The 57,671-nt window shown below is 64.9% G+C and carries 46 protein-coding genes and 3 pseudogenes (2 of these 49 only partly in view); 34 read left to right on the forward strand and 15 right to left on the reverse strand.

The genetic code is table 11. From position 1 onward, the window contains the following. Window positions 1-88 carry the start of a transporter substrate-binding domain-containing protein gene (locus tag BME24068_RS15325; RefSeq protein WP_096504305.1) on the reverse strand. The gene continues 713 nt to the left of window position 1, outside the view, so the window shows 88 of its 801 coding nt (coding positions 1-88); it begins with the start codon at window positions 86-88; its stop codon lies off the left edge, out of view. Between the two features lie 359 nt (window positions 89-447). Here BME24068_RS15325 and BME24068_RS15330 point away from each other — a divergent pair, with 359 nt between their 5' ends. From BME24068_RS15330 to BME24068_RS15370, 9 genes and pseudogenes are all read left to right on the forward strand, one after another. Continuing rightward, window positions 448-3,627 carry a type VI secretion system Vgr family protein gene (locus tag BME24068_RS15330; protein ID WP_174926550.1) on the forward strand — a complete coding sequence of 1,060 codons (3,180 nt, stop codon included), beginning with the start codon at window positions 448-450 and terminating at the stop codon, window positions 3,625-3,627. A gap of 59 nt (window positions 3,628-3,686) precedes the next feature. Continuing rightward, window positions 3,687-8,303 carry an RHS repeat-associated core domain-containing protein gene (locus BME24068_RS15335; protein ID WP_174926551.1) on the forward strand — a complete coding sequence of 1,539 codons (4,617 nt, stop codon included), beginning with the start codon at window positions 3,687-3,689 and terminating at the stop codon, window positions 8,301-8,303. After that, window positions 8,300-8,725, forward strand: coding sequence for an SMI1/KNR4 family protein (locus BME24068_RS15340; RefSeq protein ID WP_174926552.1), 426 nt, complete (start codon window positions 8,300-8,302; stop codon window positions 8,723-8,725). The genes BME24068_RS15335 and BME24068_RS15340 overlap by 4 nt, the downstream gene beginning before the upstream one ends. Beyond that, a pseudogene (locus tag BME24068_RS15345) lies at window positions 8,721-9,218 on the forward strand (RHS repeat-associated core domain-containing protein); the annotation flags it as partial. The gene BME24068_RS15340 and the pseudogene BME24068_RS15345, both read left to right, overlap by 5 nt. 2 nt (window positions 9,219-9,220) lie before the next feature. Then, window positions 9,221-9,475 (forward strand): hypothetical protein, encoded by a 255-nt coding sequence (locus BME24068_RS15350; protein WP_174926553.1) that lies wholly within the window; start codon window positions 9,221-9,223, stop codon window positions 9,473-9,475. 104 nt (window positions 9,476-9,579) lie between these two features. Continuing rightward, window positions 9,580-9,975 (forward strand): annotated as a pseudogene (locus BME24068_RS15355) (transposase); the annotation flags it as partial. Between the two features lie 151 nt (window positions 9,976-10,126). Continuing rightward, a complete protein-coding gene (locus tag BME24068_RS15360; RefSeq protein ID WP_239007834.1) occupies window positions 10,127-10,390 on the forward strand; it encodes a DUF7716 domain-containing protein in 264 nt (87 codons plus the stop codon). A gap of 74 nt (window positions 10,391-10,464) precedes the next feature. Beyond that, window positions 10,465-10,702 (forward strand): annotated as a pseudogene (locus tag BME24068_RS35510) (RHS repeat-associated core domain-containing protein); the annotation flags it as partial. A gap of 295 nt (window positions 10,703-10,997) precedes the next feature. Further along, window positions 10,998-11,315, forward strand: a complete 318-nt coding sequence (locus BME24068_RS15370; RefSeq protein WP_174926554.1) for a DUF7716 domain-containing protein — start codon at window positions 10,998-11,000, stop codon at window positions 11,313-11,315. 90 nt (window positions 11,316-11,405) lie between these two features. Here the strand turns inward: BME24068_RS15370 and icmH are convergent, their stop codons facing one another. The 3 genes from icmH to tssJ form a co-directional block, all read right to left on the reverse strand. Then, the gene (gene icmH / locus BME24068_RS15375; protein WP_096504317.1) at window positions 11,406-12,188 is read right to left on the reverse strand and encodes a type IVB secretion system protein IcmH/DotU; all 783 of its coding nucleotides are present in this window, start codon (window positions 12,186-12,188) and stop codon (window positions 11,406-11,408) included. Continuing rightward, window positions 12,185-13,531, reverse strand: coding sequence for a type VI secretion system baseplate subunit TssK (gene tssK, locus BME24068_RS15380; RefSeq protein ID WP_096504319.1), 1,347 nt, complete (start codon window positions 13,529-13,531; stop codon window positions 12,185-12,187). The genes icmH and tssK overlap by 4 nt, the downstream gene beginning before the upstream one ends. Before the next feature lie 102 nt (window positions 13,532-13,633). Further along, entirely contained in the window at window positions 13,634-14,245 is a 612-nt protein-coding gene (gene tssJ / locus BME24068_RS15385) for a type VI secretion system lipoprotein TssJ (protein WP_174926593.1), read from the reverse strand. 376 nt (window positions 14,246-14,621) lie between these two features. On the opposite strand from tssJ, the gene BME24068_RS15390 reads away from it, so the two are divergent. The 14 genes from BME24068_RS15390 (at window position 14,622) to BME24068_RS15455 (ending at window position 33,007) form a co-directional block, all read left to right on the forward strand. Then, entirely contained in the window at window positions 14,622-15,254 is a 633-nt protein-coding gene (locus BME24068_RS15390; protein ID WP_096504323.1) for a tetratricopeptide repeat protein, read from the forward strand. A gap of 44 nt (window positions 15,255-15,298) precedes the next feature. Further along, the gene (tssB, locus tag BME24068_RS15395) at window positions 15,299-15,814 is read left to right on the forward strand and encodes a type VI secretion system contractile sheath small subunit (RefSeq protein ID WP_044845930.1); all 516 of its coding nucleotides are present in this window, start codon (window positions 15,299-15,301) and stop codon (window positions 15,812-15,814) included. Between the two features lie 15 nt (window positions 15,815-15,829). Next, entirely contained in the window at window positions 15,830-17,320 is a 1,491-nt protein-coding gene (gene tssC / locus BME24068_RS15400) for a type VI secretion system contractile sheath large subunit (protein WP_006751237.1), read from the forward strand. Between the two features lie 70 nt (window positions 17,321-17,390). Continuing rightward, window positions 17,391-17,894: an Hcp family type VI secretion system effector gene (locus BME24068_RS15405; protein WP_006477093.1), complete on the forward strand. Its 504-nt coding sequence runs from the start codon at window positions 17,391-17,393 to the stop codon at window positions 17,892-17,894. A gap of 62 nt (window positions 17,895-17,956) precedes the next feature. Further along, on the forward strand, window positions 17,957-18,442 hold the full coding sequence (gene tssE / locus BME24068_RS15410) for a type VI secretion system baseplate subunit TssE (RefSeq protein WP_044845929.1): 486 nt from the start codon (window positions 17,957-17,959) through the stop codon (window positions 18,440-18,442). 76 nt (window positions 18,443-18,518) lie between these two features. Then, window positions 18,519-20,354, forward strand: coding sequence for a type VI secretion system baseplate subunit TssF (tssF, locus tag BME24068_RS15415; protein WP_174926555.1), 1,836 nt, complete (start codon window positions 18,519-18,521; stop codon window positions 20,352-20,354). Further along, complete coding sequence (gene tssG / locus BME24068_RS15420; RefSeq protein ID WP_096504329.1) at window positions 20,318-21,418, forward strand: type VI secretion system baseplate subunit TssG; 1,101 nt, start codon at window positions 20,318-20,320, stop codon at window positions 21,416-21,418. Before tssF ends, tssG begins: the two co-directional genes overlap by 37 nt. A gap of 40 nt (window positions 21,419-21,458) precedes the next feature. Then, window positions 21,459-24,128: a type VI secretion system ATPase TssH gene (tssH, locus tag BME24068_RS15425; protein ID WP_174926556.1), complete on the forward strand. Its 2,670-nt coding sequence runs from the start codon at window positions 21,459-21,461 to the stop codon at window positions 24,126-24,128. A 39-nt stretch (window positions 24,129-24,167) separates the two neighbouring features. Beyond that, entirely contained in the window at window positions 24,168-25,289 is a 1,122-nt protein-coding gene (tssA, locus tag BME24068_RS15430; RefSeq protein WP_174926557.1) for a type VI secretion system protein TssA, read from the forward strand. Window positions 25,290-25,353: 64 nt separating this feature from the next. After that, on the forward strand, window positions 25,354-27,915 hold the full coding sequence (locus BME24068_RS15435) for a type VI secretion system Vgr family protein (RefSeq protein WP_174926558.1): 2,562 nt from the start codon (window positions 25,354-25,356) through the stop codon (window positions 27,913-27,915). Beyond that, a complete protein-coding gene (locus tag BME24068_RS15440; protein ID WP_174926559.1) occupies window positions 27,915-28,937 on the forward strand; it encodes a DUF4123 domain-containing protein in 1,023 nt (340 codons plus the stop codon). The genes BME24068_RS15435 and BME24068_RS15440 overlap by 1 nt, the downstream gene beginning before the upstream one ends. A gap of 13 nt (window positions 28,938-28,950) precedes the next feature. Next, entirely contained in the window at window positions 28,951-29,754 is an 804-nt protein-coding gene (locus BME24068_RS15445) for a hypothetical protein (protein ID WP_174926594.1), read from the forward strand. A gap of 189 nt (window positions 29,755-29,943) precedes the next feature. Beyond that, the gene (locus tag BME24068_RS15450; protein ID WP_096504340.1) at window positions 29,944-30,723 is read left to right on the forward strand and encodes a peptidase MATCAP family protein; all 780 of its coding nucleotides are present in this window, start codon (window positions 29,944-29,946) and stop codon (window positions 30,721-30,723) included. Beyond that, window positions 30,716-33,007 (forward strand): DUF2235 domain-containing protein, encoded by a 2,292-nt coding sequence (locus BME24068_RS15455; protein ID WP_174926560.1) that lies wholly within the window; start codon window positions 30,716-30,718, stop codon window positions 33,005-33,007. The genes BME24068_RS15450 and BME24068_RS15455 overlap by 8 nt, the downstream gene beginning before the upstream one ends. Before the next feature lie 232 nt (window positions 33,008-33,239). Here BME24068_RS15455 and BME24068_RS15460 read toward each other — a convergent pair whose 3' ends face one another. From BME24068_RS15460 to BME24068_RS15480, 5 genes are all read right to left on the reverse strand, one after another. Continuing rightward, entirely contained in the window at window positions 33,240-33,815 is a 576-nt protein-coding gene (locus tag BME24068_RS15460) for a DUF3592 domain-containing protein (RefSeq protein ID WP_174926561.1), read from the reverse strand. A gap of 139 nt (window positions 33,816-33,954) precedes the next feature. Then, entirely contained in the window at window positions 33,955-34,914 is a 960-nt protein-coding gene (locus BME24068_RS15465; protein ID WP_096504346.1) for an OmpA family protein, read from the reverse strand. 4 nt (window positions 34,915-34,918) lie between these two features. After that, complete coding sequence (gene tagF / locus BME24068_RS15470; protein WP_096504348.1) at window positions 34,919-35,908, reverse strand: type VI secretion system-associated protein TagF; 990 nt, start codon at window positions 35,906-35,908, stop codon at window positions 34,919-34,921. Next, a complete protein-coding gene (gene tssM / locus BME24068_RS15475; RefSeq protein ID WP_174926562.1) occupies window positions 35,905-39,846 on the reverse strand; it encodes a type VI secretion system membrane subunit TssM in 3,942 nt (1,313 codons plus the stop codon). Before tssM ends, tagF begins: the two co-directional genes overlap by 4 nt. 301 nt (window positions 39,847-40,147) lie before the next feature. Further along, window positions 40,148-40,993: a M15 family metallopeptidase gene (locus BME24068_RS15480; RefSeq protein ID WP_096504352.1), complete on the reverse strand. Its 846-nt coding sequence runs from the start codon at window positions 40,991-40,993 to the stop codon at window positions 40,148-40,150. Window positions 40,994-41,114: 121 nt separating this feature from the next. Between BME24068_RS15480 and BME24068_RS15485 the strand changes: the two genes are divergently transcribed. Both BME24068_RS15485 and BME24068_RS15490 read left to right on the forward strand, forming a co-directional pair. Continuing rightward, complete coding sequence (locus BME24068_RS15485; protein ID WP_174926563.1) at window positions 41,115-42,080, forward strand: phage tail protein; 966 nt, start codon at window positions 41,115-41,117, stop codon at window positions 42,078-42,080. Between the two features lie 205 nt (window positions 42,081-42,285). Next, window positions 42,286-43,314, forward strand: a complete 1,029-nt coding sequence (locus BME24068_RS15490) for a transporter (RefSeq protein ID WP_096504453.1) — start codon at window positions 42,286-42,288, stop codon at window positions 43,312-43,314. A 41-nt stretch (window positions 43,315-43,355) separates the two neighbouring features. Here BME24068_RS15490 and BME24068_RS15495 read toward each other — a convergent pair whose 3' ends face one another. Both BME24068_RS15495 and BME24068_RS15500 read right to left on the reverse strand, forming a co-directional pair. After that, window positions 43,356-43,505: a DUF1427 family protein gene (locus BME24068_RS15495; protein WP_342356220.1), complete on the reverse strand. Its 150-nt coding sequence runs from the start codon at window positions 43,503-43,505 to the stop codon at window positions 43,356-43,358. A gap of 26 nt (window positions 43,506-43,531) precedes the next feature. Further along, complete coding sequence (locus BME24068_RS15500) at window positions 43,532-44,509, reverse strand: quinone oxidoreductase family protein (protein WP_096504358.1); 978 nt, start codon at window positions 44,507-44,509, stop codon at window positions 43,532-43,534. A gap of 159 nt (window positions 44,510-44,668) precedes the next feature. On the opposite strand from BME24068_RS15500, the gene BME24068_RS15505 reads away from it, so the two are divergent. After that, entirely contained in the window at window positions 44,669-45,589 is a 921-nt protein-coding gene (locus BME24068_RS15505; RefSeq protein ID WP_174926564.1) for a LysR family transcriptional regulator, read from the forward strand. A gap of 115 nt (window positions 45,590-45,704) precedes the next feature. Here BME24068_RS15505 and BME24068_RS15510 read toward each other — a convergent pair whose 3' ends face one another. Then, entirely contained in the window at window positions 45,705-47,888 is a 2,184-nt protein-coding gene (locus BME24068_RS15510) for a M1 family metallopeptidase (RefSeq protein ID WP_174926565.1), read from the reverse strand. Between the two features lie 643 nt (window positions 47,889-48,531). Between BME24068_RS15510 and BME24068_RS15515 the strand changes: the two genes are divergently transcribed. The 4 genes from BME24068_RS15515 (at window position 48,532) to BME24068_RS15530 (ending at window position 51,780) form a co-directional block, all read left to right on the forward strand. Then, window positions 48,532-49,026: an LEA/WHy family protein gene (locus tag BME24068_RS15515; protein WP_096504364.1), complete on the forward strand. Its 495-nt coding sequence runs from the start codon at window positions 48,532-48,534 to the stop codon at window positions 49,024-49,026. Window positions 49,027-49,211: 185 nt separating this feature from the next. After that, on the forward strand, window positions 49,212-49,544 hold the full coding sequence (locus tag BME24068_RS15520; protein ID WP_059522325.1) for a YegP family protein: 333 nt from the start codon (window positions 49,212-49,214) through the stop codon (window positions 49,542-49,544). Window positions 49,545-49,666: 122 nt separating this feature from the next. Further along, window positions 49,667-50,800, forward strand: coding sequence for a methyltransferase (locus tag BME24068_RS15525; protein ID WP_174926566.1), 1,134 nt, complete (start codon window positions 49,667-49,669; stop codon window positions 50,798-50,800). A gap of 89 nt (window positions 50,801-50,889) precedes the next feature. After that, window positions 50,890-51,780, forward strand: coding sequence for a class I SAM-dependent methyltransferase (locus BME24068_RS15530; protein ID WP_174926567.1), 891 nt, complete (start codon window positions 50,890-50,892; stop codon window positions 51,778-51,780). Window positions 51,781-51,835: 55 nt separating this feature from the next. Here the strand turns inward: BME24068_RS15530 and BME24068_RS15535 are convergent, their stop codons facing one another. Continuing rightward, window positions 51,836-52,408 (reverse strand): DUF1415 domain-containing protein, encoded by a 573-nt coding sequence (locus BME24068_RS15535; protein ID WP_174926568.1) that lies wholly within the window; start codon window positions 52,406-52,408, stop codon window positions 51,836-51,838. 76 nt (window positions 52,409-52,484) lie between these two features. Further along, complete coding sequence (locus BME24068_RS15540) at window positions 52,485-53,108, reverse strand: TetR/AcrR family transcriptional regulator (protein WP_174926569.1); 624 nt, start codon at window positions 53,106-53,108, stop codon at window positions 52,485-52,487. Between the two features lie 218 nt (window positions 53,109-53,326). Between BME24068_RS15540 and BME24068_RS15545 the strand changes: the two genes are divergently transcribed. The 3 genes from BME24068_RS15545 (at window position 53,327) to BME24068_RS15555 (ending at window position 56,818) form a co-directional block, all read left to right on the forward strand. Next, entirely contained in the window at window positions 53,327-54,610 is a 1,284-nt protein-coding gene (locus tag BME24068_RS15545) for an MFS transporter (RefSeq protein WP_096504373.1), read from the forward strand. Window positions 54,611-54,767: 157 nt separating this feature from the next. Further along, window positions 54,768-55,373: a nitroreductase family protein gene (locus BME24068_RS15550; RefSeq protein ID WP_174926570.1), complete on the forward strand. Its 606-nt coding sequence runs from the start codon at window positions 54,768-54,770 to the stop codon at window positions 55,371-55,373. Between the two features lie 194 nt (window positions 55,374-55,567). Beyond that, window positions 55,568-56,818, forward strand: a complete 1,251-nt coding sequence (locus BME24068_RS15555; RefSeq protein ID WP_174926571.1) for an Hsp70 family protein — start codon at window positions 55,568-55,570, stop codon at window positions 56,816-56,818. A 125-nt stretch (window positions 56,819-56,943) separates the two neighbouring features. Here the strand turns inward: BME24068_RS15555 and BME24068_RS15560 are convergent, their stop codons facing one another. Next, window positions 56,944-57,147: a cold-shock protein gene (locus tag BME24068_RS15560; protein ID WP_006477070.1), complete on the reverse strand. Its 204-nt coding sequence runs from the start codon at window positions 57,145-57,147 to the stop codon at window positions 56,944-56,946. Between the two features lie 421 nt (window positions 57,148-57,568). Here BME24068_RS15560 and BME24068_RS15565 point away from each other — a divergent pair, with 421 nt between their 5' ends. After that, on the forward strand, window positions 57,569-57,671 hold the start of the coding sequence (locus BME24068_RS15565) for an APC family permease (protein WP_096504377.1). Its footprint extends 1,496 nt past the window's final position; only the first 103 of its 1,599 coding nucleotides appear in the window; the start codon lies at window positions 57,569-57,571; the stop codon falls past the right edge of the window.

The raw sequence follows: 57,671 nt of genomic DNA on the forward strand, positions 1-57,671 counted from the left end.
GCAGGTCTTCCGCGTGTGCGGCGATGGCCGTGAAACCGAGAGCCGACGCGAGCAGCAGGCCCGACAACAGGAACTTCGAACGTTTCATCGCAGATCTCCAGGGTTCAGTGTGGTAATCGAGCGCCGGGCATCGATCGTGCCCGGGCTGGGCCGGAATACGGGCACGTAGACACTACTCGCAACCGGCGCGCACCGGAAGTCGAAGTGGCCCTGATTGCAATCGATTTCAGCAGGCGGTGGGGTGGCGGGCGCAGCGTGACGACGCCGCCGGCATGGTCCGGATTTTTGTTCCGGCAGGCCGACTGCCTTGTTGTGAACAGGCTTGGGAATACTCCTTTAAATCAGGTCATTTTCCAATTGATTCAGTAATTTGTCTGTAAAATCGCGCAAACGAAATCGAATATCGCGCCGTCCGAGGGTGCGTCAGAAGAAGAAAAGGCCGTTGCCATGAACATGCAGAACACTGTTGCCGCATTGCGCGGCGGGTTGCTTCAGCAGGACCGGCTGCTGAAGCTCGATACCCCGTTGGGCGCCAATGTCCTGACCGTGCAGCGAGCGGTCGGGCGATCGCGCATCGGGCGCGCGTACGAATTCACGCTCGACGTGCTGTCGGCCGATAGCGACCTGGAACTTAAAAAACTGATCGCGCAACCCGTCACGTTGTGGATTCAGCAAGGCGATCGCAGCTACCGTCCGATCAACGGATATGTGCACACCGCGCGCCGCCTCGGCGCCGACGGCGGGCTCACGACGTATCAGCTCACGTTCGCCGATTTCACCCATTTCCTGAAGTTTCGTCGCGACCAGCGGCTCTGGAACGACACCACCGTCGACCAGATCATCAGCGACGTGCTGAACCGGCATCCGCAGGCGCAGGGGCACTTTCGTTTCGCGCTGTCGCAGCCGCTGCCGAGCCGTTCGTACACGCGCCAGCACGACACCGACTGGCATTTCGTGCACCGGCTGATGGAGAGCGAAGGGCTCTACTGCACGTGGCAGCAGGCCGACGACGGCAAGTCGCATACGCTCGTGATCACCGACAACCTGCAGGCGTTCGCGCCGCTGTCGCCGGAAACCGTGCGCTTCTACCGTGGCGGCGCGGCGAGCGAAGCCGACGCGTTCACGCAATGGTCGGGATCGCGTACGTTGCAAAGCGTGACGCGAACGACGCGCACGTTCGACTACAAGAATCCGGCGCAGCCGTCGAACCCGAAGGGCACGACGCTACCGACGATGGGCGGTCAGGGCGAATTGCCGGATCAGCTCGAAGTCTACGAGTACACCGGCGCGTACACGTATCTGGACCAGACGCGCGGCGACCATCTCACGAAAATCCGGATGGAGGAGTGGGAGTCGCAGGCGAAGCGCTTCCACGGCGCGGGCGGCGTGCGCGCGATCGATGCCGGCCGGCGCTTCACGCTCGCGGATCATCCCGAGCACGATCGCGATCCGGCCGACCAGCGCGAATTCGCCGCGATCGATGTCGCATGGTGGATCGAGAACAACCTGCCCGTTGCGAGCAGCAGCGCGGATTTTCCGTACAGCCTGCGCGAAGCGTTGACGCAGACGCAGGAAGGCTACGGCGCCGACCCCGCGTTTCGCGTGCCGCATGACGACGGTTCGGTCGGCTTCTACCTCGTCGAGGTCGAGGCGCAGCGCGTGAACGTGCCGTATCGCAGCCCGTTCGAGCATCACAAGCCGAAGATGCATCTCGAGACGGCGATCGTCGTCGGGCCGCAAGGCGAGGAAGTCTATACCGACGAGTTGAACCGGATCCGTGTGCAGTTCGTATGGGATCGGCTGAACCCGGGCAACGAGAACGCATCGTGTTGGGTGCGGGTCGTGCAGTCGGATACCGGGGGCGGCTACGGCGGCGTGCACGTGCCGCGCATCGGCGAGGAAGTGCTGATCGATTACGTCGGCGGCGATTGCGACCGGCCGCTGGCGGTCGGGCGCGTGTACAACGGCGCGAACCAGCCGCAGTGGCATAGCGACGGGATTCTCTCCGGGTATCGGTCGAAAGAGTATTCGGGCAGCGGCTACAATCATCTCGTGATGGACGACGCGACCGGACAGAACCGCGTGCAGCTGATGAGCAGCAGTGCGAACAGCCTGCTGCATCTCGGCTACATCATCGACCAGAACGGCAATGCGCGCGGGTCGTATCTGGGCAGCGGGTTCGATCTGCGCTCGGATGCGTATGGCGCGGTGCGGGCGAGCCAGGGCTTGTACGTGACGACGCATCCCAAGGCGGCGAACAGCCAGCCGCTCGACGTGAAGGAGGCGCAGCAGCAGCTCGTGACCGGCGAGAGCCTGGTCGAAGCGATGTCGGGCGTGAGCGAACAGCATCAGGCGGAGAGCCTGAAGGATGCGCACGACACGATGCGCGCATTTGCCGACGCAACGCAGAACAACGTATCGGGCAGCACGTCCGGTGGCCGCACCGCAGGCGGCGGCACGGGCAGTGCGAACGCGTTCAAGGAACCGGTGATGCTGTTCGGCAGCCCGTCCGGGATCGGGATGTCGACGCAGCAGTCGCTGCACATGGTCGCGAACGATCACGTGAACGTCGCGAGCGGGCAGAGCGTGCATGTCGCGACGGGCAAGTCGCTGATCGGCAGCATCGGGCAGAAGCTGAGCCTGTTCGTGCAGAACGCGGGGATGAAGTTGTTCGCGGGCAAGGGCAAGGTCGAGATCCAGGCGCAGTCGGACAACGTCGAGGTGACCGCGCAGAAGGCGGTGAAGGTCGTGTCGGCCACCGACCGGATCGAGATCGCGGCCGATCAGGGGATTCTGCTGACGAGCGGCGGCGGGTATATCCGCATCCAGGGCGGGAACATCGAGATCCATACACCGGGTGCGGTGGATGTGAAGGGTGCGTCGCATACGTTCGCCGGGCCGGCGAGCATGGGATATCCGTTGCCGAGCCCGCGGCCGGATCAGCCGGGGCAACTGGAGTTGTTTCACAAGTACGTGAACGGCGAGGCGGTGAAGGGCGGGCTGTTCACGGTGAGAGACGTGAACGGCGCCGTGCTGAAGAAAGGTGCGCTCGATAACAGCGGGTATACGGCGGTGAGTGGTTTGCCGCCGGGCGCGGTGCGTGTCGAGTTCGGGAAGGATCCGCGCGAGTCGGATCAGCCGGCGAATTACTTTAAGCAGGCCCAGTGGCCGGTCGAGCCTGTTGAGCCGTCGCCGCAGGCAGCGCAGGCCGCGGCGACGGAGCAGCTCGCGAGCCAGTTGAAGGGGATGGCGCCGGCGGCGACGACGGCTGCGATGGGGCTCGTGAGCGGAGGTGGGGCCGGTGCCGCGTTGGGCGGACTGGCGAGCTCCGCGTTGCCGGCCGCGGCAAGTGTGCTGGGTGGGGCAGGCGCAGCGTCTGCGCTGCAGACGGCCTCGAGCCTGGGCAGTGCCGCGAAGCAGGTGGCCGGGATGGTGCAGGCAGCGCGGCAAGGCGGGCTCGCGGCGCTGGCCGCGCCGGTTGCGAATGCGGCATCCGGCGCGCTGCAGGGTGCATTGCCGGGCGTTGCCGGGATCGCCGGCAAGGGGGCTGCGACGGTGGCGTCGGCTGCCGGTGCGACGGGCATGAAGCTGCCGACGAGCGGGTTCGGCGGACCGCTGAAATCCTGAGAGGGCGGCATATCAGCCGTCTAGAACAACAACAGATCGAGATTTGAACGAAGAACGACATGGCACAACAACTTCCACCGGGCGCCGAGAACGAACAGGCCGTTTCCTGGCTCAGCGATATTTCGCCGAAGGATGTGGCGGCGGGAGGCGACCGTTTCAATAAGTGGTTGCTCAAGATCAGCGGCAATCACATTTCGTTCGAGGATCTCAAAACCTTCGCAAGCGCGGTGCCGATCATCGGCAACCTGATGGCGTTTTACGATGCGGTGTGCGACATCGTGATGATCGTCGAGAAGCGCCACGCCAATCTGCTCGATTACCTCGGGCTCGCGATCAACCTGATCGGGGTCATTCCGGTTCCGCCGCCGCTGGCATCGTTCCGGCTGTCGGCACGCCCGCTGCTGGCGCTCGTGCGCAATCAGTTGCTGGTGTCTCGCGGCAATCTCGGCGCGGCAGTCATTGCGGTGCTTGTCACGCATGTCAACGCCGCGGCCGCGACCGAAATCGAAAACTTCCTGAAGACCCTGCAGGATGTTCTCGCCGAACTGCTGAACGACTGCGCGCATAAGGCGCAGGAATTGATGGTCGGTATTGCTACCGGACTCGAACTCGCACTCAAAGGGCAAATTTTCGACAGCAGCGCCAACGTTCGACGTACTGCGCAGATCGCTCGGAAGATGGACAAGCGGTCCTGGTACAACCCGATGCTGGTGGTCGATGCGTTCGAGTACGGCTACGAAGGTTCGATTGCGTTGGGGAAGGAAGCCGGAAACGCGACGATCGGGACTGCTGCGAAGCTCGCTCCGGATTCGTGGCTGCAACCGTTCCGGGATATCGTCGCGTTCCTGAAGACCGAGGCGCCGAAAGTCGCGAACGCGATCCGTGATCTGAACGGCAGCGAAGAAGGCAAGATGCTGTGGCTGATCGCGCAAGTGATCGAGGCCGTGGCGAGGGTGCGTGCGCGCGGGAAGCTTCATGAAAAGACCGCCGAGGTGCCGCCCGGTGGGAAGGGCCGGGCGCAGCACGAGCGTCCTCAGGAGTCGTTGGGTGCGACTGGAGAGCAGGAGCGTGCGGGAGGTGCGGGCCAAAGTCCTTGCAAGGGCTGCCAGATCGGTGCGTCGACCGGGTCGATCGATTTTGCTTTCGGCGACGAGACCTTCACGCATACGGACTTCGAACTGCCCGGCGCGTTACCGCTTGTCTGGGCGCGTACGTATCGGTCACGGCTGTCTGCATACGACCACGGCGAACTCGGCGCGCGATGGCTCACGCCGTACACGACGCGCATCGATGTCGAAGGCGACACTTGGTTCTATCGCGACGCCAGCGGGCGAAGCATCGAATATCGCGCCGTCGAGGTCGGAGGCGCGCATGACGATCTTTCTGAAAACCTGACGCTGTCGCGGCTCGACGATACGTGGGCCACGATTGCATACGGCCATGACGAACTGCACGTGTACGAGCGGCGCGGCCATGCGTTCCGGTTGGCGATGCAGAAGGATCGCGCAGGTAACACCATCACGCTCGACTATGATGCGCTCGACCGCGTGGCACGCTTGATCGACGCAAACGGCAACGTGCTGTCGTTCGAGCACGACAAGGCAGGGCGGATCGTGCTGATCGAGCAGGTGCTCGAGGACGGCAAGCGCAGGACGCTGGCGAGTTACGCCTATGACGAAGCGGGCGATCTCGTCCGGGCGGCCGATCGGCACGGCAACACGTGGAACTATCAGTACGACCGCCATCTCGTGACGCGCTATACCGATCGTACTGGCCGCGGGATGACGCTTGAGTGGGACGGCGCGGATGCTGACGACAACGCGAACGCGAAATGCGTGCGCGAGTATGCGGACGACGGCAGCCTCGATATCCGCCTTGCGTGGCATCCGAACATTCGACTGACCTACGTGACCGATGCACTCGGTCAGATGACGCGCTATTACTTCAACATCAAGGGGTACGTTTATCGAATCGCTTATCCGGACGGAAACGAGGAGTGGTTCCGGCGCGACGAACACAACAATCTGACGCTGCACATTCTGCAGGACGGCAGCATCGAGCAGATGCGTTATGACGCACGCGGCAACCGGACATGGCATGAGCGCGCGGACGGCAGCATCGTCGAGATGGCATACGACCACAAGGATCAGATGATCCGGCTCGTCGATCCGAACGGGCATGTGTGGCAGCGCAAGTACGACGACGCGGGCAACCTCGTGGAGGAAATCGATCCGCTCGAGCACGCGACGAAGTACGAGTACAACGACAAGGGATTGCCGACGCAGATCACCGATGCGAAGGGCGGTTCGAAGGCGCTTGAATACAACGGTGCCGGGCAATTGACGAGCTACACGGACTGCTCCGGCAAGAAGACGGAGTGGCGGTACGACGATATCGGTCGCGTAATCGAGGCGAAGGATGCGTCCGGTGGCGTGGCTGCTTATGGTTATGCCCCGAACGGTCGATTGACGGAGATGCGTTCACCGGCCGGTGTCGAGCAGGTGCAATACGACGCGGAAGGTCGCTTGCTGCGGCATACCGATCAACTCAACCGGTCGACGCGATACGGCTATGACGCGGTCGGCCGCATTGCGAGCCGCGCGGATGCACTCGGACAGACACTTGCGTATCGCTATGACCGTCTCGGTCGCTTGAGTGCGCTGACCGATGCCCATTTTGCGACGTACCAGTTTCACTACGATCCGGCTGGACGGCTGATCGAGGAAATTGGCTTTGACGGCAAGTCGACGCGCTATCAGTACGACAAGGAGAGCGGTAGCCTCGTTTCGGTCGATGAAGCGGGTTGCGTGACGTCGATCGACGTCGATGCGAACGGCCGGCTGATGACGCGTGTCGCGGGGGAAAGCGAGGAACGGTTTGCCTATGACCCGAGCGGCAGGTTGATCGACGCGGTGAATCGGCACAGCCGCGTGCAGTTCTTCTTCGATCCGGTCGGCAATCTGGTGCGTGAACATCACGCGTACGATCTGTTCGGCGAGCAGCGCAGCTACGTGTGGCATCACGAGTACGACGAGCTCGGCAACCGGCGACGGACCGTGCGCCCGGACGGGCATGCGGTCGACTGGTTGATGTACGGCTCGGGGCATGTGCACGGGATGCTGCTCGATGGCGAGGAGCGCGTGCAGTTCGAGCGTGACGACTTGCATCGCGAGACGGTACGTGTGCTGTCGAGCAAGGTCGGGCAGCGCACGCACTACGATCCGGCCGGGCGTGTGCTGCAGCAGACGATCCAGCGGTCGACGTCACCTGCGCCGCTTGCCGAACGGCGGTATCGCTATGACGCGGCGGGACAACTCGCGCGGATCGAAGACAGCCGCAAGGGCGGGATCGACTATCGATACGATCCGGTCGGGCGGTTGATCGAGGCGGTGAGTCCGGTCGCGAAGGAACGATTTGCGTTTGATCCGGCGAGCAACATCATCGACCCCGTGCGAACGACGGAGACGCCTGCGTCGCGTCCGAGCCCGGTGCGGCCGGAAAGCACGTTGCCGGTCGAGGTGCCGAAAGTACTGGGTAACCTGCTGAAGGCGTATGCGGGGATGCACTTCGAGTACGACGCGCGCGGGAATCTGGTGCGCAAGCGTACGCCGGCGGGTGAGCAGGAATACGAGTGGGACGAGTTCAATCGCTTGATGTCTGCGCGGGTTGCGGAGACGTCGCGGCAGAGTCGGTCACGGTATTTCTATGATGCGTTCGGTCGTCGGATCGCGAAAGAGGTGAACGGCGAGCGGACGGTGTTCGGGTGGGATGGTGATACGCTGGCGTATGAGAGCGATGGAGAGCGCGGCACGCACTATATCTACGAACCGGGAACGTTCGTGCCGCTGGCGCAGTATGTGGCGGGGGCGGTAACGGGTATCGAGACGCCGGAGTGGAAGAATACGGATCGCTATGTGCCGGAGGAGGATCCACTGCAGAAGGTGCCGGAGCGACGAGGCGATGCGGCGCTGTTTTATTACCACTGTGACCAGATCGGTACGCCGCAACTGCTGACGGATGACGACGGTGACGTCGTGTGGGAAGCGTCGTACAAGGCCTGGGGCGAAGCGCGGGAGGTGATTGCGCGAGTTTCGAAGGCGGCGGGGATCGTGGCGAACAATTCGTTGCGGTTTCAGGGGCAGCAGGTCGATGAGGAGACGGGGTTCGCGTATAACCGGTATCGGTACTATGATCCGAGTTCGGGGCGGTTCGTGTCGAAAGACCCTATCGGGCTCGCTGGCGGGATCAACGTTTATCAATACGCTGATAACCCGACGGGCTGGATTGATCCACTTGGTCTCGCGAAGCGATGCGGGTGCCCATGTGGCGTTGAGCCCCACGGTAATCAACCGAGCCCCCGGCCGTCTGGCTATCAGAGTCACCACATCATTCAGGATCGTTGGGCTAAGGCGAACGAAATCGAGGGGTACAACTATCGAGAAGCTCCTGCAATTCTTATCCCACAAAACCCGATCCACAAAGCGATCAGCGATAGCCAGAACGCACGTCGCGACGCAATGACGGCTGCGGGACAGGACCCGTGGGCTACCAGCATTCAGGATCAATTCAACTATTCGTCTCAAGATATGCGGGCTGCTGGGATCTCGGACGACTGCCGTAAGCGTGCCTTGAAGAAGGCGTACAAGTACTTCGACCAACTCGGAGCCATCAAATGACGGATTTCACAGCGTTGCTGGGCGTCGACTTTCACAGAAGGGCTCCCGCTACCCGCGCAGAAATCGCTAGCCTGGAAAAGACACTAGGCGTCCTGCTTCCATTGAACTATAAGGACTTCCTTGCGTGGTCGGATGGGGGCGAGGGCGGAGTTGGTGACCTCTATCTGTCCATGTGGGCCGTCGAGCAGGTCATCGAACTCAATGCCTTGTACTCGATCACAACACGCATGGGCCGGGGCTTTGTGGGCATCGGTACGGACGGTGGGGATTACTGCTTCGCTCTGGATCTCCGAAGGGACCAACGTTTCGTTGTCGTGCCGCTCGGTGCGCTAGCTGAGGATGAGGTCAAATCACTGGCAAGCGATCTCGTTGCCGGGTTGACCGCCATCCACGACGGCCACATAACGGGCAACGATCTATAACCGGTATCGGTACTATGATCCCGATACTGGTAAGTTCATATCCAAAGACCCGATTGGTCTGCAAGGTGGCTTGAACGTCTGGCAGTACGCGCCCAATCCGGTTGAGTGGGTCGATCCGCTCGGGTTGAGATGCGATAGCCCAGCAGAAAAGCTCCGACGAAAATTCTCAGCGCTTGAAGGAGCGCAAGCGACCGCAGATCGAGTGCGTGCCTTGCCCGACGGGCGTATTCGGTATTACGACAAGGAAGCGTTAGCGAGAACGCAGGGCCCAACGAGAGGGCGTTCACACGTTACGGAATGGAACCCGGGCACTGGCCAAGTACGTGTTTGGGAAGAGACGTATGATCATTCTGAAGCGGTGAATCGCGTTCACCCAAAAATGAACGATGGTGAGGTTCTAGATTTGCCGCACTACCCGCCGACCAAGGCGGATATCGATCAAGGAAAGGCAACATCGAGCGGAAGGGCAATTAATTGCCGGTGTAGGTGCTGACTATGAACCAACGCGATGAAAAACTAAGGCTGGTAAGGGAAATAATCGAGTTCATAGAAACTCAACCTTATGATCCGGAGATCTGTGCTCGATATGTCTACGTCAAATCGCTTGATGCGAGAGCATATCGTTATGGCGACAAGAGACTGAATGTGCTACTAGACGCCATTGGTGGAATGAGCGCTGGAGAAGAGTTCTTCTATTCAAAGGATGAACTGCTAGAAATGCTGAAGTTGTACTTATCCGAAATGCAGTAAGAACCAAGGGCCGCGGTTGCGGCCCTTGTTGTTATCGAGGTTGGTGGCGATTCGGGCCGATGGTGATCTGCTCGACCTGCGTCACTGCGGGTGCAAACTAGGCGGCCGCAGCACTGCGCCCGATCTACGCGGCCGCCAGCGAAGACGCCGCAAGGCAGGCGTTACAGGACTTCGCTGACGGCCCTTGGGGCGAGAAATACCCGACCATCGTGCAATCGTGGCAGCGGGCATGGGAGCACGTCGTACCGTTCTACGTGTTCCCGCCGGAGATTAGACGGGTCGTGTACACCACGAACGCCATAGAAAGTCTGAACATGCAGTTGCGCAAGATCATCAAGACCCGTGGTCACTTCCCGAATGACGAGGCGGCGATCAAGCTGCTCTGGCTGGCGCTGCGCAACGTGCTAGCCAAGACAGTGCGGACCGCTTTCGACTGGAAATCGGCGATGAACCAGTTTGCTATCCTGTTCGGAGAGCGATTTATGCAGGCGCGCGGATAACGTGCTGTTCACCGCCTTGCCCACAAAAATGCGGACAGGTTCCTCTGCTACAGGATGCCCATTATGAGTAGCTTCAATATGAATACGTTTTACAAGATCGAGGATGTGATCGACCTTGTAAAAAAACAAGAAAGATCGAGACTCGATCTACATGATTTATGTGCCGGAAAACACCGACGATTTGCTACCTGGTATGAACGTGTATGTCGGTGATGTACCCGAATTCGATGACGACGATAACGAGGTGCTGCCTCAATCTGTAATCGCGTTGGGGCTTGAGATGGGCTATATGCGCGAGCACTTCCAGGACGTTGTCGATTTAGCATACAAGCAGAAGCCAACCGCTTCATCCGAGGAGATTATTCGATGCCTGAACCACTACGCTGAGTACGATGACTTCTTAGACTTGCATTGACGACTCGAAGGAAAACTATGCTGGGGCCGCGTAAGCGGCCTTTGTTATTTGTGGGTACTTGAAAAGGTTGAGTACGCACGCACTACGATCCGGCAGGACGCGTGCTGCAGCAGACGATCCAGCGGCCGACGTTGCCGACGCCGCTTGCCGAGCGGCGGTATCGCCGCGGGGCAGTTGTCGCGGATCGAGGATAGCCGCAGGTCGGCCGACTATCGATACGATCCGGTCGGGCGGTTGATCGAAGTGGGCTCCCGACTCTTCGCGAACGTCGTGACCTGCACGTTTGAGGAGGGCATACATGTCGTCGATCCCGCGGGCCACAGCCCTCCCTTCAGCTACGCGATCCTGCGTCGCTGCATCGGAGATGGCGAGCAGGACGAGACGTTTGTCCTCGACACCTACTACATGGAGGCGGGTGAAGGGGGCAAATTGCGCCGCGATCGGTGCGTGTCCACAGCCACCACCGAGCCAACCCCGCGCCCCCCGCGCACGAAATTGGCATAATCACGGCTCGCTGACACGAGCGCTGCGACACCGGCACTTTCATGCACCTGCCATATCGCCGCTCCTGCGCATTGATTCCAGTCCAGTTACAGCCGCAATACCCATGTCGATCACCCATGCGACCACCGCGTCGCTGCAACACATTCTCGAGCACCCCGGCGACTTTTCCGGTTGGCTCTGCCTGCCGCCGATGCCATGGACGCTCGATACAGAGGGCGCATTCATCGAAGACGCCGACGACACCGAAGCCGACACACCGCCCACCACCGCCCCCCAACCCGGCTGGTGCGTCACGCTGAAAAGCGCGACGATCGAAGACATCGTGATCAATGCACATGACCAGGTCGACGAACCGACCGTCGCGCAATTGCTCGACGCATTCGTCTTCTACGTCGACAACGACGAATTCATTCTGCTCTGACGACGCGCGCCCCGCGCCACAGTAAAAAAGGACCGCCAGGCGGTCCTTCTTTCACGAAGCATCAGCGCCGGAGCGCAGCCCCGCCCCTCATCAAGGCAACGAAATCGTCAAATTCGCCGACTCCGGCCCGACCTTGATGATCTGCGAGTAAGGCGCCAACGCCTGCAGCGTCTTGTCCTTCAGATACGTATTGAGCCCGAGATACCCGAGCAACGCGACGAGCGCGAACACCGCGCCAATCGCCCACACCGGCACTTCACGCTTCAACCGGTGCGCAATCTGATCCGGCAGCGGCCAATGCGGCGCAAACGGCGCGCGCTTGCCCTTCATATGCGCGATTTCGTCGCCCAGCCGCGCGGTGAGATAAGCCAGCTTCTCCGGCCCTTCGAGCAGATACTTGCCCTGGAACCCCAGCAGCAGGCACATATGAAACACCTCGAGCGACTGCAGCCGCGCCGCGCCCTGCGCGCGACATTCCTCGAGGTACTGAAAGAACTTCTCCCCGGCGAGCTGCTCGCCGAACAACACGAGCTGCAGCGGCCGGCGTTCCCAGTCGGTGCGGATCTTGAACTGCGACGACAGCACCATTTCATCGACGGCCGCGCAGTACGCGAACTTCGCGCCGTACACGTCCTCGGCGGGAATGTTCAGCTTCTTCGCCCCGCGCTCGAAATCCGACAGGAATTCCTGGATCTTCGTGCTGAACTCGCTCGCGCTGTCCGGCTCCCGCCCGTTCTTGAGCAGGAACAGCATGAAGAACCCGTCGTACAACAGATCGAGCAGCGAGCGAGCCTGGAACGCGGCGTCGGTCGATGCCGGGGTGTGCATGGGGGCCGGCGCGTTGTCGCCGAACAGGGAAGGCGCGTAGCTCATGATGTGACCGCGATCAGTTCGAATTTCAGGTCATTGATGCCAGTCGGCGCGTAGATCATCGCGGACTGGGCCTGCAGCATGCGCTCGTATAGCGCGCCGCGCGAATCGAGCGAGAAATAGCACGCGCCCGGCCGTACAGGGATCGCGGGCGGCACCTGCGGCGTGTACGACAGCCGCACGCCCGGCATGGCCGACAGCACGAGCTTGTCGACGTCGTCCGGTGCGCCGACCTTGAAGCGGGCCGGCACGGCATCGACGAGCTCGACGTTCGGCATGTCCGCGGACACCGCCAGATAGAACTCGGTCTTGTCGTCGATCTTGCCCGAATCGAGGCGGCCGAGATGGAACGACGGCCGCACTTCGTCGAGCGTGATCGCGAAGTAGCGCGTCGAGATCACGGTGTCGAGCAGCTCGCGCAGCATCAGGTCGAGACGCGCGAAGCTCGGGCCCGGATCGTCGTGCCGGTAGACGGGCAGATCCGCGAGCGTGTAGCCCTTCGAGAAGGTCATCAACTGGCCCGCGAGGCGCAGCAGTTCCTGGAACAGCCGCTCGGGATGCAGCGCGGCGTGCTGATGCAGGTGCGCGAGCGTCGCGAACGCGGCGTTCGCGGTGTGCAGCAGCCAGAACGACGCGATGTCGCCAGAGCGGAACTCGATGATGTTCTTCGACGGCTCGCGATGAAAACCGTACAACGCATTGACCTTCGCCTGCAGCGCATCGACCAGCTGGCGCAGCCGCTGGTGCAGGATCGGCGATGCCTCGATCGCGAGGCACGGCGGCACGAAGCTGTCGTCGATCTCGAAGCCGGACGTCGCGGTGCGGCGCACGCGCACGAGCGGCACCGACAACAGCTGGTCGCGCGGCTCGCTATGCGCGATCAGCTTGACCTGCGTCTTCAGGAACGTGATGTCGGCTTCGGCGGCGTCGGTGAAGTTGTCGGCGACGCTCGTCTGCTCGCTGACGAAGCGTGTCATGAAGCCGGCGGCCGGATCGTCGCTGTAGTTGGTGCCGTTCTCGCGCAGCGGATGCAGCGCGAGATAGAACACGAAGTCGTTGATGCCGTCGGGCAGCGTGTCCAGTGCGATCGGCGGCGGCAGGTCGTCGGCCTGCGGCGCGGCATACAGCGCGCCGTCCGGGAACACGAGCGCGAGTTCGGCCACGCGCAGCACGTTGCTGCCGAGCGCATCGCGATCGATGCGCACCGAGCGCACGCCCCAGTTGTACGGCTGGATCGCCTGGATGGATTCGAACAGGCGCGCCTCATGGTAGGCGTCCTGTCGCTGAAAGTGTTGAGGCCGGAGGAACAGCCCTTCCCCCCAAAGCACCTTGGCCGAATAACTCATGTCAAATCCGGTTAATGTGGCGTTGCGATGTAATCGATTTGTTCGTGCCCGAATTAATCGCCAATTTGTTAACTCTTGTTAATTGACATTCGTGCGTCATGTTTAACCGCAGGTGACCGATGAAAGCAAATTCAGCGGTTGCGACGGCGCACCTTGTTGCGGTGCGATGACCGAGCCGTCGGTGACCGTCATCGCGCAATTATGCAGGCCGATGATTATGCCGGATTTCTCCGACTTCACCGGGTCGAACGTCAGTTTCCATCGCTGGAGTGCGGGATCGCGGAACAATGCAACGATGCCGAATGCCTGCGCTTCGCGCGACACCTTTTCGGTTGCCGTATAGCGCTGGCCCGGAATCAGCGTGATTTCGCGCACGTTCAGCAGATCGGCGCCCAATGCGGCCTTTTCCTTGGTCGGGTCGGTGAATGCGTCGAACGGCGCCTGCTGGAACGAGGTCGGGTCCTTCAGCGCGTAGAGTCGCACCACCAATGCGAGCGGCTTGTGGTCGTTCGCGGCGTTGAGGTTGGGCGCGGCCGCAAGCGTGAGACCGATGTTGCGCGGGGGTTTCTGTGCGTCGGGCACGTCGGGCTTGCCGATGCCGGCCGCCTGCATGACGGCGCTCGCGGCCGAGCCGAGCAACGGAGCGGCCGCACATCCGGCCAGGAGTGCGCAGGCAATCAGCGGCAGCGCATAGCGAATCATGGACGATCTCATCGTATTTCCGGCGTGCCGCCTTTTGCTCCCTGTCAAAACTGCCGGGTATTTCCGCGTCGTTGCGAATGTCCCGCTTATCTGTCGTTCAACTATTAAGCGCGCATGCGCTACGACGTGCTTCCGGCAAATTTTTCCGCAACCAGCGTGCGATGCCGTCGAATCAGTAAAACTTGCGCATTCCGGTCGAAACGAAAGCCCGCGAGAGGCCGCTGCCACAAGCGTTTCGAGGGGGTAGCGCTCGGATTTAAAAGGAATTACTCTGCACGCAGCGATTGAATTATGAAAAATTGATCGGTACTATACCCGCGCGCTTCTTGCAAAGCAAAAGAACCAGATTCTCAACGATTTTAATACTCACGCGCCGGTGGATATAACGATGAAAGACCGTCTCTTCGCAAAATTGTCTGGGGTAGTGCTGGCCTGCGGCGTGATCGCCGGTTGTGCGAGCCAGCCGCCGGCGCCGCCGACTGCCGAGGTATTCAACAAGTCGCTGGCCGATGCGGACGCCGTTGCGAAGTCGGGGGACCAGGACAAGGCGCTCGGCCTGTACCAGCAGCTCGCGAAGTCGGATCCGACGCGCGAGGAACCGTGGTCGCGCATCGCGCAGATCCAGTTTGCCCAGAACCACTATGGCCAGGCGATCGTCGCCGCACAGGAAGCGCTGCAGCGCGATGCGACCGACCGTCAGGCGAAGAGCGTGCTCGCCGTCGCGGGCCTGCGGATCGCGACGCAGTCGCTTGGCGAACTGCGTCAGGATTCGTCGCTGGCAGGCGACGCGAAGTCGGATGCGCAGGCGCTCGCCAAGCAGTTGCGCGACACGCTGGGCGAATCGGCACTGTTTCCGCCGGAGCAACGGGTCGCGAAGACGCGCCCGCCGCGTCGCGTGATTCATCGTCCGAAGGCCGGTGCCGCAGCGGCAACCGAGGCAGCCGCCGCTGCAACCACCGCACCGACGCCGCCCGTCGCACCGCAGAAGGGTGGCGCCGACCCGTTCAGCGCGCTTCGCTGATCGATTGACGCGACAAAACCACAACTAACCTGGGAGCCGTCGAGATGGCCAAGAAAGAAAGCATTCAGAAAAGCTTGCAGAAAATACGGCCGCCGCGCGTCCAGCTGACCTACGAGGTCGAGAAGGGCGACGCGATCGAGGTGAAGGAACTGCCGTTCGTCGTCGGGGTCGTCGGCGATCTGGCGGGCCAGTCGGAAGTCGAGCAGCCGAAGCTGCGCGATCGCAAGTTCGTCAACATCGACCGTGACAACTTCGACGACGTGATGAAGGCGATCGAGCCGCGCGCGGCGTTTCAGGTGGAAAACCGCCTGAGCCCGGAAGGCGGCAAGTTCGCGGTCGACCTGAAGTTCCGTTCGCTGTCGGATTTCAGCCCGGACGAAGTCGTCGAACAGGTCGAGCCGCTGCGCCGCCTGCTCGAGGCGCGCTCGAAGCTGGCCGACCTGCGCAACAAGCTCGCCGGCAACGACAAGCTCGAGGATCTGCTGTCCGAGGTGCTGAAGAACACGCAGCAGCTGCAGGAGCTCGCGAAGGGCACGGGCGGCGACAAAGACGGCGAATGACGACGGAGTGTTGAGATGAACCAGCAAACGGCTGCGGCCCAAGCGAGCGGCGCGGAATACGCCGCCGGGACTTCGCTGCTCGACGACATCGTCGAGAAGAGCAAGGTCGCGAAATCCGATTCCGAGCATGCACGCGCGAAAGACCTGATCGGCGAACTCGTGCATCAGGTGCTCGACGGCACGGTGATCGTGTCGGACAACCTGTCGGCGACGATCGACGCGCGCGTCGCGGAGCTCGACCGCCTGATCTCCACGCAGCTGTCCGCGGTGATGCACGCGCCGGAATTCCAGCGCCTCGAAAGCACGTGGCGCGGGATGGACTACCTGGTCAAGGAAAGCAACACCGGCCAGACGATCAAGATCAAGGCGCTGCACGCACCGAAGCGCGACCTCGTGCGCGACTTCAAGGGCGCGAGCGAGTTCGACCAGAGCGCGCTGTTCAAGAAGGTCTACGAAGAGGAATTCGGCACGTTCGGCGGCTCGCCGTTCGGTGCGCTGATCGGCGATTACGAGATCTCGCGCCAGCCGGAAGACATGTACTTCATCGAGCAGATGTCGCACGTCGCGGCGGCCGCGCACGCGCCGTTCATCGCGTCGGCATCGCCGGAGCTGCTCGGCCTCGAGTCGTTCTCCGACCTCGGCAAGCCGCGCGACCTCGGCAAGGTGTTCGACACGGTCGAATACGCGAAGTGGAAGTCGTTCCGCGATTCGGAAGATTCGCGCTACGTCGGCCTCACGCTGCCGCGTTTCCTCGGTCGCCTGCCGTTCAATCCGAAGGACGGCCAGACCGCTGAGAACTTCAACTTCGTCGAGGACGTCGACGGCACCGAGCACGACAAGTACCTGTGGTGCAACGCGGCGTGGGCATTCGCGGCGCGCCTGACGGCGGCGTTCGACGACTTCGGCTGGTGCGCGGCGATCCGCGGCGTCGAAGGCGGCGGCCTCGTCGAGGACCTGCCGACCCACACGTTCAAGACGGACGACGGTGAAGTCGCGCTGAAGTGCCCGACTGAAATCGCGATCACCGATCGCCGCGAGAAGGAGCTGAGCGACCTCGGCTTCATTCCGCTCGTTCATTGCAAGAACTCGGATTACGCTGCGTTTTTCGCCGCGCAATCGGTGCAGAAGCCGAAGAAATACAGCACCGACAGCGCGAATGCGAACGCCGTCCTGTCCGCCCAGCTTCAGTACATCTTCTCGGTATCGCGCGTTGCGCACTACCTGAAGGCGATGATGCGGGACAAGATCGGCAGCTTCGCATCGGCGCAAAACGTGGAGACTTTCCTCAACCGGTGGATTTCGCAGTACGTCCTGCTCGACGACAACGCATCGCAGGAACAGAAAGCGCAATTCCCGCTGCGCGAGGCATCCATACAAGTGTCGGAGATTCCGGGCAAGCCGGGCTCGTATCGTTCGGTCGCGTTCCTGCGCCCGCACTTTCAGCTCGACGAACTCTCGATTTCTCTGCGACTTGTCGCTGATCTGCCCAAACCGGCAAATTCATAAGCGAGTAAATCGCCCGGGCGGGCCGCCTGGGTAGGACGTTAAAACCACCTCTTTGGGGAGTCGAAGGGCCATGTTACATATGCACTTGCAGTTTGGTAGTCCGGCGGTGAAGGGCGAGTCCGCGGACAAAGACCATCAGGGCTGGATCGAACTGAAATCGTGGGATCACTCGATCGTTCAGCCGCGTTCGGCAACGGCATCGACCGCAGGCGGTCACACGATGACCCGTTGCGAGCACGGCGACATGATTTTCACGAAGGAAATCGATTCGTCGAGCCCGCTGCTGTATCAGCACGCATCGGGCGGCACCACGTTCGATGAAGTCACGGTCCATTTCTCGCGCGCAGACGGCGAAGGCAAGCGCGTGCAGTATCTGGAAGTGAAGCTCAAGTACGTGATCATCTCGAGCATCGCACCGAGCGTTCGCGAAGAAGGTCTGCCGCTCGAGACGTTCTCGCTGAAGTACGCGGCCGTGCAGTGGAAGCAGACCCAGCAGAAGATCGGCGGCAACCAGGGCGGCAACACGCAAGGCGCCTGGAGCCTGACGAAGAACGACAAGACCTACGCGGTCTAAGGTCGGTTGCGGCAACGGGGCGCTCGGCGTCCCGTTGCCGTTTTCGCTGTGCGCACCGGCCGATGAAACGATTCGAACCCAGTTTTCTCGACAAGCTGTTCGACGACGAACCGCACCTGCCGGCCTCGGCGGCGATGCGGCAATTGTCGCTGGACGAGCTCAAGAACACGGTCGCCCGCGACGTCGAGGCGATCCTCAACACCCGTATCGCCCACACCGAAATCGAGCTGGCCGCGCTGCCGGAATGCCAGAAGTCGGTGCTGACCTACGGGCTGAACGATTTCGCGGGGCTGAGTCTCGCGAGTCACTACGACCGCGCGTTCATCTGCAAGTCGATCCAGCAGGCGATCGCGCGCCACGAGCCGCGGCTGCAGCAGGTGCAGGTGACGTTCGAACTGAACGAGCAGTCGACCAACGCGCTTTACTTCGCGATTCAGGCGCTGCTCGTCGTGCACCCGGCCGAAGAGCCGGTGAGTTTCGATGCGATGCTGCAGCCGTCGACGCTGCAGTACTCGGTCACGCGCGCACGCGCGGCAAGAATGCTGTAAATCAAGCCGCCGAGCGGGCCGGACCGCCCGGTGGTCGATCAGGTCCGGCAGGAAATATTGAGGTTCGGGGTCGTCGATGGAAGAATTGCTGCCGTATTACGAGCGCGAATTATCGTTTTTGCGGCGCTATTCGCGAGATTTCGCCGAACGTTACCCGAAGATCGCGGCGCGGCTCGCGTTGTCCGGCGAGCATTGCGAGGATCCGCACGTCGAGCGGATGATCGAGTCGTTCGCGCTGCTTGGCGCGCGGATCAACAAGAAGCTCGACGACGATTACCCGGAATTCACCGAAGCGCTGCTGGAAGTGCTGTATCCGCACTACCTGCGGCCGTTCCCGTCGTGTTCGATCGCGCAGTTCACGCCGGCGTCGCCGGGCCAGCAGACCGAACCGGTCGTGATCGCACGCGGCACCGAGCTGAAGAGCCGCCCGATCCGCGGCGTGCAGTGCCGGTTTCGCACCGCGTACGACGTGACGCTCGCGCCGGTCCGTATCTCGGAGGCGCGCTACACGCCGGTCGCGCTCGCGCCGAGCGCCACGGTGCTGCCGTCCAACGCGACGGGCGTGATCTCGATCACGTTCGAATCGCTCGCCGCGCAACTCGATCTCGGCGCGCTGAAGCTGCCGACGCTGCGTGCGCACCTGCACGGCGAACAGTCGTTCGTCGCCGCGCTGACCGACTGCCTGTTCGTCAACGTGCTCGGCGCGTACGTCGAGCCGGAGCGCAACGGCCGCTGGACGGCACTGCGCAAGCTGCCGATCGCGCATGCCGGCTTCGACGAGGACGACGCGCTGATCGACTACCCGGCGAAGTCGCACCCGGCGTATCGGCTGCTCACCGAATACTTCGCGTTTCCCGACAAGTTCGATTTCGTCGATTTCGACCTGGCGGCGATCGCACGCGCGTCGGGCCGCTGCCAGCGCGCGACGCTGCATCTCGTGCTGCAGGACGTGCGCAGCGACTCGCATGTCGCGCGGCTGCTCGACCTGCTGACGGCCAGCCATTTCCGGCTGTTCTGCACGCCGATCGTGAACCTGTTCCGCCAGCACGGCGAGCCGATCCGCATCACGCACCGCGCGGTGTCCTATCCGGTGATCGCCGAGGCGCGGCGCGCGTTCGCGTACGAGGTGTATTCGATCGATTCGGTGAAACTCGTCCGGCAGCAGGCGCACGATGAATCGGTGATCGAGTTCCGGCCGTTCTATTCGCTGCATCACGGCGAAGCGGCGCGGATCGGCCATTACTGGTTCGCGCGCCGCAACGACTGGGTTGCGCAGAAGAGCCCCGGCTACGAGACGGAGATCTCGATCGTCGACATCGACTTCGAGCCGACGTCGCCGCAGACCGACACGCTGAGCCTCGACCTCACCTGCACGAACCGCGATCTGCCGTCGATGCTCGCGTTCGGTCTCGAAGGCGGCGACCTGTTCCAGGAGGGCGGCGCGCAGACGAGCGGCATCTCGCTGCTGCGGCGGCCGACGCAGAGCGTGCGCTTCGAGCGCGGCCGCGCCGCGCACTGGCGGCTCGTATCGCACCTCGCGCTGAACCACGTGTCGCTGGTCGCGCACGGGCTCGCGCCGCTCAAGGAAATGCTGACGCTGTACGACCTGCGGCGCACCGCCGTGTCGATGCGCCAGATCGACGGGCTGGCGGGGATCGAGCAGCGCGGCGCCGTGCAATGGCTGCCGGGCAAGCCGTTCGCGACCTTCGTGCGCGGCATCGAAGTGCGCCTGACGATCGACGAAGAGCACTTCGTCGGCGCGAGCCTTGCATCGTTCGTGCGCGTGCTCGACAGCTTCTTCGGGTTGTACGTGCACATCAACAGTTTCGTTCAATTAGTCGTCGTGTCGAAGCGCACCGGCGAGGAGATCATCCGATGCAAGCCCCGGACCGGCGAATCGATCCTGGCGTAGCCGACGCGCTGCTCGACGAGCCGCACCGCTTCGAATTCTTCCAGGCGGTGCGCGTGCTCGAAGGGCTGTTCGCGCGGCAGGCGTCCGATGCGCCCGGCGCGTGGCGGCACGGTGACGTCGTCGCGCAGCGCATCGAATTCCGCAACACGCTGTCGCTCGGCTTTCCGCCGAGCGAGATCGAAGGCGCGCGCTCGTTCGACGACGACGGCACGCTGCTCGATTCGGGCGACGCGCGCGGCGCGGCGCTCGCGGCCGGCGAGCTCGGCCACGTCGAGCTGACGCCCGCGTTCTTCGGGCTGCTTGGCGGGCAGGGCGCGCTGCCGCTGCACTACACCGAGCAGATCGTCGCGCGCGAGCACCTGAAGCGCGACCATGCGGCGCGCGCATTCTTCGACGTGTTCTCGAACCGCGCGACCGCGCTGTTTTACGCGGCGTGGAAGAAATACCGGCTGCCGTTCCACTACGAACTCGATCGCGACGAGCGCTACCTGCCGTTGCTGCTCGCAATCGCGGGCGTGCCGAGCGACGAGGTGCGCGACAGCCTCGCGGCCGGTGTGGGCGGCGTGCTCGACGAGGCCGTCGCCGGCTACGCGCTTGCCGCACGGCACCGGCCGATGTCAGCCGCGTACCTGCAGCGCACGCTGTCCGACTATTTCCGCGTGCCGGTGAAGATCGACCAGTTCGTCGGCAAGTGGTACGACGTGCCGGCCGACCAGTTGAGCGTGCTGGGCGAGGTCAACGCGGTGCTCGGCGCGACGGCGCTCGTCGGCGAGCGCGTGTGGCAGCGCGACATGCGCGCGCGCATCGTCGTCGGCCCGCTGTCCAAGCGCGACTACGAGGCGTTCCTGCCCGGCGGCGCGCAGGCCGTCGCGCTCGAACGGATGCTGACGCTGCTGGCCGGCATCACGCTCGAATACGAGGTCAAGCTCGTGCTCAAGCGCACCGAGGTCGGTGCGAGCGTGCTCGGCGAGGGCTCGCGACTCGGCTGGGACGCGTTCCTCTGCACGCGCGACGCGGCCGAGGACCGCTCGGATGCCCGCTACGAACTGCACGTGATTCACTGATTCCGAACGAAAACACACAATCGAACCTGAGATCGACGCCATGAGCACGCCTTTGAAGACCCTCATCACGAAACTGAACCCGCTGTGCCGGCATGCGACCGAGCGCGCGGCGAGCGCGTGCCTGGCGCGCGGCCATTACGAGGTCGATCTCGAGCACCTGTTCCTCGCGCTGCTCGACGAAGCGACCGGCGACCTGCCGCTCGCGCTGCGCGCGAGCCGTGTCGACCCGCATGCGCTGCACGCCGATCTCGAGCGCGAACTCACGCGCCTGAAGACGGGCAACACGCGCACGCCGGTGTTCTCCGTGCACCTGATCGCCTTGTTCGAGCAGGCGTGGCTGATCGCGTCGCTCGATTCGCAGCTCGGCCGCATCCGTTCCGGCCACCTGCTGCTCGCGCTGCTGACCGCGCCCGATCTCGCGCAGTTCGCGCAGCGGATGTCGTCGCAGTTCGCGGAAATGAACGTGACGGATCTGAAGCACAAGTTCGACGAGATCATGGCCGGCTCGAGCGAAGCCGAGCCGCGTCAGCCGGACGAGGAAGGCAGCGACGTCGCGGCGGCGGCCGACGGCGCCACGCCCGCTGCCGGCCCGTCGAAGACGCCCGCGCTCGACACCTACACGACCAACCTCACGCAGCGCGCGCGCGACGGCAAGATCGACCCGGTGATTGGCCGCGAAGCCGAGATTCGCCAGGCGATCGACATCCTGATGCGCCGCCGCCAGAACAACCCGATCATGACCGGCGAGGCCGGCGTCGGCAAAACGGCCGTCGTCGAAGGCCTCGCGCTGCGGATCGCGGCCGACGACGTGCCGCCGCCGCTGCGCGGGGTTGCGCTGCACGTGCTCGACATGGGGCTGCTGCAGGCCGGCGCGAGTGTGAAGGGCGAGTTCGAGAACCGTCTGAAGAGCGTGATCGACGAGGTGAAGAAGAGTGCGCACCCGATCATCCTGTTCATCGACGAGGCGCACACGATCATCGGCGCGGGCGGCCAGGCCGGCCAGAACGACGCGGCGAACCTGCTGAAGCCGGCGCTCGCGCGCGGCGAGCTGCGCACGATCGCCGCGACGACGTGGAGCGAATACAAGAAGTACTTCGAGAAGGATGCGGCGCTTGCGCGGCGTTTCCAGGTCGTGAAGGTCGAGGAGCCGAGCGAGCCGCTTGCGGCTGCGATGCTGCGCGGGATGTCCGGGCTGATGGAGAAGCACTTCAACGTGCGCATCCTCGACGATGCGATCACCGAGGCCGTGCGCCTGTCGCACCGCTACATCAGTGGCCGCCAGTTGCCGGACAAGGCGATCAGCGTGCTCGACACCGCGTGCGCGAAGGTTGCGCTCGCCCATAGCGCGACGCCGGCGGCGATCGACGACACGAAGAAGCGCATCGAACGGATCGACGCGGAAATTGCGTCGCTGGAGCGCGAGGCGACCGGCGGCGCGTCGCACGACGAGCGGCTCGGCGAGCTGCGCGGCGCGCGCGACGCGGCGCTCGAACAGCGCGCGAAGGACGAAGCGCGCTACGAAGCCGAGCGCGCGATCGTCGCCGAGATCACCGAACTGCGCGACACGCTCGACAAGGCGCGCGGCCCGTCGGAAGACGGCGCGCCGGTGGACGTGCCGGCCACCCGCGAGAAGCTCGCCGAGCGCGTCGCGGCGTTGCACGCGCTGCAGGGCGGCGAGCCGATGGTGCCGCTGCAGGTCGACGGCCATGTCGTCGCCGAGATCGTCGCCGCGTGGACGGGCATTCCGCTCGGCCGGATGGTGAAGGACGAGATCGACACCGTGCTGAACCTGCAGCCGCTGCTGACCGCGCGCGTGATCGGGCAGGACCATGCGCTCGAAGCGATCGCGCAACGCGTGCGCACCGCGACCGCGAACCTCGAGGATCCGAACAAGCCGCGCGGCGTGTTCATGTTCGTCGGGCCGTCGGGCGTCGGCAAGACCGAGACGGCGCTCGCGCTGGCCGACATCCTGTACGGCGGCGAGCGCAAGATGGTCACGATCAACATGAGCGAGTACCAGGAAGCGCACAGCGTGTCGGGCCTGAAGGGCTCGCCGCCGGGCTACGTCGGCTACGGCGAGGGCGGCGTGCTGACCGAGGCCGTGCGTCGCAACCCGTACTCCGTCGTGCTGCTCGACGAAGTCGAGAAAGCGCACCCGGACGTGCTCGAGATGTTCTTCCAGGTGTTCGACAAGGGCACGATGGACGATGCCGAAGGGCGCGAGATCGACTTCCGCAACACGCTGATCATCCTGACGTCGAACGTCGGCTCGGCCGCGGTGATGCAGGCATGCCTGAACAAGCCGGCCGAGGAACTGCCCGATCCGGACGCGCTCGCCGAAGCGCTGCGCCCTCAACTGTACAAGACGTTCAAGCCGGCGTTCCTCGGCCGGATGAAGGTTGTCCCGTACTACCCGATTTCCGACGACGTGCTGGCCGAGATCATCGAGCTCAAGCTCGACCGGATCCGCCGCCGCATCGAAGCGAACCACAAGGCCGCGTTCGAGTGGGACGACTCGCTCGTCGATGCGGTGCTCGCGCGCTGCACCGAGGTCGATTCGGGCGCCCGCAACGTCGACCATATCCTGAACGGCACGCTGCTGCCGGAGATCGCGGGCCACGTGCTCGGCCGGATCGCCGACGGCGAGGCCATCGCGCGCATCGCGGTGCGCGCGGACGAGGCCGGCGAATTCGCGTACACCGTCGAATGAGCGCGGCCGCGCAACACGCATTGATGAACTGACCGAACCATGCCGATCAATCTTCCCGAGCTGCTGACGCCGATCAGCGATGCGTCGCCCAGCGGCGACGACCTGCTGTTCTCGAACGAATTCGACGCGATCCAGGATGCGCGGCGCTACGACGATCCGACGCTCGACCAGGGCGAGTGGGTGACCGAGATCAAGGAGGCCGACTGGGGCTTCGTCGTCGACCATGCGGGCGAGCTGCTGCGCACGCGCACGAAGGACCTGCGGCTCGCCGTGTGGCTGACCGAGGCGCTTGCGCTGGAGGACGGCATCACCGGCCTCACCGAAGGCTATGCGCTGCTGGAAGGGCTGTGCCGCGACTACTGGGACACCGTGCATCCGCTGCCCGAAGGCGACGACGTCGAATACCGGCTCGGCAACGTCGCGTGGCTGTCCGGCCGCACGGCCGAGCTGTTGCGCGGCATTCCGGTCACGGACGGCGCGTCGAACGCATTCACCACGCTCGACTGGGAAGTCGCGCAGCACGTTGCGCAGGCCGTGAAGCGCGACCCCGAGCATGCGGACGACATCGCGCGCGGCAAGCCGTCGGTCGATCAGGTCGACGCGTCGCGGCGCGTCACGCCGATCGCGTTCTACACCACGCTGCTCGCGAACCTGAAGGCGTTCGAATTCGCGCTCGATGCATTCGAGGACCGGCTCGTCGAACGCGCGGGCGATTCGGCGCCGAGCTTCCGGCAGACGCGCGACGCGTTCGAGACCGTCTATCGGCTCGCCGAGCGCTTTGCGCGCGAGCAGGGCTATACGGGCAGCGCACCGCATGCGCCGCCGGTGCCGCACGCGCAGCCCGAGCGCATCGAGCCGAGCTTCGGCGACCCCATCCATACCGAGGAGACCCATGTGCAGCCGCAGACCGCTCCCCGTCCTCCGGTGACGCAGATGATCGCCGGCATCCAGAACCGTGCGCAGGCCGTCGACCAGCTGCGGGCGGTCGCGCGTTACTTCCGCCAGACCGAACCGCACAGCCCGGTCGCGTATCTCGCGGACAAGGCCGCCGAATGGGCCGACATGCCGCTGCACAAGTGGCTCGAGAGCGTCGTGAAGGACGACGGCTCGCTGTCGCATATTCGCGAGCTGCTCGGGGTGAGGCCCGATGAGCAGTCGTGAGGACGGCATTCAGACCTGAGAGAGCGGGCCCGGCAGGCTCGCGACAACACAAGCAGGGACACGCATGAACGTGACCGAACTGGCCCAGGCGATCCGCGGCGGCCTGATTCAGCAGGACCGCCTGCTGAAGACGGACATCCCGTCGCTGCCGAACAACGCACTCGTGCCGCGCCGCGCCGTGACCCGTTCCGGGCTCGGCCGTGATTTCAGCGTCGCACTCGATCTGGTGTCGACCGCGAGCGACGTCGAACTCAAGACGCTGATCGCGCAACCGATGACGCTGTGGATCCAGCAGGCGGACAAGTCGTATCGGCCGATCAACGGCTATATCCACACCGCTCGACGGCTCGGCGCCGACGGCAGCCTGTCGAGCTATCAGCTGAGCTTCGCGTCGTGGATGCACTTCCTCCGGTTTCGCAGCGACATGCGGTACTGGCAGGACGCGTCCGTCGACGCGATCCTCTCCGATGTGTTCGACATGCATCCGCAGGCCAGGGGCCAATACCAGTTCGCGCTGTCGAAACCGTTGCCGTCCCGCTCGTATTGCCGGCAGAGCGAAACCGACTGGAATTTCGTGCACCGGCTGATGGAGGACGAAGGGCTGTTCGGCTTCTGGCGCCACAGCGACGACGGGAAGGCGCACACGCTCGTCATCACCGACGACCTGCATGCGGTGGACGCACTGTCGCCGGAGACCGTCAGGTTCGACCGCTCGGGCGCCGGCACCGAAACCGCCGGTTTCACGCAATGGGCCGCGTCGCGGACGTTGCAAAGCACGCTGCACACGACGCGCACGTTCGACTACAAAGCGCCGTCGTCGGCGGGCAGTCCGAACGGCACGACGTTGCCGACGAAGGCCGGCCAGGGCGACTTGCCGGGCCAGGCGGAAATCTACGAATACACCGGCGCGTACACGTATGCGGGCCAGGATCGCGGCGAACACCTGTCGACGATTCGGCTCGAGGAGTGGGAGTCGCGCGCGAAGCGCTTCTTCGGCGTGGGCGGCGTGCGCGCGATCGATGCCGGCCGGCGCTTCACGCTGGTCGACCATCCCGAGCACGATCGCGATTCGGCGAGCGATCGCGAGTTCGCGGCCATCGGCGTGACGCGCTACATCGAGAACAATCTGCCGGTCTCGGATCACGAAGCGAACTTCCCGCATAGCCTGCAAGACCTGCTCGCGCAGGCGAAAGCCGGCCACGGGCAAGCGGCTGCGTTCGAGGTCGGGCATGACGACGGTTCGGCAGGGTTCTATCTCGTCGAGGTCGAGGCGCAGCGCGCGAGCGTGCCGTATCGCAGCCCGTTCGAGCACCGCAAGCCGGTGATGCAGCTCGAGACGGCCGTGGTCGTCGGCCCGAAGGGCGAGGAGGTGTATACGGACGAGCTGAACCGGATCAAGGTGATGTTCGTCTGGGACCGGCAGAGCGAAGGCCGCGAGACGGCGTCGTGCTGGATGCGCGTCGTGCAGTCCGATACCGGCGGCGGCTACGGCGGCGTGCATATTCCGCGCGTCGGCGAGGAAGTGCTGATCGGCTACCTCGGCGGCGACTGCGACCGGCCGATCGTCATGCATCGCGTGTACAACGGCGCGGTCAAGCCGCAGTGGCATAGCGACGGAATCCTGTCGGGTTTCCGGTCGAAGGAGTACGCGGGCTCGGGACACAACGAGATGGTGCTCGACGATGCGACCGGGCAGAACCGCGCGCGCCTGTTCAGCAGTAGCGCGAATTCGCTGCTTCACCTGGGTTATCTGATCGAGCAGAACGGCAATACGCGCGGTGCGTATCTGGGCTCGGGGTTCGATTTGCGCACGGACGCGTACGGCGCGATGCGCGCCGGGCAGGGCCTGTATGTGACGACGCATCCGAAGCAGGCGAACAGCCAGCCGCTCGACGTGAGCGAAGCGAAGCAGCAGCTCGTCAATGCGGAAGGGTTGGTCGAGTCGATGTCGCAGGTCAGCGAAATGCACCAGGCCGAGAGTCTCGGCACCGGTCACGATGCGCTGAAGCAATTCACCGATGCGACGCAGAACAGCGTGGCGGGGGCGACGGCAGGCGGCGGCAGGACCGCCGGCGGCGGGACGGGGAATGCAAATGCGTTCAAGGCGTCCGTGATGCTGTTCGCGAGCCCGGCGGGGATCGGGGTGGCGTCGCAGCAGTCGGTGCATCTGGCCAGCGAGCAGCAGACCAATATCGTCAGCGGCCAGAGCACGTTCATCACCAGCGGGAAGTCGCTGATCGCCGGCGTCCGCGATCGCATCAGCCTGTTCGCGCAGAACGCGGGGATGAAGCTGTTCGCCGCGAAGGGCAGCGTCGAGGTTCAGGCGCATGCCGACAGCATCGAACTCACAGCGCAGAAGGCCGTGAAGATGGTGGCGGCGACCGAGGCCGTCGACGTGGCCGCCAAGCAGGAGATCCTGCTCACGTCGGGCGGCGCCTATATCCGGATCAAGGGCGGCAACATCGAGATTCACGCACCGGGGAAGATCGATTTCAAGGGCGCCCAGCACCCGTTCAGCGGGCCGACGAGCATGCCGTATCCGCTGCCCGCGATGCCGGGCGGCACGTGCAAGCAATGCGTGCTGAACGCGCATAGCGGGCGCGAATCGATGGTCGAGGCGGATTGATGGACGAAGTCAACGATACGGACGACGTCATCGAGATGGGCGTGGATGCACCCAACCCGCGCGAACCTGAATGGCCGGCATTCCTGGCGACGCTGAAGGCATCGCTGGCGCGCAAGACCGACGACGGGAGCGCAATGCAGCTTTACGTGCTCGTCGACACGCGCGGCTATCAGGAGCTGGACATGCAGCTCGCAGCGGTGCGCGGCCTGCGCCATGCATCGCTCTGGACCGATACCGGGCTGGATGCCTATACCGACATCGCACCGTACCTGATTGCGTTCGACCGTCAGGCGCTCGACGACGCAGATGCCGAACAGCATCGTGTGCTGCGTCAGTTGTGGCTGGACGCGGTCGATCTGCATGCGGTGACGTGGTTGTGGTCGACGTGGTCGTTCGACGCGCTCGATGCGCATCTGCGCCAGTACGTGAAGTACGCGCTGCCGAACGGTCGCGCGTACTACCTGTTTTTCTTCGACAACCATGTATTGGGGCGACTTCGACTGGCGTGGAGCGATACGCAGGCGCAGCAGTTTGTCGCCCCGTTCGACGAGATCCGGTATCGCGACCGGCGGCTCGATGAAGTCGTGTGGCGCAACGGCGCGCCGGCGATCGAAGGCGCGGTATCGGCAAGTCATGCACCCGACCTGAGCGAGCGGCAGCATGCGCGCTTGATCGAGCTCGGGTATCCGGACAAGCTCGTGCTGAAGTTTCGCGAGACGATGGCGGCAGTGGTCGACCATCTGTCCGATGCGGAACTGCATGACCTGGTGGTCGAGCAACTCGATCGCGCTGCCGCGCACGGGATTGCCGATGAAGCGGAATTGACGTGCTACGTGACGACGGGCGTGCTGGTCGCACCGCGGTTCGACCAGCATCCTGCGGTGCAGGCGTGCCTTGGGGCCGTGGCGCAGGGCGAGGCGACGCTCAATGACGCGCTGGCGACGATCGACGACGCGACGTGGGATGCGATTCGCGACGCGCACGAGCGGGAATCGCTGGAGACGCTTCGTGGCATGGCGTAGGTCCGTGCTGGGCATGTGCCTGCTTGCGACGGCGTTGAGCGCGTGCGGGAAACAGGAGCCGGTGTATAGCGGGATTTCGGTGATGGGCCGGAATTATCTGCCGTACAACCTGAGCGGTTTCACCGTGACGGACGCGTTCGGAAACAAGGCAAGCGGAGGCGGGGACGATCCGCCGGGTGCGGGCGGGGGGAGCGTGACGTGCTGCTACCAGCTCAAGGGCTCCGAGTTCACGGTCGAATGGAAGTACTACGACGCGGATCGGTGGACGATGGACGACGCGCACGAGCAGCGAGTCGAGACAAAAGTCGTGATGCCGTCGTCGCCCCTTCCTGAGAAGGTCGGCAGCCGTCTTCTCGAAGTTCATTTCTATCCGGATCGACACGTCGAGCTTCAGTTTCCCGGCGAACTTCTCGACGATTCCCGTATTCCGATCGTCGATGTTTCCCGATGGATGGCGACTCGCTACCAGGCGCAACTGGACAGGAAATTTGCAGATACGGATGGGCAGTCGCATCGACGCATCGCACGTGCAGTGGCCGCCGCGTGGCTGAAATACCGGCTGACCGACCGGCGCGATCTCGAGCAATACGCGTACTTCGCCCTGCTTGTGAGCAGCCGGTTCGATTCGCATCCGACGGTTCAGCGCATCTTGCAGACTGCCGCCGGTCAACCCGGTACGTTCGCGCAGTCGATGCAGGCCCTGCCGAAAAGCGTGCTGTCCGCGCTGGCGAGCGGCAGCTTCGAACCGGTGGCTGTTCCGGCGGTTCCAGACGGCTTGCTGCCGTCGCCGCGTGTGGACGGCGCGCGGCATGGTTGATTGCGCGGTGAGCGGTTCGGGCAATGAGAGAAGGGCGCCTGGCGCGGCAGGCGGAACGATATCGAGGCACGGGATACGCCGGCAACGCAGGTTGGACAATATTCAGGAAGGGAAGCACCAGTGAATAGCGCAACGAGATTTTCGAGGCTGGCGAGTCGTGTCCTGGCAGGGTGTCTGCTCGTGTCGGCCATGGCGGCGTGCGGGAAGTCGGAGCCGACATATAGCGGTATTTCTGTCATAGGCCGAAATTACCTGCCGTACAACATGAGCGGTTTCACGATTACCGACGCATTTGGAAACGTGGCGAGTGGCGGCGGTGACGATCCGCCAGGGGCCGGTGGCGGAAGCGTGAAGTGTTGCTACAAGCTGAAGGGCACGGAATTCGCCGTCAAATGGAATTACTACGATGTCGACCAGTGGCATAAGGGCGACAAGCAGATGCTGCATGGTGAGGCGAAGGTATCCATGCCTCAGTCCCGGATGCCCGATGACGCGGGGGCCCGGATTCTCGAAGTGCATTTCTTCCCGGATCGGCATGTCGAATTTCAGTTTCCCGGCCAGTTGCTCGATGATGCACGCCTGCCGATCGTCGATGTCGTGAAGTGGATGAAGCAATATCAGACGCAACTCGATGGACGATACGACGAGCGCGAAGATCAGCAGTTTCGCCGTATCGCTCGTGTCGTCGCATCGGCATGGTTGAAATACCGTATGACCGATCGTGACGATTTGGAGCAGTACACATACTTCAATCTGCTCGTGAACAGTCGATTCGATGCATATCCCGACGCGCAGCGCGTATTGCGAGCCGCGGCCGGCCAGCCTGGCACATTCGCGAAGTGGGCGCTGTCGCTCCCCGGTCATGTGCGCTCGGAGTTGGCGAACGGGAAATTCGTGGCGGTGGCTACGCCCGCGATTGCCGACGGTTTGCTGCCGCAACCGCGTGTAGAGGAGAAGCCGCATGGCTGAGAAAATCAAGCTCGATCCGGACGATGCAACACCCACGTCGGTGTATTCACAACTGGTTTCCAGGAATGCGAATCTCTATCCGAAGGGCGATTGCATGCCATGCGGCGCGACGATTCGCATGGGTTTCTTCTTCGACGCATTTGGCCGTAACGCGGATCTCGACGACAAGGCGAGCTCCCGATACTCGAATATCTGCCGTCTATGGGACGCTCATCGCGATAACGACGACTCGCGTCGCCCGGCCAATCAGTTCTGGTACCGCTTCTACTATTCGGGGTTGGGCACTCCGCTCAACGAGTCCGCCAAGGCCAATGAGTGGATCAATGCGGGGGTGGCCGCGAGCAAGATGGCGGGAAAGAAGGCGTTGAGCGGGGCGAAGGCGGTCGCCCAGTCGTTCACGCGCGTCAATACGCCAATCAAGCAGGCCGATGTGAAAAAACGCGTCGGTGACGTAAAGAAGCAGTTGATCGACGACTTTCTCGACGGAGACTTTTCGCTTCGACCGATCGATAAGGCATTCCAGGATATTCGGAAGGACATCGAGCATATTCCAGCTCAGGCGCGGCGTGTCATGAACGTGTTGAATGCATCGTCTGAGCAATACTGGCGGCGCACCAAGGCTACGGGAACGCTGCTGTGGCGCAATGCGAAGAACGACTTCAAGAATAACGTCAAAGGAGCCCCCATGAAGGCGGGCTGGGCGGTCGCGCGCAGTCTTTTCGTTGGCATAGCGATGGAGAGCGTGCCGATCGTGCGTGACAATGCCGTCATGGCGAAGGCGTTCGGAACGGGGGTCGATACTCGGTTGACGGCAGCCAAGGATCAATTCGAGGCTGCATACATGGCCGTCAAGAAGCAGATGCCGAAAGTTCGGGTCATCGAAGTTTCGGTGTTCGGCGCAGACCGCGGGTGCGTGCTCGCGCGCGCGTTCATCAACGATCTGGCCGAGAAATACAAGCGAAGGGACGACATGGATCTCGCCATTGACGGTGTATCGATCGAGATCAAGTTCGTTGGTTTGCTCGATGCCGTTTCGTCCACCATGTCGGAAGAGGCCGGCGAACTGATCGGCATGGTTCCGTACCTGGGGATGATCAAGACCAGCTATAAGGATCGCTCACTCGGAATCCCGGCGAGCGTGCAGCGTTGCGTTCATTTCGCCGCGGCGCACGAGATGCGCTTCTATCAGCGTCTCGATAGTCTGGAGAACACCCGCGGGGAACAGTTCCTCTATCCCGGTACGAGCTGCGATGTCGTGGGCGGTGCGCCGAATGGTTCACTCGGCCTGAACGCCGAATTGATGCGGGTGCCTTTGCGCGACATGCTGATGGAAGCGCTGAAGGCGGGCGCAGTGATGGATACGATGGAGGATCTCTATCTCTACAAGAACGATACGTTCGACAGATTCACGATCGCCCAGCCCATCAACTGCAATGGCAAGCAATACCGCATCAAGCAACTCATCGATGCGTACCGCAAGCTCGTCCCCCGCAAACCCGGCGCCGACTTCATGGAGGATTCGAAAGTCTTCATGCGCTGGATCGCGGCCCGCTACATGGATCCCGATTTCCGCCGCACGATTTCCGACCCCGTCGCCGACTGGAAGCGCAACATGAGTGATGCCGACCTGCAGCGCAAGACGGCGAAGTCGCAGCTCGACTGGGAGTTGCAGCGGCAAGGCATCAACATGAGCATGTTGGCCAGCCGCGGCCAGGAGGATCAGGCGAAACTGCGGGGCATGAAGGCGGCGAGTGACGCGGCGCAAAAGCGCTATGAGAAGCTGGTCGCGGAAGCGCCGAAGGACTATTCGACGGTCTGGGAGCGCCTCGAGAAGGAAGCGGCAAAGAAGCTGCGCCGCGCGTCGTATCAGGAGGGCCTGAAGCAATCCGCCGAGCGCATCCGCAACATGCCGGATTCGTGGGATTCCAATAACAAGGCCAGCGCGGATGCGGTCGAGGCGGCCATGTTGCCCGAAGCCGAGATGGAGCTCGTGTCGGCCTGGAAGGAGGGGATCGAAGGCAAGCATCCGCTGCCGCCGGACGTCATGGCGCTGTTCGACATGCTCGTCCACGATACGTTGCTGACGAGCTGGCAAGACCATGTGCTGGCGCCGTCACTGTACTTCCGGACACGCGACAAGGACACGTTCGGGGCGAGCGATTTGGCAAAGGAGGCGGCGCGGCGCAAGAAGGACGATCTCGCCGCAGCACGGATCGACCAGGCCGCCAAGCAGAGCCAGGAATGGGCGAGGGGCTACAAGGGCGGGGCAACGCCTGCGCATTGACCGGCGTTGCGGGCTGGGCCGGTGTGCCGAAAAGCGTCGGCGCACGGTTGCTCGGCATCGTGCCGGGGCGATCTGCAAGCAACTCGTCGGCGTACCGGAGGGCGATTCGTGCCGCGGCCTGACTCCAGGTACGCAGTCCGTTTCGACCCGGCGCGCGTGGTTTGTTTATCGACCGCCGTGCGGAAACGAGCACGATACGACGTGAGATCCGAAGCTGGCCTGCCAGTGCGGATCACGAACTGCCGACACGGTTCTGCGTGTGCCGAGCCTTTTGCCCGGTCGACTGTTTCTTCCGGTCCTCGATCCACGGCAACATCGAAATGCTCCCGGCGCTCAACATCAGGCCGCTGAGCAGCGCAAACATGCCGAATCCCAGCTCGCTGGTCCACGCGCCGCGCACGACCGCATCATTGCGGCGTGCAATGCCAGGGAACAGCGGCGAAACACGTAGCCCGTCGCTGGCCGCAGCCGCGCAGTAGGTGTGGGTCAGCGAGGCGATCTGCTCGCGGCTGATTTCCGGGTCCGGTCCGCGTGAATACACCGGCGAGCCGGCCGGTTGCCAGGTCGTGTCGTATTCCATCGACCGGCCAGTGCCATAGCGGAATATCGCGTGGGCTTCCCATGTCACGTCGCGCTTGCCGTACCGCAGAGCGAGCTCGCATTGCTCGACCGCGACAGGGACACGGGGCCACGCCCGTGCGCGCAGGAGGATGGCCGAGTTGACGATGGAGATGGCGCCCACCAGCAGGAAGAGGGCGCCGAAGAACAGGATGAAGGCCGATCGCAGGCAGCGCAGCGCGAGAGTCATGCGAGATTCCGGGATTCATCGGCGGGTATGTTCGAGCAATCCGGCTGCTGGCGGCACATGCGCAGTCCGTGTGCCGGCGCCGCGCCGCCGCAGCCTGGTACCACCGGGCGCGCCGCGTCGCTCGGCATTGAATCCCCGCCTACTGCCCCACCCGGAACTCGATCCGCCGATTCCGCGCCCGCCCATCCGCCGTGTCATTCGGCGCGATCGGCTGATCCGGCCCGACGCCCGTCGTCGTCATCTGCTGCGGCTGGATGTTCTTCGTGATCAGATAACCCTTCACCGCATCCGCGCGCGCCTGGCTCAGCGCGATGTTCGACGTGCGGTTCCCCGAGTTGTCGGTGTGGCCGATGATGTCGACCGTGCGGTTCGGCATCTTCGCGAGCGCAGCCCCCATCTGGTCGAGGATCTGCTTGCCCTGCGGCGTGAGCGTCGCGCTGCCCGTCTCGAACTCGATCGTGCGGTTCGCGAGCGTCTGGTCGAGCACGCCCTGTTCGGACGCCGACACGCGCAGCCCGTTCTTGATCGTGTACGTCGGATTCAGCGTGTTCGCCATGTCGCTCGCGAGCTGCTGGCGCTGCGCCTCGTTGTGCACCTCGCCCTTCATCTCGATCTGCGTGCCGTTGATCTTCAACTGGCCCTTGCTGATCTGCTTGAGCTGCGCGCCGAGCAGCTTCTGCACGTTCGCGCTCCAGTTCGGCGGCGTCGCGACGTCGCCGACCTCGATCTGGTCGACCACGTTCGCCGCGCCGTAGGTGTCGCGCAGCTTCTGCAGCACGGCGGCCTTGGTCGCCTCGTCGGGCACCTTGCCGCCGACGACCACCTGGCCGGGCGTCGCGTTCGCGGGCGGCGGCACGATGGTGCCGGCGGTGCCGCGGATCACCGTGCCGGACGCCGTGGCCGGCGCGGCGCTGGCGTTCGTGTTCGCGGGCAGCGCGGCGGTCGCGACCGTGCCGTTGCCGACCGGCGTGACGGTCGCGCCGCCCGTGTTCTGCGCGTAGGCCGCGCCGCTGCCGACGACGCCGGCGGCGAGGAGGGCGGCAACGAAAGGCGAAAAGCGCGACAAGCGCGCGCGCCGGACGTGATTCGTGCGTTGCATCCCGTCAGCCTCCGATGAACGCTTCGCGGAACGCGTCGATGGCGACGCGCAGCGAGAGTTGCGGTTGGTCGAGGTAGCTGACGAGCTTGCTGATCTGCTGATCGTTTTGCGCATGGGCGTCGATCCACTCGGGATCGTCGATGTCGATGTTGTGGGCGGCGTAGGTTTGCGGATCGACGACGCTCAGCAGTGTCTTCGACGACGCGCCGTTGAAGCCGATGATCAGCCGTTCGCGCTCGGCGATCGTGCCGATGAAGATGGCGAGTTCGAAGTCGGCCTGCGCGACGAACGGCGCGATCAGCTCGAGCCAGAACGCGGCGACGAGGCTGCGATAGAACGGGTCGACCGGCAGCGGCAGCGTGAGGCCGCGCTCGATGTGCGACGAGCCGCTCTGCATCACGGGCCGCAGCAGCGAGCCGAGCGCGAGCATCGCGCCGCGCAGCCGCACGGGGTGACCGCTTTCGAGCAGCATCTGTTGCAGGCCGTACAGCGACTGGTGTTCGACGAAGTCGTTGAAGGTGCCGTCATGCGACGTGCCGGGGCCGCCGACGTCGATCGGCACTTGCGTGTCGCCGAGCGCCTGCAGCGCGCCGGGCGGCTCGTCCTTCGCGAGCAGCGGCGGGATCTGCGCGGCGACGCGCGACCACAGCCGCGCGAACGCGAGCGGGCTGCGCGCGAGGAACGCGAGCGGGCGGTCGACTTCGAGCGCGGTTGCGCCGAGGAACGGGAAGCGGCGCATCGACACGTCGTGGCTCGCGACCATGTGGCCCGCGATCGCGAGCTTGCTGCGCGAGCCGAGGAACGCGAAATGCATCGGCTTCGCATCCTCGTAGACGATCTTCCAGCGCGGATCTTCCGCGAGCAGTTCGAGCGCCTGCGCGATCCAGCGGTCGAGCGTCTGCAGCAGTTGCGGATTGTGCGCGCTCTTCACGAAGTCGCCGCGCGACGGAATCTTGCCGAAGTAGGCGATTTGCGCCTGGACGGTTTGCGTCATTGCGCCCCCTGTGCATTGTTTGCGGTGGCGGCCGTGACGGCCGGTGCTGCAGCCGGCGTGCCCGTGCCGGCCTGCGTCGCGTTCTGCGCGGCGCCCGCGCTCGCATCGGCGACCGACGACGGCAGTTGCAGGCCGCGCAGGCTCTGCTGCTGCGGCTGGTCGCCGCCGCCGCTCGTCGGTTGCGACGTGCTGATGATGCGCATCGTCACCGACACGTTCACGCTGCCCTGGACCCACGTGAGGTCGAAGGTGCCGTCCGGACGCCGCTTGCGCTGCGCCGAGTTGATCAGCTTCTCGAGACCGTAGCGGCCCGGCTCGTTGACGAGCTGCACCGTGCGGCCGTCGAAGGTCGTCGCGGACAGCGTCGCGCCCGGCGAGCCCTGCGGATTCGGCCACACGAAGTTGGTCCACTGCGGCGGCGTGTTGCGGTAACGCAGCTGCTGGCCGTCGATCGCGATCGTGTATTCCGTCGTGCCGGTGCTCGGCTGCGGCAGGATCTGGAACACGGTCTGCGGCTCGGATGCCGCGGCCGCGCCGCCTGCCGCGCCACCGGCGAGCGGGGCGACCCAGCGCGCGAAGCCGTTCGTGAAGTCCGGCGTGAGGCCGATGCCCATGTCGCCCCACGTGCGGGCGGCGAGCGTGTCGCCGCGGCGCACCGCGAGCGGGCCCAGCGTCGTGCCGACGAACTTCGCGATCGCGCCGTCCGGACCGAACACCTGCGCGATTTCACCGGCGCCGGCCTCGACCTTCGCGCTCGGCGCGAACGGGTACTTCGTCGCGAGCGAGCTCTGGAACGGCTGGTAGACCTGCGCGTTCCACACCTTGTTGACTTCGGCGCTGGCCGGCTGGATCACCACCGAGAACGCCTGCATCAGCGGCCGCACCAGCAGCGGACGCAGCGACTTGCGTTGCGAATCGGTGAGGCCCGTCAGCATCTGCTCGTCGACGAACTTCAGCGAATCGGCGAGTTCCGACCCGTTGCCGTCGAGCGTCTGCTGCATCAACTGGCGCGCGCCGGGGCCGGGGTCGCCCTGGTTCTTGATCACGTTGAAGCGCGTGCGGACCTTCGACAGCGAGTCCATGTAGCCCTTGAGCATCGACGTGCCGTCATGCGTCGCGACGATCCGCGCGAGCCCGATGAACTCCTGGCCGATCGGACCCATCGGCACTTCGGCCGGATTGCCGTTGATGTCGATATTCGCGGCTGCGATCTGGCCGGCCTGCGAGCGCGAGAACAACTGCTTGACCCAGTTCACGACACCCGTTTGCGCCTTCTTGATCGCCACGTTGGCGAGCGACGGGTTGTCCCACGACGTCTGGTCGTACGCGGTCTCGAGGATCTTGCGGATCGGCGAATCCTGCGGGTCGCCGAGGCGGTTCATCCCGTCGACGGCCTGGCCGAAGCTGCTGAAGCCCTGTACCGCAATGCCCTGCATGAACTTCTGCCAGTGCTGCGCGTACTCGGTCTTGTACATGCCGACGAGCGTCTTCTGGATCTGTTCGGGGCTGCCTTCCAGCGTCAGGTCGTCCTGCGTCGACGTGTTCAGCACCCAGTCCTTCGCCTGCAGTTCCTTGGTCGCCGCGTCGCGGATCGCCGGCTGCACGTAGTCGAACCACGCTTCGCGCGTGAACGTGCCCGGGATCGCATAGCTGCCGGCGATCAGGCCCTGGTTGCCGTCGCCGACGATGCGCGCGACGGTCATCGGCGCGAAGCGGGTCGATGCGCGTGCCTTGATTTCCTCATAGACGCGCTGGCGGGCCGGCATCCCGCGCACGACGTGGCGCAGGTTCTCGCGGGTCTGGTCGACGAGCGCGAGGTTCGCGTCGATCATCGGCCAGTCGTCGTCGTTCACGCGTGACAGATAGAACGAGATCATGCGCTCGGCGCTCTTGATCATCTCGTCGCGCGGCATGTTGCCGCGATTCGTCTCGAGCCAGCCGCGCCAGAAGCGCGCGAGCTGGTCGGTCAGGTGCGCCTGTTCGACGTGACGCTTGTCGGACAGCATCAGGTAGGTCTTCAGCGCGTTGTACGCGTCCTGCACGTTGGTCGGCGACGCGTCGCTGTACAGCCCGCCCTGCGGTGCGGCCGGCGGCTGCTGTGCGGTGTCCGTCGCGGCGGACGCGCCTTGCGCGGCGCCGGCCAGCGGCGCGGCTCCCGGCGGGTTCGTCGAAACAGGCTGCGCGCCGCCCTGCACGGCGCCCGATTCGGGCGGGCGCGTCATCGGCACGAGCTGTTCGGGGTGTGCGTTCACGTCCTTCATGAACGACGCGAGATTCTGCGAGACCGGCGCCAGCAGGATCTGGCGCACGCCGTTGTAGTACTCGGTCAGCAGATGCTGTTCGAGACGGTCGCCCTGGTACAGGCCGAGCGACACCGACAGCGGCTTGTCGCGGCGGAACTGCTCGAGCTGTTCGATCCGGTCCTCGAGGATGTCCATCGCCTGCAGGCGCGACTGCAGGTCGTTGCGGCCCTGCTGCAGGCGCGTGACGTTGTCGAGGTCGGCCTGCACGTTCGTGACGAGCTGCTGGTTGCCGATCGTCGACCAGGTCCAGCCGCCGAGCGCGAGCGCGAGTGCGGCGACGAAGCCGAAGAAGGTCGCGTAGCGCAGCCGCGTCTTGGTCGGGCTCGCGAACTGGCGCACGGTCTGGCGATCCGCGAAGATCACCTTCGAGAACAGGTCGCGCAGGAAGAAGCCGTTCTTCGAGAATGCGCTGTGCGGCTTCGGCAGCGCGTTCGCGTCGAGGCCGAAGCGGCTCGCGATGCGCTGCGCGGCGGCGCTGTTGGTTTCGCCTTCCTGCAGTGCGCTCGTGAAATAGAAGCCGCGGAAGATCGGCTTGTACTGGAACGGGTTGTTTTCGAACAGCGTCGCGAGGAACGCGCGCAGCGACGGCTTGATCGTCGAGAATTCGAGCGGGAAGCTCAGCTGGCCCGGCGACAACTGGTTGCCGCGCGACAGCGACAGCTGCGCGACGCTGATTTCCTTCAGCCCTTCGTACAGTTCCTCGAAGTGCGTGTCGAACTGCGCGACGACGTCGCGCTTGTCGTCCGGCTCGTAGGGCAGGGTGGCGCCCCACACGCGGTCGTACTCGTGCTTGTCGCTGCTGCTGAAGAATTCGGTGAAGCCGGTGATCAGGTCGGCCTTCGTGAACATCACGTAGACCGGTGCGAACACTTCGAGCTTTTCCGTCAGTTCCTGAACGCGCTGGCGGAGGTTTTTCGCGAGGTTGATCGCAAATTCGGGGCGGTTGCCGGTGAGTTCGGCGATGCTGGCGGTGACGATGATGCCGTTGATCGGCGCCTTCGGACGGTAGCGCTTCAGCAGGCCGAGAAAGCCGAGCCATTCGCTGCGGTCTTCCTCGTGTACCGAATAGCGGCCGGCCGTGTCGAGCAGGATCCCTTCGGTCGTGAAGAACCAGTCGCAGTTACGCGTGCCGCCGATGCCGTGGATCACGGCGCTGTTCTTGTCCGCGAACGGAAACTGCAGGCCCGAGTTCAGCACGGCGCTGCTCTTGCCCGCGGCCGGATTGCCGATCACGATGTACCACGGCAGTTCGTACAGCGCGGAGCCGCCCGACACTTGGCCGATCTTCGACGTCTTGATCGTCTTCACAGCGTCGGACAGGCGCGTGCGCAGCACGTCGAGGTCTGCCGTCTTCGCATCGGGTGCGATCGCGGCGGCGGCCGGTGCCGCGATCTTGCCGGTTTCCGCCTGCTCTTCCAGCACCTGGCCGAGCTGCTGGTTCGCGCGCTTCACGCGCCAGCGGCGCCACAACGCGACGCCGAGCCACAGCACGAGGATCGCCGCGAAGGCGATCGCTGCCCACAGGAGCGGCAACTGCAGCATGTCGACGGCGATGAAGAGAATCGCCGCTAGCGCGACGATCCCGACGATCGAGAGCGTACGCGGATGAGTCAGCACGTTGAGGATGCGTTGCATAGGACGTTCAGGTTCCGGTGCGATTCGGTGAGGCGACGCAGGCGCGTCGAGCGGCAAGAGTGGCGCCGCGGTGTGTCGCCATGCTGTCAGACGGGATGAAGGGGGCTGGCATCAATGCGCTCGCGGCATCGGAGAAGGCGCGCGCATTAATGAAAGGACGCTGTGAGAATTAAAACGGAAGCGGCGGCCTGAAAAAATCGTGCAACGGAATGCCCGATCGATTGCGCCGCCCAAATAGTTTCCTGCCGGGTGATTAAAAAGCCCCATGCCGCCCTCATTATTTCTTGTACGACAGCCCTGACTAGCTGCCGCGTCCCAGTTTAAAACCGGGTTTATGGTATTCCACGTGCCCGAGATCCATCATCTTCCAGCGGCCCCCCCAGGTCAGGCCGACCTGCTCGGCAACTTGTCCGTACAACTGGTAGCCGCGCATCGCCCAGGGATCTTTCTCGGAAATGACCAGCTTGCCGTCGCGCAGGAATGCGTTGTCGGCCGCCAGCCCGAATTGGTGATAACTCTGGAAGGCCGCCGCGTTGGTCACGTTGGTGCCCATCTGCGCGAGCCGGTTCTGGCGTTCCGGGCTCCGATAACCTTCCAGCAGCGCCATTTCATAACCATATTGTTCGTGCATGATCTTGTAGACCAGCAGCAAACGCGTGCGGAAGTCGGGATCCAGCAGGTTCCAGTCGCGGCTCGCATCCTTCAGCGCCGGCCGTACCTGTTCGACTTCCTTCGTGGCAAAGACTTCAGGCGGCAGCGGCGGAGGCGGGACGAGCTGCTCGCCCTGCAGCAACGCGGCGATCTTCTCGTCGGGCACGCGCGCCGTGTCGTCGTACTGAAACAATTGCCGACCGCGTAACGCAATGGCCACCAATGGCGGCGTCGCAAGAATACCTGCCGATACCATAATCATCAAGCGCCGTCGAATCAGTAAATTTTGCGCATCACTTAATGCGTCGCGGGTAATGCTTGCCGATTTAACAATTCGACTTCGCGTACGCGCGGCGCGATCGTTCGCACGGCGCGTTAGACGGCCGTGAAACTGGGCGACGGATTCGAAAACGGTCGCGCGGATACCCGGTAAAAGCAACAGTGCCGCGACCGCGACGGCAAGGGCGAAATAGGCGACGAGTGCGACGGCAATCAACGAAATCCCCGGAAATTGGAATTGATTGTGTTTTGCAATGCTTGCTCTTAGAATCAGGCTGCTTTGAGAGGCCGGGCTATATTATCGCGGTGAATTAAACCAGGATTCAATGAGACGCTGAATGAGTGCGCCGGAAAATTCAAATTCGAAAACCCCGCCTAGCCTGCTGTCCGACAGCAAGCCGGCAGGCGAGGGTGGACCGCAGCAATCGCGCATTCTCGCGAATCTGGAAGGACGTGTCACGCCGCCGGCCGAATCGTCGCGCCGCTCGCTGAAGGGGCCGATCGCGGCCGTGGTCGCGCTCGTGGTCGCCGTCGGCGGCTGGGGCGCATGGCGCTGGCAGCAGCAATCCGGCGAGCCGGCCGTCGTGGCCGCCGCGCCCGCGCAGGCAGCCGCGAAGGCCGAACCGGCCAGCGGTGCCGCGCAGGTCGCGCAGAATGCCGCGTCGGCGGCGTCCGCCGTTCAACCGGCGACGATCGTCAACGAGGATGCCGCATCCGCGACCGTTGCGTCCGCATCGTCCGCGTCCGGCACGGACGACAGCCGTCTGTCGCGTGCGCTCGCGAACGGGGCCGACGATACGCCGGGCGCCGCTACCGCTACCGCAGGCGCAGCCGCCGCGGCAACGGCAGCCGCGGTTGCAACGACGAAAACCGCGAAAGCCGACGCAGCGAAGAACGACAAGGTCGCGGCACGCAGCAAGGCAGAGGCCAAGGCCGACGCGAAGGCGGAGGCCCGCAAGCACCGCAAGGAACAGGCAGAGCTCGCGCAGGCGAAGAAGCGTCGCGAAACGGCGGCCCGTACCGGCGGTGCGCGATCGTCAGGGAAGGACGATCCGGATGCCGATCTGCTGGCGGCGCTCGTCGCGCGCACGAAACCGGCCGACAAGAAGACCGCCGCGCAGAAGGCGCAGGCCGGGCCGACGAAGACGGCGGCCGCGACGGGCGGCTCGCTCGCCTCGCGCGTGAAGGACTGCTCGGAGCGTGGTTTCTTCGAGGATCAGCTGTGCCGCTGGCGCGTTTGCGAGGGCCACTGGGGCAAGGATCCGGCATGCCCGGCCGCCGCGCAGTCCGAGACGCGGCAGTAAGCTGCATTACACTACCGGTTCATCGCACACGCGCCGCCCTCGAGCGGCGCGTTGCTTTTGGGGCCGCGGGCGGCGCGCGCATCGTCGTGTGTGACAGAGTCACGCGAGTGTCACACGCGTCGTGCATACGTTTCCTTTCTTTTCCCGGCGTGGCGCCGCGATGCGCGATGCGCGGCGCGGTGCGCGCAGCATGACCTTCGACACGATGGATCTGATCGTACAGACTTACGGCGCCGATACGTCCGGCATGGTGTGCGGATTCCGCTTCGTCCCGGGCGGGTCGGGCGCAATGCTCGATGCCGACGCGGCCGCCGCGTGGCTGCATACGTGCCGCGGGCACGAGGCGGTGGCATCGGACGATTTCGTCTGGCTGCACTTCAATCTCGCGCACGGCGCGAGCGAGCGCTGGATGCGCACGCACCTCGGGCTGCCCGACAGCTTCTTCGAATTCCTGCACGAAGGATCGCGTTCGACGCGCATCGAGCAGGAGGACGGCGCGCTGCGCGCGATCGTCAACGACGTGATGTTCAATCTCGAGCTGACGCCGTCGGAAATCGCGACGCTGTTCGTCCATGTCGAGCGGCGCATCATGGTCACCGCGCGGCTCAAGCCGCTGCGCTCGGTCGATACGCTGCGCGCATGCGTGCGCGACGGCGAGCAGTTCCGGTCGCCGGCCGAACTGCTCGTGCACCTGCTGCACGACCAGGCCGACCTCCTGATCCAGATCATGCGACGCACGAGCGTCGACGTCGATCGCATCGAGGATCGCTTCCTGTCGCAGCGGCTCACGTCGAATCGCGTCGAGCTGGGTGCGATGCGCCGCACGCTGACGCGCCTGCAACGCATGCTGGCGCCCGAGCCCGGGTCGATCTTCCGGCTGCTGGCGAAGCCGCCCGCGTGGCTGCATGCCGAAGACGTGCAGGAGTTGCGCGAGTCGACCGAGGAATTCTCGCTCGTGCTCGCCGATCTGTCGGGGCTCAACGAGCGGATCAAGCTGCTGCAGGAAGAGATCGGCTCGCGGCTCGACGAGCAGAACAACCGGACGCTCTTCACGCTGACGCTCGTGACCGTGATCGCACTGCCGATCAATATCGTCGCGGGCTTTTTCGGGATGAACGTCGGCGGTGTGCCGTTCTCGGAGAACAAGCACGGGTTCTGGCTGATGGTGCTGCTGGTGGCGGGCTTTACCGCGCTCGCCGCATGGTGGGCGTTTCGCCGGCGCGACGATCGCTAGCGGCGGCCGCATCACGCCGGGCGCGGCACGCCGGCAACGCGTCAGCGCAGCAGCGTGATCGCGTGCTCGCCGATCACCATCCCGAGCAGGCCGACGAGCGCGACGAGCGGCGGGGCCGGCGAGCGCACGTGCAGCAGTGCGTACAGCACGCCGACGCCGAGGCCCACCGCAAGCGAAAGCAGGTAATTCATCATGGCGGTCTCCGTGCCGGGCGGCGTCACGGTTTGAGGATCACGCGCTCGCGCGCGCCGGCCAGCACTGCGCGATATGCATCGTGCGCGCGCTCGAGCGGGTACGTGTACGCCTCCTCGATCGGGAACGCGCGCAGCGTGCCGTTGCCGAAGCCGGGCGCGAGCGTATCGAGGATGTTCGCGACCGCGGTGCCGCCGAGCTGCAGCGAATCGACGCCGACGTACGTGTGCTGGCCGCGATAGAACGAGAAGATGTCGAACGGCACGCTGCGGTCGATCGTCGAGATGAAGATCTGGCGCCCACCGATCGCCATCGATGCGTTCGCCGCTTCGAAATACGGGCTGCCCACCGTGTTGTAGACGATGTCCGCGCCGTGCCCGCCGGTCGCCGCGCGCACCGCGTCGGCCACCGCTTCGCGCGAAGCGTCGATCACGCGCACGTCGCCCGATGCGTGGCCGCGATAGGCGCCGGGGCCGCGCTCGACGCCGATCACCGTTGCGCCGCGCGCGGTCGCAAGCTGGATCGCGGCCTGGCCGACCTTGCCGTTTGCGCCGAACACGAGCACGACGTCGCCGGCCTCGGGCATGCCGGCGCGCCGCAGCCCTTCGTACGCGGTGACGAACGGCACGCCGATGCCGGCCGCTTCGTCGAGCGTCAGCACGGCCGGCTTGCGGCGTACTTGCGCGGCATCGAGCACCAGCCATTGCGCATGCGAGCCGTCGCGCCCGACGCCGAGGTCGCCGCCCGAGCCCCATACCGGCGCACCGATCCAGCCGTCGGGGCCGCCGCGCACGATGCCGGCCCAGTCGCGGCCGGGCGTGCGCGGCCACACCGCATGCGGCATGCGCCCGAGCGCGGCTTTCACGTCGCTCGGATTGACGCCGGCCGCGCGCACCTCGATCAGCATCTGGCCGTCGCCCGGCACGGGCGGGTCGACTTCCCTGACGCGTGCGTCGAGCGACTCGATGTCGGGAGCGGGGGCGTCGAAGCGGATGCTGCGCATGATGATCTCCGTGAAGAGGGGCTGGCGCGCTGCCCGGCGGGCGGGCGCATGCAGCGGTGGAACAGGATGACTGGAGTCTAGTCGGCCGGATTTGACATGGAAATGTGCAAAGGCGAATGATTGCTTTGCATTTATTGCATAGCAATCCCGGGAGCCGGCATGGACGACTTTCTTTCTCCGCATCTGGCGCTGTTCGTCGACGTGGTCGACCAGCAGAGCTTTTCGGCGGCCGCGCGCCGGCTGGGCGTCGCCGCATCGTCGGTCACGCGGCGCATCGACCGGCTCGAGGCGCAGCTCGGCATCCGCCTTCTGCATCGCACCACGCACGCGCTTCGGCCGACCGAGGCCGGTCTGCTGCTGTACGGTCGCGCGACGCGGATGCTCGCCGAGCTGCGCGGGCTGCAGGAGGACCTGCACAGCCAGCACGACGAGCCGAGCGGGCTGCTGCGCGTCGACTGTCCGGCACCGTTCGGCCGCAGGCACCTGATGGCCGCGCTGGCCGCGTTCATGCAGCGTCATCCGGCGCTGCAGGTCGACCTGTTGCTGACGGACAGCATGGTCGATCCGCAAGGCACGCGGCTCGGCTCCGACGTCGATCTCGCGGTGCGCATCGGCCCGCTGGAAGACACGCGCTTCGTCGCGACCGTGCTCGCGCCGCAACGCCGCGTGCTGTGCGCGAGCCCCGACTACGTCGCGCGGCGCGGCGAACCCGAATCGCCCGACGCGCTGGCCGGGCACGATTGCCTCGCGTGGCACGGCGCGCCGCCGCCGGGCGCATGGCGTTTCGACGGCCGCCGTCACGTGCCGTCGCAGCCGCGGTTTCGCAGCAACCATTCCGAGGCGCTGCTCGAAGCGGCGATCGACGGGCTCGGCGTCGCGCACCTGCCGACCTGGCTCGCGGGGGACGCGCTGCGCGACGGTCGGCTGCGTGCCTTGCTGCCGCGTTATGCGGCCGCGCCCGAGCCGGCGACGATTCACGTGTTGCGCCAGCAGGCGCGCGGCAGCGCCCGCGCGTCGCGGCTGGTCGCGTTCCTCGCCACGTGGTTCGCGCAGCCCGCGTGGGATGCCGCGTGGGCGTGACGACGCGATCGACGGCGTGCAATGAAGAACGGGCCCCGCGTGCGGGGCCCGTCGAACAGCGGGAAGCGCCGGCCGGCACCGCGGCGTGCGCGGCGCGGCCGGTCGAACGACAACGTTACTGAGCCACCGTCTTGCGCGGCTTGAACATGCCCTGGTAGCGCAGCGTCGGACGCTCCTTCTCCACCGGCGCGATACCGCCGAAGCTCGGCGTCTGGCGCAGCTTCATCGCGGCCGGCGAAGCGACCGAGCCGATCGACGTCGAACGCGAAGCCGGCGCGAGGTTGTTCGCGACGAGCAGCGCGGCCTCGCTCTTCAGGTTCGCGAGCAGCACCGGATCGGTCGACGTGTTGATCTGCGTGAGCAGGCCGCTCCATGCCGCGTCGCTGTAGTTCACGACGTAGTAGTCGAGGCCGCTCGGATCCGCGACCACGCCCGTGCAGCCTTCGATCCGCGTCTGCGTCTGCGTGTCCTTCAGCGCGAGCGTCGTGTGTTTCGCGAGACCCTGGCCGTACGCGAGCGTGAGCGGCACCGTCCATTGCAGGCCCGGATACGCGTTCTTGTTCGGGAACGGCTGCTGTCTCAGCGTGACGACCGTCTGGTTCTTCGTCAGGTCGCACTGCGTGTCGAGCGAGATCAGCGGCACGCCCGTCTGGCGCACGTAGCTGTCGCCGATCGGGCCGACCGGCTGGCCGCTCGCCTTCGACAGCGCATCCCACAGACGCTTCGGCGTGCCGTTGCCGAACGAGTAGTCGACCAGGTACTGCTGCAGGCCGTGGCGCAGTGTCTGCTCGCCGAGATAGTTCTCGAGCGTCTTCAGCACGTGGCCGCCCTTGTCGTACGTGAACGCGCTCGCGCTCAGCACGAAGTCGTTCGACGCCCAGTCGTTGAAGTTCGGTGCGACCGGGAACGCGTTCGGGCCGATGTCGCGGTTGATCACGCGGTACTTGTTCTTCACCTGGTCGAGCCAGCTGAACTGGTCGGGGAAGAACTGGATCGTCGTCTTCGTCTCGAAGAACGTCGCGAACGACTCGTTGAGCCACACGTCGTCCCACCAGTCGGTCGTGACCAGATCGCCGAACCACTGGTGTGCGACTTCGTGCGTCAGCACTTCATTGCCGTACTGCGACATCGGCTGGCCCGGCTGCGGCAGGATGTCGTCGGCGAATTCGAGGATCGAACCCCAGTTCTCCATCCCGCCGAAGTTCAGATCCTTCTGTTCCTTGAACGCGTCGTTCGCGGCGACCGTGTCGAACTTCGTCAGCGGCAGCGGGATACCCGTGTAGCGGTAGTAGAAATCGAGGGCCTGCTTGGTGCGGTCCATTGCCGGCTTCGCCCAGTCGCTCATGCCCGGCGGCGTGAACACGCGCAGATGCAGGCCGCCCTTGCCGCCCGGCAGCGGGCTCGTGAAATTGTCCTCGTACGTGTCGAACATGCCGCCGCCGAAGAACAGCAGGTACGACGGCATCGGCGGCGTCTTCTCGAACTGCACGAGCTTGTAGCCGTCGCCGACGTTGGTCGACGGCTTCTCGGCCGCGTTCGACACGACGCGCCAGCTTTGCGGCACTTCGGCCGTCACTTCATAGGTCGGACGGAACGCGGGTTCGTCCCAGCCCGGGAACCACTGGCGCGCCAGGTTGGTTTCGCCCTGCGTGAGAATCGCGCCGCTCGTCTTGCCGTCGGTGCCCTTCAGGTCGACGCGGAAGACGCCTTCCGCCGCCGAGCAGCCCGGATACGGATCGTCGCCGCAGCTGCCGCCCGTCTTCGCGACCGGATCGTCATACGACTTGAAGTTGATGATGCCCGACCACTCCATGTGCAGCGAATAGTTGCCCGCCGCGATCGTGCCGCTGACCGGGCGCAACTGGTAGTAGTCGCCCTTGTCCTGCGGCGTCGCGATCAGCTGGATGTTGCCCGGCTGCAGCGTGATGCGGCCGTTCGTGAACTTGATCCGGTGGCCGGCGATCACGATGTTGTTGACCGGCTTCAACACCTTGATCTCGACGTCGGCGCGCCCGTCGAACGCGTTCAGCGCGTCGTTCGGGCGGAACCATAGCCGGTAGTTGACCGGGACGACGGTGTCCGGGAGTTCGACAGGCGGCACGTTCTTGTCGACGTTGGCGGTGGCCGGCGGAGGTGCGCTCGGCGGCGTGGTGACGGCGGGCGTCGAGCCCGGCTGCGGTGCGCCGGCGGAGCTGAGCGCGGAAGCCGAGCCCGTGCCGCCGTCGTCGCCGCCGCATCCGGCGAGTGCCAGTGCGGCGACGAGCGGCAGATAACGCATCTTGCGAATGTTGATCGACATGACTGAAACCTCGATTGTTGAAAGAATCGTTCAGTGCTGCGAAAACGCCGGCAAAAGCAATCCCCCGCCGTTAATCAACGGCGACGCGAAATGCCAGTGGCGGATATTCGAAAAAGACGGTCGACCGACTACGTGAAGGTAATCATGGTTTACTGCCCCCTCTGTGTTTTCCGGATATCGGTTAACTTGCCGGTTAAAAATGGCCGGGCGCGTGTTGTACTGAATTGATTTCGCGCGCACGACACGGGGCCGCCCGCCCGCTGCGGGCGCGCATTCCCTTTGCACCGACGACCCACGGGGCTGGCCGCACCAGGCCGCGCGACGGAAGGACGGCGTGTCGCCGTTCCGTAAAATCGCCGTCATGCGGTTTCAAGGTTTGTCGGCCTGCTCGAAGGATGCGTAAATATACTTGATGGTTTTGGGTAAAGGAAACGAAAAAATTAGAAGGCGCGTCTATTGGGTTTTTTGCGCGCGATTGAATGGTGAAAGGCATTAATCTGCTTTCTGTCTGGCTGTTGTTTTCGTAGTTTTAATCTATTAACGATCTTGCCGATAAGCGAAAACTACGAATCATGGCGTGGCCCGGCGCGCTCGGTACAATGTATCGATGATTCATCGATCGATTACGTCGAGGAGGCCTCCCGTGCCACGCGCCCTGTTCCGTATCGCGCCGCTGCGCGCCACGCTGCTGTTGTTCGCCGCCGTCCTCATGCTCGGCGGTTGCGCGGGGCTCACGCGCGAGCCCGTGAACGTGACCGTCGTCGGGCTCGACCCGCTCGTCGGGCAGGGTCTCGAGATGCGGTTCAGCCTGAAGCTGCGCGTGCAGAACCCGAACGACGCGCCGATCGAATACGACGGCATCGCGGTCGCGCTCGATCTGAACGGCACGCCGTTCGCGAGCGGGGTCAGCGACCGGACGGGCAGCGTGCCGCGCTTCGGCGAAGCCGTGATCGACGTGCCCGTCTCGGTATCGGCTTTCGCCGCCGCGCGGCAGGCGTGGAATCTCCCCGGCGCGGCCGCGAACGGCGAGTTGCCGTATGCGCTGCGCGGCCGGCTCGCCGGCGGCGTGCTCGGCACCGTGCACTTCAACGACGCCGGTACGTTGCGCATGCCGGCGACGCCGGGATGGGGCCGGTAGACGGCCCGCGCGCCGCGGCGCGATACCGGTGCGCTACCGGACGCGGGGCCGGACGAAGCGGCGCAATCGCGGCGCCGTTTGATCATTCCTGACGATCGAATTTCGTGAGCCTGACGTTTTGCGCTGCAATCGCGTTTAGACTGCCTTGGTCCGGAGGGCCGGACGACTTTTCCGAGAGGAGCACCATGGCAGCGAAATTCGTTATCAAGAAAGCGAGCGACGGGCAGTTCCTGTTCCACCTGAAGGCCGCCAACGGCGAGATCATTTTGCGCAGCGAGCTGTACAAGACCAAGGCGTCGGCGGAAAACGGCGTCGCGTCGGTGCGCAAGAACGCGCCGGACGACGCGCGCTACGAGCGCAAGACCGCGAGCAACGGTCAGTTCATGTTCAACCTGAAGGCCGGCAATCACGAGATCATCGGCACGAGCGAGCTGTACAAGGCCGAAGCGGGCCGCGAGAACGGCATCGCGTCGGTGAAGCAGAACGCGCCGGACGCGGCGCTCGACGACCAGAGCTGACATGCCGCGAGCCTCGGCGGGGGCGGTTGCCCCCGCTTTGCCGCGCGGGCAAAGCGCGGTATGGTGTGGTCCGCGCGGCGCCATCCCGCCGCCTGTCTGAAGCCAACCGTAGCCGAGCTCGCGTGACCGATTTTCCTGTTTTTCACTGGACCGACGCCGACGGCGCCGAACATGCCGTGCGCTGGCGCTCCGAAGCCGGCGTGCAGCCGCCCAGGCGCGCAGTGCCCGCCGACGACCGCGTGACCGCCGATGCGGCGTACCGCCTCGCATGCGAGGGCACCGCGCTCGTCTGGCAGGGCGACTTCCAGAATGCGCGCCAGCTCGTGCAGGCGATGGCGCGTCGCGTCGAACGCAAGCCGAAGAAGGCGAAGGCCGCGGCCGGCGTCGACGCCTTCAATCTGCACCGTCTCGCGCAATCGCAGCGCGCTCGCACGCTCGGGATGCTGCTGATCTCGCTCGACGCCGATTACACGATTGCGTTGCGCCGCGCGCCCGACGTACGCGCCGCGTGCGAGGAAGCATACGGGCCGGGCGGTGCGCCGTCGGTCGTGTCGCTGCGCGAGCTGCTCGGCCTCGTCGGCGCGCACGAGTGGCGCAAGAAGGGCGTGCCGATTCCGGCGCTCGGCGGCGCGCCGATCCATCCGCATTACGGCGTGTTCTCGCCGGTGCGCGGTGAATACGTCGAACTGGTCGCGCGCACGCCGCTGCCGGCGACGTCGCTCGCGTTCGACATCGGTACGGGCACCGGCGTGCTCGCGGCCGTGCTTGCATCGCGCGGCGTCGAGCGCATCGTCGCGACCGACCAGGATCCGCGCGCGCTCGCATGCGCGAGAGAAAACGTCGCGCGGCTCGGCCATGCCGATCGCGTCGAGGTGATCGAAGCCGACCTGTTTCCGGCCGGCCGCGCGCCGCTCGTCGTCTGTAACCCGCCGTGGGTGCCGGCCCGTCCGAGCGCACCGATCGAATACGCGGTCTACGACCCCGACAGCCGGATGCTGCGCGGTTTCCTCGCGGGGCTTGCCGGCCACCTCGACCCGGGCGGCGAAGGCTGGCTGATCCTGTCCGATTTTGCCGAGCATCTCGGCCTGCGGTCGCGCGACACGCTGCTGCAATGGATCGACGAAGCCGGCCTCGTCGTGCTCGGCCGCGAAGACATCCGCCCCGCGCACCCGAAGGCGGCCGACGCGGACGATCCGCTGCACGCGGCGCGCCGCGCCGAGGTCACGTCGCTCTGGCGACTCGGCGCGCGGGCCTGATCGCGCATTTTCGGTAAACTATCGCCATTCCTCACGAATTCCCGCCGCCGGGCCGTGGTCGACCGACCGCCGCCCGGCGCCGCCTCACGATGTCGAACAAGACCTACGAAATCCGTCCGGAGCAGTCCGTCGAGCTGCTGAAGGAACTGCACATCCTGACCCGCGACGGCAAGCTGAACCAGGACAGCCGCCGCAAGCTGAAGCAGGTCTATCACCTGTTCCAGTTCATCGAGCCGCTGCTCGCGAGCGTGCAGGCCGACAAGGGCAGCGTGACGCTCGTCGATCACGGCGCCGGCAAGTCGTATCTCGGCTTCATCCTGTACGACCTGTTCTTCAAGCAGCAGCCGGGGCACGGCACGCCGGCGTTCGCGTCGCACGTGTACGGGATCGAGACGCGCGAAGCGCTCGTCACGCGTTCCGCCGAACTCGCCGCCCGGCTCGGGTTCGGCGGCATGTCGTTCCTGAACCTGTCGGTCGCCGATTCGATCACGTCGCCGAAGCTGCCCGAAACGGTCGATGTCGTCACCGCGCTGCATGCGTGCGACACCGCGACCGACGACGCGATCCGCTTCGCGCTCGCGAAACGCGCGCAGCACATCGTGCTGGTGCCGTGCTGCCAGGCGGAAGTCGCCGGCGTACTGCGCAGGAACAAGGGCAAGTCGCTCGCGAACGCGCTGACGGAAGTGTGGCGGCATCCGCTGCACACGCGCGAATTCGGCAGCCAGATCACCAACGTGCTGCGCTGCCTGCAGCTCGAGGCGCACGGCTATCAGGTCGGCGTGACCGAGCTGGTCGGCTGGGAGCATTCGATGAAGAACGAGCTGATCATCGCGCAGTACAAGAACCTGCCGCGCCGCAAGCCCGGCGAGCGGCTGAACGAGATCCTCGGGATGTTCGGGCTGGCCGAACTGAACGAGCGCTTCTTCGCGTCGGCACCTGCCGCCGAGGCCGGCGCGGCCGTCGAGCCGGCCGCGGACTGACTCGAGCCGGCGCGCGGCACGTCCGCCGCGCACGCGCCGGCCTTCGCGCGCCGTGTCAGACGTCGTCGCCCGGCCGGCGCATCCATTCCCGCCAGCCGTCGTGACCGAGGCGGCGCAGCGTTTCCTGGTTTTTCTCGTAGATCGCGGACGCGTCCGGAAACGCGTCGACCGCGCGCGCGATGCTGTCCTCGCGCAGCAGATGCAGGATCGGGTACGGCGCGCGGTTCGTGTAGTTCTCGATGTCGTCCGGTTCGCTGCCTTCGAACCGGTACTCGGGGTGGAAGCTCGCGATCTGCAGCACGCCGTCGAGCCGCAGTTGCCGCACCAGCCGGTCGGCGAAGAACAGCGCATCGTTGTAGTCGACGAAATCCGCGAACGCGCGCGGATAGATCACGAGCGTCGTGTCGACCTGCTGCGGATCCGCTGCTTCGAGCGCGCGCAGTTCGGTTTCGAGGTCGGCCAGGGCGTCCTCGAGCGTCGTTGCTTCGCTGATCGCATAGCGCACCTGCTCCTTCACGTAGACGCTTTTCGCGAATGGACACAGATTGAGCCCGATCACCGCGCGTGCGAGCCAGTGCCGCGTGGCGGCGAGGATGTCGTCGTGCGAGTCGGGGCGGGTATCGGTCATGGCGAAGGCAGCGGGGCAGAGAAGCGGCGAGGGCCGCATTGTAGCGGGCACGCCGGGCCCGGGCGTGCGCCGTCCGTCACGCGCACGCGGCTTCGATCAGCTGCGTGACCAGCGCGGGCGCGATGCCGATCGGCGTTTCGCCGCGCCGGTAGGTCTGGCTGGCGGCGTAGATGCCTTCGATCACGAGCGCGAGCGCGTCGGCCAGCGCCTTCGGCTGCCGCGCGCCGGCGTCTTCGCAGAGCGCGACGAGCCGCCTCATCAACTGTTCCTTGTTCTGCGCGACGCGCTCGCGCGCCGGATGCGACGTGTCCGGAAATTCGGTCGCGACGTTGACGAACGGGCAGCCGCGATAGTCCTTCTGCGTCGCGCGCTCGGCGAGGTCGACGAAATACTGGATCAACTGCGCCTTCGGCTGGTCCGGATGCTTCGCGACGCTCGAATCGAGACGCTCGAAGAAGCACGCGTCCATCCGCTCCAGATACGCGAGGATCAGCTCGTCCTTCGACGAGAACTGCCGGTACAGGCTCATCTTGTTGACGCCCGCGAGCTCCACGACCGCCTCGACGCCGACCGCGCGCACGCCTTCCTTGTAAAACAGCTCCTCGGCGGCGCGCAGCAGGTGTTCCTGCGCGGTGGCGGCGGCAATCGGCCGGCGCGTGCGGCGTGCCGGCGGCTTGTTGGCGGCCTCGATGCCCGACATGATGACCCTCGACAGCGTGATGAATTGCTTGACATGTTACCGACTGGTAACTACGATCGCAACACACTTGTGACCGAGCGGTAACAATGCCGCCCGGTTCGACAGACAAATGCCAGGTGTCGGCCCCAGGTCAGCCGATGCAGCGTGCGGCGGAGGTGGCCTGGTGAAGGGGTGGGCCGGTGCATGCGCACCGGGCGCGCCAACTGGAGAAAGAGAGCATGAACTGGGCAGTGACACGAATCAGAGGGCGTTTCCACTATGGATGGCTCGCGGCGGCGGTGGTTTTCCTGATCCTGCTGGCGGCGGCCGGCACACGCGCGACGCCGAGCGTGCTGATGGTGCCGCTCGAGCGGGAGCTCGGCTGGAGCCGCGCGACGATCTCGCTGGCGATTTCCGTGAACATCGCGCTGTACGGCCTGACGGGCCCGTTCGCGGCCGCGGCGATGCAGCGCTTCGGGTTGCGTCCGACGATCCTGACCGCGCTGGTGACGATGAGCGCGGGCGTCGCGCTGTCGTCGCTGATGACGCAGAGCTGGCAGATGGTGCTGATCTGGGGCCTGATGGTCGGCTGCTCGACGGGTGTGGTCGCGCTGACGCTGTCCGCGACCTTCGTCACGCGCTGGTTCCATGCGCGGCGCGGCCTCGTGATGGGGGTTCTGACCGCGAGCACGGCCACCGGCCAGCTCGTGTTCCTGCCGATGCTCGCGGCGATCGCGCAGCACCACGGCTGGCGGCCGGTCGTGCTGGTTGTCGCCGTGGCGGCCGCGATCGTGATTCCGCTGGTCGCGTTCCTGCTGCCCGAGCGGCCGGCCGACGTGCAGCTGCGCCCGTACGGCGAGCCGGCCGATGCGCCGCCCGCACCCGATGCAACGAAGGAAAACCCGCTGGCGGTCGCGTTCCGCACGCTGCTGACGGCAAGCCGCTCGCGCGATTTCTGGCTGCTGTTCTTCAGCTTCTTCATCTGCGGCGCGAGCACCAACGGCTATGTCGGCACGCACCTGATCGCGATGTGCAGCGACTACGGGATGACCGAAGTGCAGGGCGCATCGCTGCTGGCCGCAATGGGCGTGTTCGACCTGTTCGGCACGACGCTGTCGGGCTGGCTGTCCGACCGCTACGACAACCGCGTGCTGCTGTTCTGGTACTACGGGCTGCGCGGGTTGTCGCTGATCTACCTGCCGCACGCGTTCGGCATCGATTTCTTCGGGCTGCCGCTGTTCGCGATGTTCTACGGGCTCGACTGGATCGCGACCGTGCCGCCGACCGTGCGGCTCGCCACCGACGTGTTCGGCAAGGCTGCCGCGCCGGTCGTGTTCGGCTGGATCGTCGCCGGCCACCAGCTCGGCGCGGCGTTCGCGGCGCTCGGCGCGGGGCTGCTGCGCGCGAGCCTCGGCACCTATACGGTCGCGTCGATGATCTCGGGCGGGCTGTGCATCGTCGGCGCGCTGATCGTGCTGCGAATCAATCGCGGTCCGTCCCGCGCGGCTGCGCAGGCCGCCTGAACGTGACGATACGGCCGGCCGCGTGCGGGTGCGGCCGGTCAATGCAGGATCGGTGATTTGCATTGCGGGGGATCGGTGGGCGCGTGGCGGCTCAAGCGGTTATGCTTGCGGTTCGCCGGGCGTTCGCGCCCCTTCATCGATGTCAGCGAGGTACCGCATGTCCGTCAAACCTGCACCCACCACCGTTTCGATCCACGACCTGATCGCGGGCCGCTGGAGTCCGCGCGCATATTCGGACGAGCCGGTCGGCGCCGCCGATCTGCATGCGGTGCTCGAAGCCGCGCGCTGGGCGCCGTCCGCCTACAACGCGCAGCCGTGGCGCTTCATCGTATTCGATCGCACCCAGGACGAAGCCGCATTCAAGCGCGCCTTCGCGACGCTGGTGCCGTTCAACCAGGGCTGGAATGCACCGGCGCCGGTGTTGATCGCGGTGACCGCGCATACGCTCACGCCGAAGGGCGAGCCGGCGCCGACCGCGCTGTACGATGCGGGCGCGGCTGCGATGTCGCTGGTGCTGCAGGCGCACGCGCTGGGCCTCGCCGCGCACCAGATGAGCGGCTTCGACCCGAAGGCGTTCCGCGATGCGTTCGAGATTCCGGCCGATGTCGCGATTCCGGCGCTCATCTCGCTCGGCCATTACGGCAACGTCGACAAGCTTGATCCGGTGCTGCGCGACCGCGAAAAGGCGCCGCGCACGCGTCATGTGCTCGGCGAAGTCGTCTACGCGGGTGCATGGAAGAAGGGCTTCGACGCCGCAGCCTGATTCCGCGCGCGGGCGGGCCTGCATCGTGCACCCCGTCCGCGCCTGCCACGGCCGCGGGTTACCCGCGCGCGATCGCCGCGTCCGCGAGCCGGTCGCGCGGCACCGGCGGTCGTCCCCGGTTGTGATCCGGCGGGCTTCATGATAAAAAGCCCGTCCTTTCCGTTTTCGCGCCGGCCATGCTGCGGCACCTTCCCATGACTTACTGCGCGATCGATTTCGGCACGTCCAATTCCGCCGTGGCGCTGCCCGACGGCGACGGCATGCGCCTCGCGCCCGTCGAGGGCGACCACCTGACGCTGCCCACCGCAATCTTCTTCAACAACGACGAGCAGACGGTCGAATACGGCCGTGCGGCGCTGGCGTCCTATATCGACGGCTTCGACGGCCGCCTGATGCGTTCGATGAAGAGCATCCTCGGGTCACCGCTCGCGGAGACGACGACCGATCTCGGCGACGGCAGCGCAATGGCGTACACGGAGATCATCGCGCGTTTCCTGACGCACCTGAAGCGCAAGGCCGAGGCACGCGCGGGCGCGCCGATTGGCCGTGCGGTGCTCGGCCGGCCGGTGTTCTTCGTCGATGATGATCCGCGCGCCGACAGCCTCGCGCAGAATCAGCTCGAAGCGGCCGCGCAGTCGGTCGGCTTCAAGGACGTGCATTTCCAGTACGAGCCGATCGCGGCCGCGTTCGACTACGAGTCGCGCCAGCAGGCCGAGCGGCTCGTGCTGGTGGCCGACATCGGCGGCGGTACGTCGGACTTCTCGCTGGTGCGGGTCGGCCCGGAGCGGATGGCGCGCCTCGAGCGCAAGGACGACGTGCTCGCGCACCATGGCGTGCACGTCGCGGGCACCGATTACGACCGGCGCGTCGAGCTCGCGGCGATCCTGCCCGCGTTCGGCTACCGGTCGCTCGATCCCGAAGGGCGCGAGCTGCCGAACCGGATCTACTTCGATCTGGCGACCTGGCACCTGATCAATACGGTCTACACGCCGAAGCGGCTGGGCGAACTGAAGCTGATGAAGCACCTGTACCGTGAGGTACGGCAGTACGACCGGCTCACGCGCGTGGTCGAGCAGCGGCTCGGGCATGCGCTGATGGCGCGCGCGGAAGAAGCGAAGATCGGCGTTGCGGCGGGCGGGGAGACGATGATCGACCTGAACGACGTGGAAGAGGATCTGCAGATCGCGTTCGATGCGGATCGCCTCGTCGAGGCGAGCGTCGACGACACCGCGCGCATCGTCGATGCCGCGCGCGAGACGGTGCGGCTCGCGGGCGTCGCGCCGCGCGACGTCGGCGCGCTGTATTTCACCGGCGGCTCGACCGGCCTCGCGTTCCTGTCGGGCGCGCTGGCGGGCGCGTTCCCGGACGCGCAGCCGGTGTTCGGCGACCGTCTCGCGAGTGTCGCGACGGGGCTCGGCATCCACGCGCAACGGCTGTTCGGCTGAGCGGGTGCAAAAATCCAACACGGCCGACGGCCGTTCGGATGATCGGCGGCACCATGATTGGCGCCACCGGAAAACAAAAAGCCCCGCCGAAGCGGGGCTTTTTTACACGAAATATCGCGCCGAACTTAGACCGGACGGATGTTCGCAGCTTGCAGACCCTTCGGGCCCGTCTTCACTTCGAATTCAACCTTCTGGTTTTCTTGCAGCGTCTTGAAGCCTTCGACGCGGATTTCCGAGAAGTGCGCGAACAGATCGTCGCCGCCGCCTTCCGGGGTGATGAAGCCGAAGCCCTTTGCGTCATTGAACCACTTGACGGTACCGGTTGCCATGTTACTTGTTCCTAAAAAAATAAAACGGGGCCGAGGCCCATGGGTGCGGAAAATCAAGGAAGGGGGTAATAGGACCAACCGGAGTACCGTTGATGGGCGAACTACGAAAGAACCAATTCACTCGCCGCTTGAAATCCTGCAAAGCCATTTATACGGCTTATTGGATCGGCGGTCAACCGTATTTCCATACTGTCAGGGTTATTGCGGAGCTCAGGTTTACAAAGCTTGCACGCGATGCGAATTTTTTGTAGGGGCCGAACGATTTTGCCGCCAACTTGCAGGTGCAACCGTTAAACTACGCGCCGCGTGGACCCGGTTGCCCCGATCGGATGACGGGTCCCCCCAAGAATGCGTGCGCGGTGCTGTCCGAGCCGATCCCGGACCGCGGGCCGACCATGCTTTTTGAGACACAGGAGAGGATGTGAAGAGTTCTATTCAACGGAACATCGGCCCGTTTGCATTGATGCTGACGGGGCTGGGTTCGATTATCGGCTCGGGCTGGCTATTCGGTGCCTGGAAGGCCG

Origin of the sequence: Burkholderia anthina, from assembly GCF_902498995.1 — a bacterium.
Classification (GTDB): Bacteria; Pseudomonadota; Gammaproteobacteria; order Burkholderiales; family Burkholderiaceae; genus Burkholderia; species Burkholderia anthina.

Bases quoted from the DNA above. Each gene is read 5' to 3' on its own strand.
- BME24068_RS15330 (WP_174926550.1), top strand. From the start codon at position 448: ATGAACATGCAGAACACTGTTGCCGCATTGCGCGGCGGGTTGCTTCAG.
- BME24068_RS15335 (WP_174926551.1), top strand. From the start codon at position 3,687: ATGGCACAACAACTTCCACCGGGCGCCGAGAACGAACAGGCCGTTTCC.
- BME24068_RS15340 (WP_174926552.1), top strand. From the start codon at position 8,300: ATGACGGATTTCACAGCGTTGCTGGGCGTCGACTTTCACAGAAGGGCT.
- BME24068_RS15350 (WP_174926553.1), top strand. From the start codon at position 9,221: ATGAACCAACGCGATGAAAAACTAAGGCTGGTAAGGGAAATAATCGAG.
- BME24068_RS15360 (WP_239007834.1), top strand. From the start codon at position 10,127: ATGATTTATGTGCCGGAAAACACCGACGATTTGCTACCTGGTATGAAC.
- BME24068_RS15370 (WP_174926554.1), top strand. From the start codon at position 10,998: ATGTCGATCACCCATGCGACCACCGCGTCGCTGCAACACATTCTCGAG.
- icmH (WP_096504317.1), bottom strand. From the start codon at position 12,188: ATGAGCTACGCGCCTTCCCTGTTCGGCGACAACGCGCCGGCCCCCATG.
- tssK (WP_096504319.1), bottom strand. From the start codon at position 13,531: ATGAGTTATTCGGCCAAGGTGCTTTGGGGGGAAGGGCTGTTCCTCCGG.
- tssJ (WP_174926593.1), bottom strand. From the start codon at position 14,245: ATGAGATCGTCCATGATTCGCTATGCGCTGCCGCTGATTGCCTGCGCA.
- BME24068_RS15390 (WP_096504323.1), top strand. From the start codon at position 14,622: ATGAAAGACCGTCTCTTCGCAAAATTGTCTGGGGTAGTGCTGGCCTGC.
- tssB (WP_044845930.1), top strand. From the start codon at position 15,299: ATGGCCAAGAAAGAAAGCATTCAGAAAAGCTTGCAGAAAATACGGCCG.
- tssC (WP_006751237.1), top strand. From the start codon at position 15,830: ATGAACCAGCAAACGGCTGCGGCCCAAGCGAGCGGCGCGGAATACGCC.
- BME24068_RS15405 (WP_006477093.1), top strand. From the start codon at position 17,391: ATGTTACATATGCACTTGCAGTTTGGTAGTCCGGCGGTGAAGGGCGAG.
- tssE (WP_044845929.1), top strand. From the start codon at position 17,957: ATGAAACGATTCGAACCCAGTTTTCTCGACAAGCTGTTCGACGACGAA.
- tssF (WP_174926555.1), top strand. From the start codon at position 18,519: ATGGAAGAATTGCTGCCGTATTACGAGCGCGAATTATCGTTTTTGCGG.
- tssG (WP_096504329.1), top strand. From the start codon at position 20,318: ATGCAAGCCCCGGACCGGCGAATCGATCCTGGCGTAGCCGACGCGCTG.
- tssH (WP_174926556.1), top strand. From the start codon at position 21,459: ATGAGCACGCCTTTGAAGACCCTCATCACGAAACTGAACCCGCTGTGC.
- tssA (WP_174926557.1), top strand. From the start codon at position 24,168: ATGCCGATCAATCTTCCCGAGCTGCTGACGCCGATCAGCGATGCGTCG.
- BME24068_RS15435 (WP_174926558.1), top strand. From the start codon at position 25,354: ATGAACGTGACCGAACTGGCCCAGGCGATCCGCGGCGGCCTGATTCAG.
- BME24068_RS15440 (WP_174926559.1), top strand. From the start codon at position 27,915: ATGGACGAAGTCAACGATACGGACGACGTCATCGAGATGGGCGTGGAT.
- BME24068_RS15445 (WP_174926594.1), top strand. From the start codon at position 28,951: ATGTGCCTGCTTGCGACGGCGTTGAGCGCGTGCGGGAAACAGGAGCCG.
- BME24068_RS15450 (WP_096504340.1), top strand. From the start codon at position 29,944: ATGGCGGCGTGCGGGAAGTCGGAGCCGACATATAGCGGTATTTCTGTC.
- BME24068_RS15455 (WP_174926560.1), top strand. From the start codon at position 30,716: ATGGCTGAGAAAATCAAGCTCGATCCGGACGATGCAACACCCACGTCG.
- BME24068_RS15460 (WP_174926561.1), bottom strand. From the start codon at position 33,815: ATGACTCTCGCGCTGCGCTGCCTGCGATCGGCCTTCATCCTGTTCTTC.
- BME24068_RS15465 (WP_096504346.1), bottom strand. From the start codon at position 34,914: ATGCAACGCACGAATCACGTCCGGCGCGCGCGCTTGTCGCGCTTTTCG.
- tagF (WP_096504348.1), bottom strand. From the start codon at position 35,908: ATGACGCAAACCGTCCAGGCGCAAATCGCCTACTTCGGCAAGATTCCG.
- tssM (WP_174926562.1), bottom strand. From the start codon at position 39,846: ATGCAACGCATCCTCAACGTGCTGACTCATCCGCGTACGCTCTCGATC.
- BME24068_RS15485 (WP_174926563.1), top strand. From the start codon at position 41,115: ATGAGTGCGCCGGAAAATTCAAATTCGAAAACCCCGCCTAGCCTGCTG.
- BME24068_RS15490 (WP_096504453.1), top strand. From the start codon at position 42,286: ATGGATCTGATCGTACAGACTTACGGCGCCGATACGTCCGGCATGGTG.
- BME24068_RS15495 (WP_342356220.1), bottom strand. From the start codon at position 43,505: ATGAATTACCTGCTTTCGCTTGCGGTGGGCCTCGGCGTCGGCGTGCTG.
- BME24068_RS15500 (WP_096504358.1), bottom strand. From the start codon at position 44,509: ATGCGCAGCATCCGCTTCGACGCCCCCGCTCCCGACATCGAGTCGCTC.
- BME24068_RS15505 (WP_174926564.1), top strand. From the start codon at position 44,669: ATGGACGACTTTCTTTCTCCGCATCTGGCGCTGTTCGTCGACGTGGTC.
- BME24068_RS15510 (WP_174926565.1), bottom strand. From the start codon at position 47,888: ATGTCGATCAACATTCGCAAGATGCGTTATCTGCCGCTCGTCGCCGCA.
- BME24068_RS15520 (WP_059522325.1), top strand. From the start codon at position 49,212: ATGGCAGCGAAATTCGTTATCAAGAAAGCGAGCGACGGGCAGTTCCTG.
- BME24068_RS15530 (WP_174926567.1), top strand. From the start codon at position 50,890: ATGTCGAACAAGACCTACGAAATCCGTCCGGAGCAGTCCGTCGAGCTG.
- BME24068_RS15535 (WP_174926568.1), bottom strand. From the start codon at position 52,408: ATGACCGATACCCGCCCCGACTCGCACGACGACATCCTCGCCGCCACG.
- BME24068_RS15540 (WP_174926569.1), bottom strand. From the start codon at position 53,108: ATGTCGGGCATCGAGGCCGCCAACAAGCCGCCGGCACGCCGCACGCGC.
- BME24068_RS15545 (WP_096504373.1), top strand. From the start codon at position 53,327: ATGAACTGGGCAGTGACACGAATCAGAGGGCGTTTCCACTATGGATGG.
- BME24068_RS15550 (WP_174926570.1), top strand. From the start codon at position 54,768: ATGTCCGTCAAACCTGCACCCACCACCGTTTCGATCCACGACCTGATC.
- BME24068_RS15555 (WP_174926571.1), top strand. From the start codon at position 55,568: ATGACTTACTGCGCGATCGATTTCGGCACGTCCAATTCCGCCGTGGCG.
- BME24068_RS15560 (WP_006477070.1), bottom strand. From the start codon at position 57,147: ATGGCAACCGGTACCGTCAAGTGGTTCAATGACGCAAAGGGCTTCGGC.